The organism is Streptomyces sp. E2N166 (assembly GCF_003671715.1).
Classification (GTDB): Bacteria; Actinomycetota; Actinomycetes; order Streptomycetales; family Streptomycetaceae; genus Streptomyces; species Streptomyces thinghirensis.
This window is the reverse complement of sequence record NZ_RAIF01000025.1, coordinates 1-43,779: the sequence shown is the minus strand read 5'-3', so window position 1 is coordinate 43,779 and position 43,779 is coordinate 1. Positions and strand designations below refer to the sequence as shown.

At 70.2% G+C, this 43,779-nt stretch carries 35 protein-coding genes, 2 tRNA genes and 2 pseudogenes; 16 read left to right on the top strand and 23 right to left on the bottom strand.

Features of this window, described 5'->3' with window-relative positions:
- The 7 genes and pseudogenes from fhaA to EBH09_RS38995 all read left to right on the top strand — a co-directional run.
- Positions 1–389 (top strand): annotated as a pseudogene (gene fhaA, locus EBH09_RS18170) (antibiotic biosynthesis regulator FhaA); the annotation flags it as partial.
- Between the two features lie 10 nt (positions 390–399).
- Entirely contained in the window at positions 400–918 is a 519-nt protein-coding gene (gene fhaB, locus EBH09_RS18165; protein WP_121748050.1) for an antibiotic biosynthesis regulator FhaB, read from the top strand.
- A gap of 144 nt (positions 919–1,062) precedes the next feature.
- The gene (locus EBH09_RS18160) at positions 1,063–2,613 is read left to right on the top strand and encodes a Stp1/IreP family PP2C-type Ser/Thr phosphatase (RefSeq protein WP_121748409.1); all 1,551 of its coding nucleotides are present in this window, start codon (positions 1,063–1,065) and stop codon (positions 2,611–2,613) included.
- Between the two features lie 27 nt (positions 2,614–2,640).
- Positions 2,641–4,077 carry an FtsW/RodA/SpoVE family cell cycle protein gene (locus EBH09_RS18155; RefSeq protein ID WP_121748049.1) on the top strand — a complete coding sequence of 479 codons (1,437 nt, stop codon included), beginning with the start codon at positions 2,641–2,643 and terminating at the stop codon, positions 4,075–4,077.
- Entirely contained in the window at positions 4,074–5,546 is a 1,473-nt protein-coding gene (locus tag EBH09_RS18150; protein WP_121748048.1) for a penicillin-binding protein 2, read from the top strand. The genes EBH09_RS18155 and EBH09_RS18150 overlap by 4 nt, the downstream gene beginning before the upstream one ends.
- A 189-nt stretch (positions 5,547–5,735) precedes the next feature.
- On the top strand, positions 5,736–7,751 hold the full coding sequence (gene pknB, locus EBH09_RS18140) for a Stk1 family PASTA domain-containing Ser/Thr kinase (protein ID WP_121748047.1): 2,016 nt from the start codon (positions 5,736–5,738) through the stop codon (positions 7,749–7,751).
- Between the two features lie 91 nt (positions 7,752–7,842).
- Positions 7,843–8,050 (top strand): annotated as a pseudogene (locus EBH09_RS38995) (restriction endonuclease); the annotation flags it as partial.
- Positions 8,051–8,200: 150 nt separating this feature from the next.
- On the opposite strand, the gene EBH09_RS18130 reads toward EBH09_RS38995, so the two are convergent.
- The 5 genes from EBH09_RS18130 to EBH09_RS18110 form a co-directional block, all read right to left on the bottom strand.
- On the bottom strand, positions 8,201–8,974 hold the full coding sequence (locus EBH09_RS18130; protein WP_121748045.1) for a class E sortase: 774 nt from the start codon (positions 8,972–8,974) through the stop codon (positions 8,201–8,203).
- A 13-nt stretch (positions 8,975–8,987) separates the two neighbouring features.
- Entirely contained in the window at positions 8,988–10,043 is a 1,056-nt protein-coding gene (locus tag EBH09_RS18125; protein ID WP_121748044.1) for a class E sortase, read from the bottom strand.
- On the bottom strand, positions 10,040–10,678 hold the full coding sequence (locus EBH09_RS18120; protein WP_121748043.1) for an aminodeoxychorismate/anthranilate synthase component II: 639 nt from the start codon (positions 10,676–10,678) through the stop codon (positions 10,040–10,042). The genes EBH09_RS18125 and EBH09_RS18120 overlap by 4 nt, the downstream gene beginning before the upstream one ends.
- Positions 10,675–10,836 carry a hypothetical protein gene (locus tag EBH09_RS18115; RefSeq protein ID WP_193776388.1) on the bottom strand — a complete coding sequence of 54 codons (162 nt, stop codon included), beginning with the start codon at positions 10,834–10,836 and terminating at the stop codon, positions 10,675–10,677. The genes EBH09_RS18120 and EBH09_RS18115 overlap by 4 nt, the downstream gene beginning before the upstream one ends.
- 81 nt (positions 10,837–10,917) lie before the next feature.
- Positions 10,918–11,697 carry a DUF881 domain-containing protein gene (locus EBH09_RS18110; RefSeq protein WP_193776387.1) on the bottom strand — a complete coding sequence of 260 codons (780 nt, stop codon included), beginning with the start codon at positions 11,695–11,697 and terminating at the stop codon, positions 10,918–10,920.
- A gap of 121 nt (positions 11,698–11,818) precedes the next feature.
- Between EBH09_RS18110 and crgA the strand changes: the two genes are divergently transcribed.
- Positions 11,819–12,073 carry a cell division protein CrgA gene (gene crgA / locus EBH09_RS18105; protein WP_121748040.1) on the top strand — a complete coding sequence of 85 codons (255 nt, stop codon included), beginning with the start codon at positions 11,819–11,821 and terminating at the stop codon, positions 12,071–12,073.
- A 231-nt stretch (positions 12,074–12,304) separates the two neighbouring features.
- Here crgA and EBH09_RS18100 read toward each other — a convergent pair whose 3' ends face one another.
- Together EBH09_RS18100 and EBH09_RS18095 are read right to left on the bottom strand one after the other, a co-directional pair.
- Positions 12,305–13,192, bottom strand: coding sequence for a rhomboid family intramembrane serine protease (locus EBH09_RS18100; RefSeq protein WP_121748039.1), 888 nt, complete (start codon positions 13,190–13,192; stop codon positions 12,305–12,307).
- Positions 13,193–13,320: 128 nt separating this feature from the next.
- Entirely contained in the window at positions 13,321–13,854 is a 534-nt protein-coding gene (locus tag EBH09_RS18095) for a peptidylprolyl isomerase (RefSeq protein ID WP_121748038.1), read from the bottom strand.
- 311 nt (positions 13,855–14,165) lie between these two features.
- Between EBH09_RS18095 and EBH09_RS18090 the strand changes: the two genes are divergently transcribed.
- Positions 14,166–14,867 (top strand): DUF5324 family protein, encoded by a 702-nt coding sequence (locus tag EBH09_RS18090; RefSeq protein ID WP_121748037.1) that lies wholly within the window; start codon positions 14,166–14,168, stop codon positions 14,865–14,867.
- A 103-nt stretch (positions 14,868–14,970) separates the two neighbouring features.
- Here EBH09_RS18090 and EBH09_RS18085 read toward each other — a convergent pair whose 3' ends face one another.
- Positions 14,971–15,747: an isoprenyl transferase gene (locus EBH09_RS18085; protein WP_121748036.1), complete on the bottom strand. Its 777-nt coding sequence runs from the start codon at positions 15,745–15,747 to the stop codon at positions 14,971–14,973.
- A gap of 397 nt (positions 15,748–16,144) precedes the next feature.
- The gene (locus EBH09_RS18080) at positions 16,145–17,257 is read right to left on the bottom strand and encodes an endonuclease/exonuclease/phosphatase family protein (RefSeq protein ID WP_121748035.1); all 1,113 of its coding nucleotides are present in this window, start codon (positions 17,255–17,257) and stop codon (positions 16,145–16,147) included.
- A gap of 141 nt (positions 17,258–17,398) precedes the next feature.
- Here EBH09_RS18080 and EBH09_RS18075 point away from each other — a divergent pair, with 141 nt between their 5' ends.
- Both EBH09_RS18075 and EBH09_RS18070 read left to right on the top strand, forming a co-directional pair.
- Positions 17,399–18,097, top strand: a complete 699-nt coding sequence (locus tag EBH09_RS18075) for a response regulator transcription factor (protein WP_121748034.1) — start codon at positions 17,399–17,401, stop codon at positions 18,095–18,097.
- Positions 18,090–19,184 (top strand): HAMP domain-containing sensor histidine kinase, encoded by a 1,095-nt coding sequence (locus EBH09_RS18070; RefSeq protein WP_121748033.1) that lies wholly within the window; start codon positions 18,090–18,092, stop codon positions 19,182–19,184. Before EBH09_RS18075 ends, EBH09_RS18070 begins: the two co-directional genes overlap by 8 nt.
- Positions 19,185–19,259: 75 nt before the next feature.
- Here EBH09_RS18070 and EBH09_RS18065 read toward each other — a convergent pair.
- Positions 19,260–19,332: transfer RNA gene (locus EBH09_RS18065), tRNA-Ala, on the bottom strand.
- A 179-nt stretch (positions 19,333–19,511) separates the two neighbouring features.
- On the opposite strand from EBH09_RS18065, the gene EBH09_RS18060 reads away from it, so the two are divergent.
- Both EBH09_RS18060 and EBH09_RS18055 read left to right on the top strand, forming a co-directional pair.
- On the top strand, positions 19,512–20,060 hold the full coding sequence (locus tag EBH09_RS18060) for a DNA-binding protein (RefSeq protein WP_121748032.1): 549 nt from the start codon (positions 19,512–19,514) through the stop codon (positions 20,058–20,060).
- A gap of 87 nt (positions 20,061–20,147) precedes the next feature.
- Complete coding sequence (locus tag EBH09_RS18055) at positions 20,148–21,671, top strand: serine/threonine-protein kinase (protein ID WP_121748031.1); 1,524 nt, start codon at positions 20,148–20,150, stop codon at positions 21,669–21,671.
- Between the two features lie 16 nt (positions 21,672–21,687).
- Here EBH09_RS18055 and EBH09_RS18050 read toward each other — a convergent pair whose 3' ends face one another.
- Positions 21,688–22,971 (bottom strand): hypothetical protein, encoded by a 1,284-nt coding sequence (locus EBH09_RS18050; protein WP_121748030.1) that lies wholly within the window; start codon positions 22,969–22,971, stop codon positions 21,688–21,690.
- Between the two features lie 310 nt (positions 22,972–23,281).
- The gene (locus tag EBH09_RS38990) at positions 23,282–23,410 is read right to left on the bottom strand and encodes a DLW-39 family protein (RefSeq protein WP_003999697.1); all 129 of its coding nucleotides are present in this window, start codon (positions 23,408–23,410) and stop codon (positions 23,282–23,284) included.
- Between the two features lie 338 nt (positions 23,411–23,748).
- On the opposite strand from EBH09_RS38990, the gene EBH09_RS18040 reads away from it, so the two are divergent.
- Complete coding sequence (locus EBH09_RS18040) at positions 23,749–24,123, top strand: DUF6344 domain-containing protein (protein ID WP_121748028.1); 375 nt, start codon at positions 23,749–23,751, stop codon at positions 24,121–24,123.
- 267 nt (positions 24,124–24,390) lie between these two features.
- Entirely contained in the window at positions 24,391–25,158 is a 768-nt protein-coding gene (locus tag EBH09_RS18035) for a glycosyltransferase family 2 protein (RefSeq protein WP_121748408.1), read from the top strand.
- Between the two features lie 83 nt (positions 25,159–25,241).
- Here EBH09_RS18035 and EBH09_RS18030 read toward each other — a convergent pair whose 3' ends face one another.
- Both EBH09_RS18030 and EBH09_RS18025 read right to left on the bottom strand, forming a co-directional pair.
- On the bottom strand, positions 25,242–26,159 hold the full coding sequence (locus tag EBH09_RS18030) for an FkbM family methyltransferase (protein ID WP_193776386.1): 918 nt from the start codon (positions 26,157–26,159) through the stop codon (positions 25,242–25,244).
- A gap of 20 nt (positions 26,160–26,179) precedes the next feature.
- Positions 26,180–26,374, bottom strand: coding sequence for a ferredoxin (locus EBH09_RS18025; RefSeq protein WP_121748027.1), 195 nt, complete (start codon positions 26,372–26,374; stop codon positions 26,180–26,182).
- Positions 26,375–26,855: 481 nt separating this feature from the next.
- Here EBH09_RS18025 and EBH09_RS18020 point away from each other — a divergent pair, with 481 nt between their 5' ends.
- Positions 26,856–30,956 carry an AAA family ATPase gene (locus tag EBH09_RS18020; RefSeq protein ID WP_121748026.1) on the top strand — a complete coding sequence of 1,367 codons (4,101 nt, stop codon included), beginning with the start codon at positions 26,856–26,858 and terminating at the stop codon, positions 30,954–30,956.
- A gap of 162 nt (positions 30,957–31,118) precedes the next feature.
- Here the strand turns inward: EBH09_RS18020 and EBH09_RS18015 are convergent.
- The 9 genes from EBH09_RS18015 to dnaA form a co-directional block, all read right to left on the bottom strand.
- Positions 31,119–31,195, bottom strand: a tRNA-Ile gene (locus tag EBH09_RS18015).
- Positions 31,196–31,295: 100 nt separating this feature from the next.
- Entirely contained in the window at positions 31,296–32,024 is a 729-nt protein-coding gene (locus tag EBH09_RS18010; protein ID WP_193776385.1) for a DUF3566 domain-containing protein, read from the bottom strand.
- An 18-nt stretch (positions 32,025–32,042) separates the two neighbouring features.
- A complete protein-coding gene (gyrA, locus tag EBH09_RS18005) occupies positions 32,043–34,637 on the bottom strand; it encodes a DNA gyrase subunit A (protein WP_121748025.1) in 2,595 nt (864 codons plus the stop codon).
- 42 nt (positions 34,638–34,679) lie between these two features.
- Entirely contained in the window at positions 34,680–36,740 is a 2,061-nt protein-coding gene (gene gyrB / locus EBH09_RS18000; protein WP_193776384.1) for a DNA topoisomerase (ATP-hydrolyzing) subunit B, read from the bottom strand.
- A 510-nt stretch (positions 36,741–37,250) separates the two neighbouring features.
- Positions 37,251–37,823: a DUF721 domain-containing protein gene (locus EBH09_RS17995; protein ID WP_121748023.1), complete on the bottom strand. Its 573-nt coding sequence runs from the start codon at positions 37,821–37,823 to the stop codon at positions 37,251–37,253.
- Positions 37,820–38,941: a DNA replication/repair protein RecF gene (gene recF / locus EBH09_RS17990; protein ID WP_121748022.1), complete on the bottom strand. Its 1,122-nt coding sequence runs from the start codon at positions 38,939–38,941 to the stop codon at positions 37,820–37,822. Before recF ends, EBH09_RS17995 begins: the two co-directional genes overlap by 4 nt.
- A 65-nt stretch (positions 38,942–39,006) precedes the next feature.
- A complete protein-coding gene (gene gnd / locus EBH09_RS17985) occupies positions 39,007–39,882 on the bottom strand; it encodes a phosphogluconate dehydrogenase (NAD(+)-dependent, decarboxylating) (RefSeq protein WP_121748021.1) in 876 nt (291 codons plus the stop codon).
- A 212-nt stretch (positions 39,883–40,094) separates the two neighbouring features.
- Positions 40,095–41,225 carry a DNA polymerase III subunit beta gene (gene dnaN / locus EBH09_RS17980; RefSeq protein ID WP_121748020.1) on the bottom strand — a complete coding sequence of 377 codons (1,131 nt, stop codon included), beginning with the start codon at positions 41,223–41,225 and terminating at the stop codon, positions 40,095–40,097.
- 869 nt (positions 41,226–42,094) lie between these two features.
- On the bottom strand, positions 42,095–43,779 hold a 1,685-nt coding region (dnaA, locus tag EBH09_RS17970), incomplete at its 5' end, for a chromosomal replication initiator protein DnaA (protein WP_121748018.1).

The window sequence follows — 43,779 nt, the reverse complement described above, 5'->3', positions numbered from 1 at the left end:
CCCCACCCATGCCGGCCGCGCCGCCACCCGGCGGACGCCCCGGCGGATACGGCTACCCGCAGCCCGCGGGCGGCCAGCAGCCCCCGCCCGCACCCGCGGCCGGCGGACGCACCCGCCACTGGATCGAGATCAACGGCACCCGCCATCAGATCTCCCGCGCGACGCTCGTGCTCGGACGCAGCACCGAGGCCGACGTGCGGATCGACGACCCCGGCGTCTCCCGCCGGCACTGCGAGATCCGGACCGGAACGCCCTCGACGATCCAGGATCTCGGGTCCACCAACGGCATCGTGGTGGACGGGCAGCACACCACCCGCGCTACGCTCCGCGACGGCTCGCGGATCGTCGTGGGCAGCACCACCGTTATCTACAGGCAAGCCGAAGGGTGATCCGGGGGCAATGTCAGAGCTGACCCTCACGGTCATGCGGCTGGGTTTTCTCGCCGTATTGTGGCTGTTCGTGATCGTGGCCGTGCAGGTCATCCGCAGCGACCTGTTCGGCACGCGGGTCACCCAGCGCGGAGCGCGGCGCGACGCCGCCCGACCGCAGCAGGCCGCCGCGCGCCAGGGCCAGGCGCCTCCACCGCAGCGCCAACAACAGAGCGGCGGCCGGGGACGCCGCGGCGCTCCCACCAAGCTGGTCGTGACGGAGGGCACCCTCACCGGCACCACCGTTGCCCTCCAGGGCCAGACCATCACGCTCGGCCGGGCACACGACTCGACGATCGTGCTGGACGACGACTACGCCTCCAGCCGCCATGCCAGGATCTACCCCGACCAGAACGGCCAGTGGATCGTCGAGGACCTGGGCTCCACCAACGGCACCTACCTGGACCGGTCCCGGCTGACGACCCCCACACCGATCGGGCCGGGGTCGCCGATCCGCATCGGCAAGACCGTCATCGAGCTGCGGAAGTAGTGCTACACCAATGAATGAGCGCGAGCGGAGCGAGCACGCAGCGGCGGCCGGCACCCCGGGCCCCGGCGCGCTCCCGACCGGAGGGTGGGCAGTGTGGCTCGACACGACCGGCTGTACCCGGAGCAGCCGACGGGCGAGGTGCGCATGAGTCTGTCACTGCGCTTCGCCGCCGGATCGCACAAGGGCATGATCCGGGAGGGCAACGAGGACTCCGGCTACGCCGGACCCCGCCTGCTCGCCATCGCCGACGGCATGGGCGGCCAGGCCGCCGGCGAGGTCGCCTCCTCCGAGGTGATCTCCACCATCGTCGCCCTCGACGACGACGTCCCCGGCTCCGACATCCTCACCTCCCTCGGCACCGCCGTGCAGCGCGCCAACGACCAGCTCCGGCAGATGGTCGAGGAGGACCCCGCCCTCGAAGGCATGGGCACCACCCTCACCGCCCTGCTCTGGACCGGCCAGCGCCTCGGCCTCGTCCACGTCGGCGACTCGCGCGCCTACCTCCTGCGCGACGGCGTCCTCACGCAGATCACGCAGGACCACACCTGGGTGCAGCGCCTGGTCGACGAGGGCCGCATCACCGAGGAGGAGGCCGGCACCCACCCGCAGCGCTCCCTGCTGATGCGCGCGCTCGGCAGCGGCGACCACGTCGAGCCCGACCTGTCCATCCGCGAGGTCAGGGCCGGCGACCGCTACCTGATCTGCTCCGACGGACTCTCCGGCGTCGTCTCCCACCAGACGATGGAGGACACCCTCGCCAGCTACCAGGGCCCCCAGGAGACCGTCCAGGAGCTGATCCAGCTCGCCCTGCGCGGCGGCGGCCCCGACAACATCACCGTCATCATCGCCGACGTCCTCGACCTCGACACCGGTGACACCCTCGCCGGCCAGCTCTCCGACACGCCGATCGTGGTCGGCGCCGTCGCCGAGAACCAGGCCCAGTTCGGCGACAACGGCATCATGCAGACCCCCGCCGGCCGCGCCGCCGGACTCGGCCGCCAGGGCGGCGGACAGCGCGGCGGAGGCGGCGAGTTCGGCCCGCCCGGCAGCGGCGACACCACCGGCTACATCCCGGCCGGCGGCTTCGACGACTACGGCCCCGACGACTTCGCCAAGCCCCGCAAGAGCCGCAAGTGGCTGAAGAGATCCCTCTACACCGCCCTCGCCCTCGCCGTCATCGGCGGCGGCACGTACGGCGGCTGGCGCTGGACGCAGACCCAGTACTACGTCGGCACCAACGACGACCACCTCGCGCTGTACCGGGGCATCAGCCAGGACCTCGCCTGGGTCTCCCTCTCGAAGATCCAGAAGGATCACCCCGAGATCGAACTCAAGTACCTGCCGCCCTACCAGCAGAAACTGGTCGAGGCCACCATCCCCGAGAGCGACCTGGCCGACGCCCGGGCGAAGATCGAGGAACTGGCGGTGCAGGCCTCCGCCTGCAAGAAGCAGGCCGACCGGCGCACCGCGGAGACCGAGAAGAACGCGAAGACGGGCGAGGGCGAGGCCGGAGGCACCACGGGAACCACACCCGCCTCCTTCACGTCCAAGGCCTCACCGACCCCGAACCCCTCGGGATCACCGAAGGCACCCGAAACGTCCGAGTCCCCGTCCACGACCGCACCCACTCCAGGCTCAGGACCGACCCTCTCGGAGGAAGAGCAGAAGGTCGTCTCGCTGTGCGGTAAGCAGTAGGCAAGCCGTGAGAGGCCCTGTCACACGATGAGCAGTTCTACCAACTCGCCGACGCACCACACGTCCACGATCGGCGCCATCGGCGCCCCGAGCCGGCGCAACACCGAGCTGGCCCTGCTCGTGTTCGCCGTCCTCATCCCGGTCTTCGCCTACGCCAACGTGGGCCTGGCCATCAACGACGAGGTGCCCGCCGGCCTGCTGAGCTACGGCCTCGGCCTCGGCCTCCTGGCCGGCGTCGGCCACCTCGTCGTGCGCAAGTTCGCGCCGTACGCGGACCCGCTGATGCTGCCGCTGGCCACCCTGCTCAACGGACTGGGACTCGTCGCCATCTGGCGCCTCGACCAGTCCGAACTCCTCCAGGGCATCCAGCAGGCCGGCACCGCCGCGCCCCGCCAGCTGATGTACACCGCGATGGGCATCGCCCTGTTCGTCGCCGTGCTCATCTTCCTCAAGGACCACCGCGTCCTGCAGCGCTACACCTACATCTCCATGGTCACCGCGCTGCTCCTCCTGCTGCTCCCGCTGGTGCCGGGCCTCGGCAAGAACATCTACGGCGCCAAGATCTGGATCCAGGTCGGCTCCTTCTCCATCCAGCCCGGAGAGTTCGCCAAGATCGTCCTGGCGATCTTCTTCGCCGGCTACCTGATGGTGAAGCGCGACGCGCTCGCACTCGCCAGCCGCCGCTTCATGGGCCTCTACCTGCCCCGCGGCCGCGACCTCGGCCCCATCCTGGTCGTCTGGATGGTCTCGATCCTCATCCTGGTCTTCGAGACCGACCTCGGCACCTCGCTGCTGTTCTTCGGCATGTTCGTGATCATGCTGTACGTCGCCACCGAGCGGACCAGCTGGATCGTCTTCGGCCTGCTGATGTCCGCCGTCGGCGCCGTCGGCGTCGCCAGCTTCGAACCGCACATCCAGCAGCGCGTCGACGCCTGGCTCGACCCGATGCGCGAGTACACGCTCTCCCGCGCCGGCCAGGTCGGCCACTCCGAGCAGGCCATGCAGGCCCTGTGGGCCTTCGGCTCCGGCGGCACCCTCGGCACCGGCTGGGGCCAGGGCCACTCCGAGCTCATCCGGTTCGCCGCCAACTCCGACTTCATCCTCGCCACCTTCGGCGAGGAACTCGGCCTGGCCGGCCTCATGGCCCTGCTCCTGCTCTACGCGTTGATCGTGGAACGCGGCGTGCGCACCGCCCTCGCCGCCCGCGACCCGTTCGGCAAGCTCCTCGCCATCGGCCTCTCCGGCGCCTTCGCCCTCCAGGTCTTCGTCGTCGCCGGCGGCGTGATGGGCCTCATCCCGCTCACCGGCATGACGATGCCCTTCCTCGCCTACGGAGGCTCCTCCGTCATCGCCAACTGGGCCCTGATCGGCATCCTGCTGCGCATCAGCGACACCGCCCGCAGGCCGGCGCCCGCCGCTCCCGCCAATCCGGACGCCGAGATGACCCAGGTGGTCCGACCGTGAACAAGCCACTGCGCCGAATCGCGATCTTCTGCGGCCTCCTCGTCCTCACCCTGCTCATCCGCGACAACTGGCTCCAGTACGTCCAGGCGGACGAGCTCAAGGAGGACGAGCACAACCGGCGCGTCGCCATCGAGCGGTACGCCAGCCCGCGCGGCGACATCATCGTCGACGGCCAGGCCATCACCGGCCACGCCACCACCAAAGGCGACTTCAAGTACAAGCGCACCTACGAGGACGGCGCCATGTGGGCGCCCGTCACCGGCTACGTCTCCCAGGCCTACGGCGCCACCCAGCTCGAGGCCATCGACGACGGCATCCTCACCGGCAACGACGACCGGCTCTTCTTCCGCAACGCCCTCGACATGATCACCGGCAAGAAGCGCGAGGGCGGCAACGTCGTCACCACCCTGAACAGCGCCGCCCAGAAGGCCGCCTACGACGGCCTGAAGAAGCAGGGCGCCAAGGGCGCCGTCGTGGCGCTCGAACCGTCCACCGGCAAGATCCTCTCGATGGCCTCGTACCCGTCGTACGACCCCACCTCGATCGCCGGCAGCAACGAGGCGGCCGGCGAGGCCTGGAACAGGCTCCAGAAGAAGAACAACCCCGACGACCCGATGCTCAACCGCGCCCTGCGCGCGGTGTACCCGCCCGGCTCCACCTTCAAGGTGCTCACCGCGGCCGCCGCCCTGGAGCACGGCCTGTACGACTCGGCGGACGAGAAGACCGACTCCCCCCTGCCCTGGACGATGCCCGGCACCGACACCGAGCTGCCCAACGAGGGCGACCTCCCCTGCGAGGACGCCACCCTCCGCGAGGCACTCCGCGTGTCCTGCAACACCGTCTTCGGCAAGGTCGGCTCCGACCTCGGCAACGACAAGATGCTCGAGACGGCCGAGAAGTTCGGCTTCACCGAGGAGCAGTTCGTCCCCGTGCGCTCCAGCGCCTCCGTCTTCTCGGACGACATGGCGCCCTCGGAGGTCGCACTGTCCTCCATCGGCCAGTTCAACACCGCCGCGACCCCGCTGCAGATGGCCATGGTCACCTCGGCCATCGCCAACAACGGCACCCTGATGAAGCCGTACATGGTCGACGAACTCCAGGCCCCCAACCTCGACACCATCGAGAAGACGGACCCCGAGGAGATGAGCGAGCCGCTCTCCGCGGACCACGCCCAGATCGTCCAGGACATGATGGAGACCGTCGTCGAGGACGGCACGGGAACCAACGCACAGATCGACGGCGTCACCGTGGGCGGCAAGACCGGTACGGCGCAGCACGGTGTGGACAACAAGGAGAACCCCTACGCCTGGTTCATCTCGTACGCCAAGGGCGAGGACGGCGGCTCGCCCGTCGCCGTGGCCGTGGTGATCGAGGACGAGAACGCCGTCCGTGACGACATCTCCGGCGGCGGGCTCGCGGCGCCGATCGCGAAGGACGTGATGGAGGCCGTTCTGGAGAGCAAGAAGTGACCACGGACTGAACAGGACGTGACTCCGGTCACGTCCCCTTCACATAGGCGCACGTTGCGATACCGGTCCTGTATCGGGTATCGGGCTTGGCCAGGTCACCCGGAGCGAGCCGGGTACGGTAGGCCGGACGGCAGCCTCCGACCGTACAAGCATGCCGGTCGGGACCGACGGAGAGGGCTGGTAGTAACCATGGAAGAGCCGCGTCGCCTCGGCGGCCGGTACGAGCTGGGCCCGGTGCTCGGCCGTGGTGGCATGGCGGAGGTTTACCACGCGCATGACACCCGGCTCGGACGCCAGGTGGCGGTGAAGACGCTGCGCGCGGATCTCGCGCGCGACCCGTCCTTCCAGGCCCGCTTCCGCCGGGAGGCCCAGTCGGCCGCCTCGCTCAACCACCCCGCGATCGTGGCGGTCTACGACACGGGCGAGGACTACATCGACAACGTGTCGATCCCGTACATCGTCATGGAGTACGTCGACGGCTCCACGCTCCGCGAGCTGCTCCACTCCGGCCGCAAGCTGCTGCCGGAGCGGACGCTGGAGATGACCATCGGCATCCTCCAGGCGCTGGAGTACTCGCACCGGGCCGGCATCGTCCACCGCGACATCAAGCCGGCCAACGTCATGCTGACGCGGGGCGGCCAGGTCAAGGTCATGGACTTCGGCATCGCCCGCGCCATGGGCGACTCCGGCATGACGATGACCCAGACCGCCGCGGTGATCGGCACCGCCCAGTACCTCTCCCCGGAGCAGGCCAAGGGCGAGCAGGTCGACGCACGCTCCGACCTGTACTCCACGGGCTGCCTCCTCTACGAGCTGCTCACGGTGCGGCCGCCCTTCGTCGGCGACTCCCCGGTCGCCGTCGCCTACCAGCACGTTCGCGAGGAACCGCAGGCGCCCAGCGTCTTCGACCCCGAGATCACGCCCGAGATGGACGCGATCGTGCTGAAAGCCCTGGTCAAGGACCCCGACTACCGCTACCAGTCGGCCGACGAGATGCGCGCCGACATCGAGGCCTGCCTCGACGGCCAGCCGGTCGGCGCCACCGCCGCGCTCGGCGCCATGGCCGCGGGCGGCTACGGCGCCTACCCCGACGACCAGCCGACCACCGCCCTGCGCTCGGACGCGGGCGGCGGCGCCACGACCATGCTGCCGCCCATGAACCCGGACGACGGCGGCTACGGCTACGACGACCGCCCCGACCGGCGCCGCCAGCAGCCGCGCAAGTCGAACACCTCCACGATCTTCCTGGTCCTGGCCGGCATCCTCGTCCTCGTGGGCGCGATCCTGATCGGCAAGTACGCGTTCAGCGGGGACGGCGGCCCGGGCAACAACAAGGTCGACGTGCCGGCCTTTGTCGGCCAGACCAGAGCCGACGCCGAGCAGCTGGCCACCAACGCCGACCTGGAACTGGCCTTCACGCAGAAGCCCTGCGAGGACCAGAAGAAGGGCAGCATCTGCTCCCAGGACCCCGCGCAGGGCACCAGCGTGGAAAAGAAGTCCACCGTCAACCTCGTCGTCTCGACCGGCGCCCCCAAGGTCGCCGTGCCGAACGTCATCGACAAGAACGTCGACGAGGCCACCCAGCAGCTCGAGGACAAGGGCTTCAAGGTCGAGACCAAGCAGACCGAGTCCTCCCAGGACGAGGGCACCGTCCTCAGCCAGGACCCCGACCCGGGCAACGAGCTGGAGAAGGGCTCCACGGTCACCCTGGAGGTCGCCAAGGCCGAGGCGAAGGCCACGGTGCCGGACGTCGTCGGCCGCAGCTGCGACGAGGCCAAGGCCCAGATGGAGAGCAGCGACCTCGAAGCCACCTGCACGGACCAGCCCACCAACGACCCGAACCAGGTCGACAAGGTCCTCTCCACCACCCCGCAGGGGGGCCAGCAGGTCGACAAGGGCTCGAAGGTGACCATCGTCGTCGGCAAGGCCGTCGAGAAGACCAAGGTCCCCGAGGTCCGCGCCAAGTCCCTCGCGGAGGCGCGGCAGATCCTGCAGCAGAGCGGCTTCACCAACGTCCAGGTCACGCCCGGCGCCCCGGGTGACGACAACGCCACGGTGATCGCCATGAACCCGCAACCCGGCACCGAGGTCGACGACCCGGCCGCCACGCCCATCACCCTCACGACCGTGGGCGGCAACGGCGGCGGCGACAACGGCGGTAACAACAACGGCGGCATCATCGGCGGCCTCCGCGGCGACGACTGACGCAACCCGGCAACTCCCGGCACGACAAGAGCCCCGGCCCCTCAGCGGAGGGACCGGGGCTCTGTCGTACGCGCCGCCGCGAAACAGGGCCAGTGGGATTCAGTCCCGCTCGCGCTCTCTCGCGCTGTACCCCCGCCGCGCCGTCCTCAACGTCGCCATGCTCCTCCGCGACAGCGAAGTCGCACGTCAGGTGCGCCCGCACACAGCCTGTGGACAACCCGCTCCCGACAGACCCCACTGCCCTCGACGCCCGCATCGACCAGCGCATCACCCACATCCTCGGCAGGACCGTAGTACCGGCTCCGACAGCATCACGCTCGACTGCAGCGTCTGCACCACTGACCGTCCTGCAGTGACGTGAACGACGAGGCCCGAAGCCGCAAGGAGAAGTCGCGGCTTCGGGCCTCCGCCATGTCAGGGGACTGAGTTGCCTCGAAGACTGAGTCACCTCACCGCAGCTCCGCCGGCGGAGTCCGCTCCCCGTCCACCTTCTCCGTGCGTACCAACTCGCCCCACACCACGTACCGGTACCGGCTCGTGTACACCGGCGTGCAGGTCGTCAGCGTGATGTAGTGGCCGGCCTTCTTCCTGCCGGACTCCTCGGGGACCGCGTCGAGGACCTTGACGTTGAACTTCGACGTCTCGGGAAGGACCGCGTAGGTCTTGTAGACGTACCACTTGTCCTTGGTCTCGAAGACGATCGGGTCGCCCTTCTCGATCTTGTCGATGTTGTGGAACTTCGCCCCGTGCCCGTCCCGGTGCGCCGCAAGCGAGAAGTTGCCCTTCTTGCCCGAGGTCGGCAGCGCCGACTTGACCGGGTCGGTGTAGTAGCCGGCCACGCCGTCGTTGAGGATCTTCATCGACGTGCCCTTCTCCACCAGGATGTCGCCGTTCCCCATCGCCGGCACGTGCAGGAAGCCGATGCCCGCCCTGGTGTCCAGCTCCCCCGGACCGTCCGGACCGACCCGGTCCTCGGCCCAGTTGTCGCGGACCTTGTCGGCCTGCTCGTCCGCCGCGCGGTCGGCGACCACGTTCGTCCACCACAGGGAGTAGACGACGAACAGGCCCAGCACCAGGCCCGCGGTGATCAGGAGCTCGCCGAAGACGCTGACGGCCGTCGCGACGATCCGCCCCGCACCGCGCCCGCGGCGGCGTGCCGCGGGCTCCGGTGGGCCGTCCGCGCCGGTCTGCTCTTCGTGCTCCGTGTCGGTGGTCGCTGCCACTGGTCATCCGCCCTTAACTGACGAGCGCATCCGGCTTGCCCTTGCTGCGCGGCCGTTCCTCGACCATCTTGCCCCAGACGATCATCCGGTACTTGCTCGTGAACTCCGGCGTGCACGTGGTGAGGGTGATGTAGCGGCCGGGTTGCTCGAAACCGGACTGCTTCGGCACCGGGTCGAGGACGCTGACGTTGCTCGGCGACGTCACCGGCAGGATCGACGCCATCTTGTAGACGAAGTACTCGTCCTGCGTCTCGACGACGATCGGATCGCCCGGGCTCAGCTTGTTGATGTACCGGAACGGTTCGCCATGCGTGTTGCGATGCCCCGCCAGCCCGAAGTTGCCCGTCTTCGCCTCCGGCATCGCCGTCTTCAGCGCACCCTCGGCGTAGTGCCCGACCATGCCCCGGTCCAGGACCTTCTTGTCGTCGATGCCCTCCGCGATCGGCACCACGACGTCCAGCTTGGGAATGTGCAGCAGCGCGAACCCCTGCCCCGGCTCGAACGTCCCCGGGTTCCGCTTGCCGCTCGCCCAGTCGTCCTGGAGGCTGCTCGCCGCCTTGTCCGCCTGCGCCTGCGCCCGCACGTTCGTCCACCACAGCTGGTACGTGACGAACAGCAGCATCAGCACGCCGGTCGTGATGAAGACCTCACCGATCGCACGGCTGGCGATCACCGCGGGGCCCGGCTTGCGCGCCCGGGCCTGCCGACGCGCCTCAACGCGCGACAGAGGCGCTTTCGGCTCCTCGACCGGCTCCTGTACCTCCGACGGACCCCGGGAGGCCCCACGGCGCCCGTGGCGCCGTTTCGCGGCCTTCCTGCGGGCCGCGCGCCCACCGGTCACGGGAGGAACGGTGGTCTGCCGCTCCGGCGGCGGATCCGGAACCCGCAGCGCCACCGTCTCGTCGTCGGCGACGACCGGCCGGTACGGCTCCCCGGAGGAGAAGTCCTCGGCAGCGGAGTCCTGGTGCCAACCGCCCCCGAACGCACCGGAATCCCCGTACGGCCGCCCGTACGAGGATCCCTGGTCACCGGCTGTGCCGGATTCGCGCTCGGGGCGCAGCGCGGTCACGCCGTGGCCCTGCCCACCACCGGGGCGAGCCCCGCCGACCTCGCCACCGCGTCCTGGTCGCCGCACTCCGCCAGCCAGTTGGCCAGCATCCGGTGCCCGTGCTCGGTCAGCACCGACTCCGGATGGAACTGCACACCCTCGACGGGCAGTTCACGGTGGCGCAGCCCCATCACGATCCCGTCGTGCGTGCGTGCCGTCACCTCGAGCTCCGCCGGGACCGTGGCCGGCTCCGCCGCCAGCGAGTGGTACCGCGTCGCCGTGAAGGGAGAGGGCAGGCCCGCGAAGACGCCCCTGCCCGCGTGCTCGACCGGCGAGGTCTTGCCGTGCAGCAGCTCCGGCGCCCGGTCCACCACACCGCCGTACGCCACCTGCATCGACTGCATGCCGAGGCAGACGCCGAAGACGGGGACACCGGTCGCCGCGCAGTGCCGGACCATGTCGACGCAGACCCCCGCCTGCTCGGGCGTACCCGGACCGGGAGAGAGCAGCACGCCGTCGAAGCCGTCCTGGGCGTGCGCCGTCGACACCTCGTCGTTGCGCAGTACCTCGCACTCGGCGCCCAGTTGGTACAGGTACTGGACCAGGTTGAAGACGAAGCTGTCGTAGTTGTCGACGACGAGGATGCGCGCACTCACTGGTTGTCCACCGTCACATCGTTGAAGGGAAGCAGCGGCTCGGCCCACGGGAAGACGTACTGGAAGAGGACGTAGACCACGGTCACCGCCAGCATGAGTGAGAGCAGCGCCTTCACCCACGCGTTCCCCGGCAGATGCCGCCAGATCCAGCCGTACATGCCGTCCCTTCCGTCGCACCACGGCGCCAGACTCACGCCGCACCGCACCAGACTAACGGCGCGGGGCCCTCCGGAAAGGCGTCAATCCACAGGCTGGGCATAGTGCAGGTCCGCCGTGCCGGAGTAGCCCGGCAGCGTCACCCGCCCCTCGTCCTCGACCTTCCAGCCCAGCCCGTAGACGTTCACGTACACCATGTAGTTCTGGATCGCCGGGGACGCGGCCAGCGCTTCCTTCAGCCGCTCCGGATCCCCCACCGCCTGGATCTTGTACGGCGGTGAGTAGACCCGGCCCTGGAGGATCAGGGTGTTGCCCACACAGCGCACCGCGCTGGTGGAGATCAGCCGCTGGTCCATGACCTTGATGCCCTCGGCGCCGCCCTGCCACAGCGCGTTCACCACGGCCTGCAGATCCTGCTGGTGGATCACCAGGTAGTCGGGCTCGGGCTCCGGGTAGCCGGGGAGTTTGGCGGTGGCGTCCGGCGGGGCGTCGTCGAGCGTGACCGAGATCGACTCGCCCTTCAGCTTCCGTGTACCCGCCTTCTTCTCCAGCGCCGCGAGCTTGTCCGCCTCAGCCTTAGTACTCCCGTTGTCGCGCTCGGCGAGCGCGTCGATCTCGCCGCGCAGAGCCGCGTTGGACTCCTCCAGTTCACCGTTCTCCCGGCTGCGCTCATGGATGAGATCGGACAACTTGAGCAAAGAGGCGTCCGTGCGGATATTGGTGCCCTTGGCGGTATTGAAGCTGGTGAAGAATATGAGCCCCGCGAGAGCGAAGACGGCCGCCGTGAGTACGCGCACGGGCCGGAATCGGCGCCTGCGGCCAGGGCTGGATCCCGTCCCGGGGGAGTCGGCAGAATTGCTCAACGTACCCTTATCTCCTTCGGCGCCACGGAAGCACTACGCTAACGGACGCCCGGGGGAGCGCTCAGAGTCCCCGACCCCGTTCCCTGCGCGGCCACGCAGCGCATCGACAGGAGAGACCCTCGTGCCGAAGTCACGTATCCGCAAGAAGGCCGATTACACGCCGCCGCCGTCGAAGCAGGCGACCAGCATCAAGCTGACCAGCCGCAGCTGGGTGGCACCCGTCATGCTGGCCATGTTCGTCATCGGCCTCGCCTGGATCGTCGTCTTCTACGTCACCGACGGTTCACTGCCCATCGACGCGCTGGGCAACTGGAACATCGTGGTGGGCTTCGGTTTCATCGCCGCGGGATTCGGTGTCTCGACGCAGTGGAAGTAGCTCTCCCCAGGGCTATCCACGGAGTTATCCACAGGCGTTATCCACATGGGGAAAAGAAAGACGATCTGTGGATAACCCCTTGGGCATTGACGCCGGTGTGACGGAAGTACCGGCAACCGAAAGCGCGTTCGCCCCCTGTCTGACCTGCGGAAACTCAAGTCAGCTACAGGGGGCACACCTGTTCCCGCACACTGTGCACAAGATCCGCCACCCGCTGTGGACAACACATGCTCAGGTGAGCTGGGCGGTTCTCAACAGGGTCAGGCCGACGACGGCCACGAGGACCAGCGCGCAGGTGCCGTACTGCACGAGCGTCCGCCGTTCGCGCGGGGCGTGGAGCATCGCGTAGCCGATCGCGGCGCCGGCGACGAGGCCCCCGACGTGGGCCTGCCAGGCGATGTTGGCCCAGGTGAAGGTGAAGACCAGGTTGATCACCAAAAGGATGACGATCGGCCGCATGTCGGCGTTGAGGCGGCGGACGAGCGCGGCGGTGGCGCCGAAAAGGCCGAAGACCGCGCCGGAGGCACCGAGGGTGGCCGTGGTGGGCGAGGCCAGCAGGTAGGTGAGGGCGCTGCCGGCCAGGCCGGAGACGAGGTAGAGGGTGAGGTAGCGAACTCTGCCGAGGGCCGCTTCCAGAGGGCCTCCGAGGAACCAGAGGCTGAGCATGTTGAAGCCGATGTGCCAGATTTCCTCGTGGGTGAACATCGTGGTCACCAGGCGGTACCACTCGCCCTCGGCGACGCCTTCGGTGGGGACGAAGGGGGCGGGGGGCCATCGCCCGATGAGCACCATGTCGCTGAGGAAGGACGACGGCAGCGCCTGGACGGCGATGAAGACCGCCGCGTTGAGCCCGATGAGGATCTTGGTGAGGAGGTGGGGGTCGGCGGCGACGGTGCCTCCGGCCAGGGTGCGCGGCCGGGACGCGGCCGGGGCCGGTCCGCCGCCGGTGCGGCCGCTCGCGCAGTCGGGGCAGTGGAAGCCGACGGAGGCGTTGACCATGCAGTCCGTGCAGATGGGGCGTTCGCAGCGGGTGCAGCGGATGCCTGTCTCCCGGTCGGGGTGGCGGTAGCAGCCGGGTGTGCTCTGTGCGTCCGGTGGGCCGGCTGCCGCGTGGTCCATGGCTTCCCCTCGGTCGTCCTGTGAGCGGTGTGGGCACATGCACCGCCCCGCCCTTTTTTACGGATGAGCGGGGCGTTTGGTTCCTGCCCTGCGGGCGGGGAGGTAGTCCTCGTGGCCAGTCCCGGTGATCAGTCCTGGCGGGTCTCGACGACGACGGACTCGATGACGACGTCGTTGAGCGGGCGTTCGGTGCGGGGGTTGGTCTGGGTGACGGCGATGGCGTCGACGACCTTCTGACTGGCCGCGTCGGTCACCTCGCCGAAGATCGTGCGCTTGCGGTTCAGCCAGGTCGTCGGGGAGACGGTGATGAAGAACTGCGAGCCGTTGGTGTCGGGACCGGCGTTGGCCATGGCCATCAGGTAGGGCTTGTCGAAGGCGAGGTCGGGGTGGATCTCGTCCTCGAACTGGTAGCCGGGGCCGCCGGTGCCGTTGCCGAGCGGGTCGCCGCCCTGGATCATGAAGCCGCTGATCACTCGGTGGAAGGCCGTGCCGTCGTAGAGCTTGTCGGTGGACTTCTCGCCGGTGGCGGGGTGGGTCCATTCCCGGGCGCCCTGGGCGAGCTCGACGAAGTTCCTGACCGTCCGGGGGGCGTAGTCCGGAAGGAGCCGGATCTCGATGTCGCCCTGGTTGGTCTTCAGGGTGGCGTAGAGCTGCTCGGCCACGTCGTGCCTTCCGTCGTCCTGTCGTGCTCGTCGATCCTTGCACGATCGGGGGTGCGTGTAGTCCTGGGTTACGAGCGCGGGACGCCGATCCGTGGCATTGTCGTCGGCAAGCTCCCGTTGCCTGGTATTCATCCGTTATTGATGTTGATCGACTCTTGTTCGCAACTTCATCACCTCTTGCCCCAGAAGGCCCGAAGGCATCGTCCGTGACCCGGATGCGCGCCCTCACATGCCTGGCAGTGCGTCCGCAGGCATGATCCGTAAAAGGGTGGAAAGTCGAATTACCGTACGCCACCGAGGAGGAGGAACCCGTGACCCGCATCGACAGCGTGCGCGCCGCGACCGGTTCGGCGAAGGACAGCGTGCTGCACGCCGCGGAAGTGGTGGCGCCCTACGCCGACACGGCCAAGGACAGGGCCGCTCACTACACACAGGAGGCGCGCGGACGACTGGCGCCCAAGGTGTCGCAGGCCGCGTGCCAGGCCCGTCACCAGTACGGCGCGCATGTCGCGCCGCGACTGGAGCAGGCCCGTACGCATGTGCCGCCGAAGATGGACGCTGCCGCCCAGGAGGCCGCTGTCCGTACCCGTCTGGCCGCCCGGCAGGCGGCCGAGTACTCCAGGCCGAGGATCGAGCAGGCGGTGGCCGCGGCCGGCCCCGTCAGGGACGAGGCCGCCGCGCGGGGTGCCGCCGCACTGGCCGCGCTGCGGGGGCAGGTCACGGCCAAGGAGATCCAGAAGCTGACGCGTAAGCATCAGCGTCGTGCCAGGGCCGGGCGTATCGCCAAGGTGCTGGCGCTGGCGGGTGTCGTCGCGGGCGGTGCTTTCGCTGCCTGGAAGTGGTGGGACAAGCAGGCCAACCCGGACTGGCTGGTGGAGCCGCCCGAGGCGACGGAGGTTTCCGAGTCGGGGCGGCTGACGTCGGTGGACGGCACCGGTGAGGCGATCCTCGATCCCGAGGTCCAGGCCAAGCAGGCCCAGGACGAGGCGGCGGAGGGCGACGAGCCCCGCTGACTTTCGCTGAGGAATTTCACATCGCCGCGGGGCGGGAGGCTTCAGGGTCTCCCGCCCCGCGGCGATGTTTCACGTGAAACCGTCGAAGCCTTCACACCGCCGCTCAGCGGCCGTAGCGGCGTTCGCGCAGAGAGTAGGAGCGCAGGGCGCGCAGGAAGTCGATCTCGCGGAAGTCCGGCCAGTAGGTCTCGCAGAAGTGGACTTCGGCGTAGGCGGACTGCCAGAGCAGGAATCCGGAGAGGCGCTGTTCGCCGGAGGTGCGGATGATGAGGTCGGACTCGGACCGTGTCTTGGAGTACAGGTGCTTGGAGATGTGCTCCATGGTGAAGGTCTCGATGAACTCGTCGATGTCCCCGCCCTGGGAGCTGTGCTCGGTGAGGGCGGAGCGTACGGCGTCGACGATCTCTCGTCGGCCTCCGTAGCCGACGGCGACGTCGACCTTGGTGCCGCCCTTGCGGTCCTGGGTGGCGGCGGTGGCGGTTTTGAGGCGGGTGGCGGACTCGGCGGGCAGCAGGTCCAGGGCGCCGACCGCTTCCACGCGCCAGGGGTTGCCCGGTGCGGCGAGCCGTTCCACGACCTCGGCGATGATGTCGATGAGCGGGTTCAGCTGGTCTTCGGGCCGGTGGAGGTTGTCGTCGGAGAGCATGAACAGGGTGACGTGCTCGATCTGTGCGGAGTCGCACCAGCGCAGGAAGTCCAGCACCTTCGCCCCGCCGGCCCGGTAGCCCTCGCGCGGGTCGTCGATGCCCGACATCTTGGCCCACCGGCGGTTGCCGTCGAGCATGATGCCGATGTGCTGGGGGCGTGGGCGTCCCTCCAACTCCCTGACCAGCCGCTTCATATAGAGCGCATCGAGAGCGGCCCGTACCTTCGCCCGCATGGTTACCCCTTCCACCTCGTCGGTAGCGACCGGACGCCTTCCGACGGCGATGAGCCACGTGGCACCGCCCCGCAGGGGTGTGGCGCTGGTGCCCTGTGGGGTGACGATATCAAGAGCAGACAGCACCTCCGTGGTGCTCGCCGGGGCCCGGGGAGTCCGCGCACGCCCAGGGGCCTCGGTCGCTCCGGTGCGACGGTGCGGCGAGACGGACCGGCGGGGTGCTCGGCCAACTGTCATGCCTGGTGGGGCGGTTGCGGAAGCCCTCGGCGTCGGAGGTTCGCAGGGGACCGTCTGGTGTTTCCTGTCACTCTCGGGCCGACCCGGGCCCGGGCCATCGCCCATGGGGGCGAGCTCACCGGTGCCCGGTCATGCGGTGGGAGGTCACGATGCTGTCGGTTCACCAGCTGATCCCGGCCGCCACCGGCCGGTGGTCGCTGCCGGTGGCCGGCAGCAGCCAAGAGCTCTCCGGCTCCACGCCGCGGACCAGGACGTGGTCGATCCGCACCACCGGGAACTTGGCCGGCCAGGTGAACCCGAAGCCGTCCCCGGCCACGTCCTGAACGGAGTGCAGCCGCGAGGTGATGCCGTCGAACGCACGGTCGTCCATGGTGCCGTTCAGGTCGCCGAGCAGCACCACGCGCTCGTTTCGCTCGGCGGCGAGGGCCGTGCCGAGCGCCCGCGCGTTCCGGTCCCGCGAGTCCGTCCAGAAGCCCGTCCTGGGGTGCACCCGTACAGAACCCAGGTGGGCCACGTACACCGCCAGCGGCCCCTGGTCCGTGGCCACCGTGGTGCGCAGCGCCCGATGGTCGGCCATCCTGGCCTCGACCGGCTTGGCGTCCCCCAGCGGCCCGACGTCCTGCTCGATGTCGACCGGCCGGGTGCCGGACAGCGGCAGCCTGCTCCACAGCCCGACCGTGCCCCGCACCGCGTGGTACGGGTACGCCTTCGCCAGTTCCCTCTCGTACGTGCCCCGAGCCTGCGGGGTGATCTCCTCCAGTGCCAGCACGTCCGCGCCGGCGGCGGCCAGGTCTCGGGCGGTGCCCGCCGGGTCGGGGTTGTCGGCGCCGACGTTGTGGCTCACCACGGTGAGGTCGCCGCCCGGATGGGACTTGTCGCCGAGCAGCCCGCCGTAGAGGTTCAGCCAGACCGTGACCGGCAGCAGCAGCGCGACCACCGCGCAGGCGGAGCGGCGCCACAGCGCCCCGGCCAGCAGCACCGGGACGAAAACGCCGAACCAGGGCAGGAAGGTCTCCGCCAGGCTGCCGAGGCCACCGGTCCGGTTCGGGATCTTCGGGTGCAGCAGCATGAAGAGGCCGAGGAACAGCGCCAGCGCCGCGATGACCGGACCACGCTTCCAGGGTCCGGGCCGGAAGCCGTTGCGGACGGTCCGGCGAGCGCCCGCGTGCCAGGTCCCGTCGGCGCCGGCCGCCGGTGCACCGGCTCCGTCGTCCGGCGCGCGGGTGTCCGCCGGGCTGTCCTGTCCGGTCTCCGCCGTGTCCACTCGCGTCATCGTCCGCCCTCGCTCACCGCTGTGTTCGTTCGTTCTCTCCGGGCCCAGGGCCCGGGGACGAGTGAAAGCGACACGGTGTTGCCGGCACGTATGCGGAATTCGATACGACGACGATATGTACCGACTCGTAGCCTGGAGGCCATGCGTGTCTTGGTGGTCGAGGACGAGCCCTACATGGCGGAAGCCATCCGCGCCGGTCTGCGTCTGGAAGCGATCGCCGCCGACATCGCGGGTGACGGCGGCACCGCTCTGGAACTGCTCGGCGTCAACACCTACGACATCGCCGTCCTCGACCGCGACATCCCCGGTCCCTCCGGCGACGAGGTCGCCAAACGCATCGTGGCCTCCGGCAGCGGCATGCCGATCCTGATGCTCACCGCCGCCGACCGTCTCGACGACAAGGCTTCGGGGTTCGGACTCGGCGCCGACGACTACCTCACGAAGCCGTTCGAACTGCGGGAGCTCGTACTCAGGCTCAGAGCGCTCGACCGCAGGCGGGCGCTCCCCAGGCCTCCCGTACGAGAGATCGCGGGCCTGCGTCTGGATCCGTTCCGCCGCGAGGTCTACCGCGACGACCGCTACGTCGCGCTCACCCGCAAACAGTTCGCGGTGCTCGAAGTCCTCGTCACCGCCGAAGGCGGTGTGGTCAGCGCCGAGGATCTCCTGGAGCGAGCGTGGGACGAGAACGCCGACCCCTTCACCAACGCCGTGCGCATCACGGTCTCCGCCCTGCGCAAACGCCTCGGCGAGCCCTGGATCATCGCCACCGTGCCGGGCGTCGGCTACCGCATCGACACGGGACCCGGTACCGGACGTGAGGACGGCGCGGGCCGTGGATAGGCGGCCCGGGCTGAGTGTTCGCCTCAAGCTCACCCTCAGCTACGCCGGATTCCTCATGCTCGCGGGGGCCTTGCTGCTCGTCGCCGTAGGAGTGTTCCTGCTGCGACAGGGGTGGTGGCAGACCAATGAATCGGGGGCGGTGCGAGTGACTCCGGGCACCATCTTCGTGCGCGACTTCGCCCCGACGGCAGCAGCGGTAATGGTGTTCCTCCTGGTGTTCGGCCTCCTGGGAGGGTGGTTCCTCGCCGGCCGCATGCTCGCCCCCCTGACCCACATCACACACGCCACACGCATGGCCACCGACGGATCGCTCTCCCACCGGATCCGGCTGCCGGGCCGCGCGGACGAGTTCCGCGAACTCGCCGACGCCTTCGACACGATGTTCGCGCGGCTCGAAGCACACGTCGCCGAGCAGCGCCGGTTCACGGCCAACGCCTCTCATGAGTTGCGCACCCCGCTGGCGATCTCCAAGGCACTGCTCGACGTGGCCCGCACCGATCCGGACCAGGACACCGGCGAACTCGTCGACCGCCTCCACGCCGTCAACGCCCGAGCAATCGACCTCACCGAGGCACTGCTCCTGCTCAGCCGCGTCGAGCAGCGGTCCTTCGCCCGGGAACGCGTCGACCTGTCCCTCGTGGCGGAAGAAGCCACCGAGACGCTGCTGCCCCTCGCGGAAAAGCACGGTGTCGCCCTCGAGACCCGCGGGGACATCGCCCCGACGAGCGGATCGCCGACGCTGCTGCTGCAGCTGACCATGAACCTCGTGCAGAACGCGATCGTCCACAACCTGCCGGAGCACGGCAACGTATGGGTGCACACCGGCGTCCGCCCCAGGAGCGTGGTGCTCACAGTCGAGAACACCGGCGAGCACATCGATCCACGGGTGCTCTCGTTCCTCACCGAACCCTTCCAGCGGGGCACCGAACGCGTCCACACCGACCAGGCAGGCGTCGGGCTCGGCCTGGCGATCGTCAGTACCATCGCCCGGACCCACGACGGGACCCTCACCCTCGCCCCACGCTCCGCCGGCGGCATGCGCGTCACCGTGGAACTACCCGTGCTGTCCCCGTACGCCGGCAGGTGAGGGATCACGGGAACGCACCAGAACGCGAAAAGCCCCTCCGAACCGCGTTCCCGCAGTTCAGAGGGGATATACGAGTGGAGCCTAGGGGAGTCGAACCCCTGACATCTGCCATGCAAAGACAGCGCTCTACCAACTGAGCTAAGGCCCCGAAGGAGGCGTCCGGCCGGGAAACATCGTGCCGACGGGGCGCCGCAGACAAGAGTACCGGGTCGCCCCCCGTATCTCACAAATGATTGGGGGTCCCGGTGAAACACCACGCTCCGTAAGATGCTCGGCGTGGTTCGCTGGAGCGAACTGCGGTTTTTGGGGAAGCGATGGGGAGACGCAATGGACGCCGCACAGCAGGAAGCCACCGCAAGAGCGCGGGAACTGCAGCGGAACTGGTATGGGGAGCCGCTGGGGGCGCTCTTCCGCAGGCTGATCGACGATCTTGGTCTCAACCAGGCTCGTCTCGCGGGGGTGCTGGGGCTGTCCGCACCGATGCTGTCGCAGCTGATGAGTGGCCAGCGGGCGAAGATCGGCAACCCCGCGGTGGTTCAGCGGGTGCAGCTGCTGCAGGACCTGGCGGGGCAGGTGGCGGACGGCAGCGTGAGCGCGGCCGAGGCGACTGAGCGCATGGACGAGATCAAGAAGTCGCAGGGGGGCTCGGTGCTCAACAACACCACCACGACCACGAGCAGTTCGGGAGCGCCCACGGTCAAGCGGGTGGTCCGCGAGATCCAGTCGCTGCTGCGCTCGGTGGCGGCCGCCGGGGACATCATCGACGCGGCGGACTCCCTGTCCGGCTCCCACCCGGAGCTGGCGGAGTTCCTGCGGGTGTACGGCGCCGGCCGCACCTCGGACGCCGTGGCGCACTACCAGTCCCACCAGAACTGACACCGGGGCCCGGTCGCCGGAAGGGGGTCCGGCGGCCGGGCCGCGGGAGTGGCGTGGCAGGTCCCAGGGGAGGAGCGGCGCACAGCCATGGGTGAGGTCTTCGCGGGCCGGTACGAGCTGGTCGATCCGATCGGCCGGGGCGGGGTCGGTGCCGTCTGGCGTGCCTGGGACCACCGCCGCCGGCGGTACGTGGCCGCCAAGGTGCTCCAACAGCGGGACGCGCACTCGCTACTGCGGTTCGTGCGCGAACAGGCGATGCGGATCGATCATCCCCATGTGCTCGCGCCCGCGAGCTGGGCCGCCGACGACGACAAGGTCCTGTTCACCATGGATCTGGTCACGGGCGGTTCGCTCGTCCACCTGGTCGGGGACTACGGGCCCCTGCCGCCCGCCTTCGTCTGCACCCTCCTCGACCAGCTCCTCGCGGGCCTGGCGGCGGTGCACGCGGAGGACGTCGTACACCGTGACATCAAGCCCGCCAACCTGCTGCTCGAAGCGACGGGAACGGGACGGCCCCGGTTGCGGCTGTCCGACTTCGGCATCGCGATGCGGCTGGGCGAGCCCCGGCTGACGGAGACCAACCTCGTGGTGGGGACGCCGGGTTACCTCGCGCCGGAGCAGATGATGGGCGCGGAGCCGGACTTCCCGGCCGACCTGTTCGCCGTGGGCCTGGTCGCCCTGTACCTGCTGGAGGGGGCGAAGCCGGACGCCAAGGCGCTGGTGCAGTACTTCGCCGAACACGGGACGCCGCCCGCGCCGCAGGGGATTCCCGAGCCGCTGTGGCAGGTCGTGGCGACTCTGGTGCAGCCGGACCCCCCGGCGAGGTTCCGCACCGCCACGGGGGCGCGCAAGGCGCTGGCCGCGGCGGCGGAGCTGCTGCCGGAGCCGGGACCCGACGACGAGCTGATCGAGATATTCGACCAAGTCGGCCCGCTGCCCACGGGGTTCGGGCCCGACGGGCCACTCAGGCGGGCCTCGGGCGTGGACGCCGCCCCGGGCCTGGACGCCGCCCCGACGGACCCACGGCGGCCGCTCGGCTCGGGATCGGCGCCGGAGCCGGACGTTACGCCGTCGGCTCCGGGCCGTACGCCGTCGGTCCCGGACGGCATGAGGGCCCCGGACGGCGGCATGGGGATCCCGGACGGCATGAGGGCCCCGGACGGCCTGGGGGCCCCGGACCGTACGTCGTCCACCCCTGACCGCACGCCGTCGGCGGCGCCTCCCGGGACCGCCGGGCCGTCCGCCATGTCGGAGACCGGCAGTTTCCATCTCCCGCCCCCGCAGCCGACCGTCGCCTCCTCGGCCGCGCCCGGCCCCCCGCAGGGGCACGCACGGACCCCGGACTTCCCGGGCAGCCCGCGGTACCGGCCCCCGTACGCTCCTCCGCTCCCCGCCCAGGCGCTGACACCGTCACCGGAGCAGCGAGCCGACGTCCCCACCGCCTCGTACACCGCTCGGAGCCCGCGGTCGCGCCCTCCGGCCCAGGCGTATCCGCAGCACCGCGCGGCACGGCGGCGGCGCCCCGGGCCTCCGGCCAGGGTGGCCGTCCCGCTGCTGCTCCTCGCGCTGGCCTGCTACGCCGTGGGCTTCTGGGCCCTGACCCGTATCTGAGCCCCGGCGGACTCGCCTAGGTCCTGCCCGGCCCGCGCCGCGCCGCCGCCGTCCACACTCCCAGGGCCACGAGCAGCAGGCTGCCGGTGCCGATACCGCCCACGGCGACCGCCTTCATGGCGAGGTCGTCACCCCCGCCGCCGCCCTCCGGCGCGGCCTCACGGTCCTGTGCCGAGACATCGAAGACGCCCTTCGGTTCGGACTCCCCCGCGTACTCCGGGCCGGTCCGGGCCGCTCCCCCGAGCCGTACGCGCAGCGTCAGCCCGAAGGGCCCGTCGCCGAAGTCGTCGGCCACCTGTGCCGCGAGGTGCACCACGAGGTAGTAGGAGCCGGCGAACCGCAGCGCGCCGGCCTGTGCGTCGGTGGCGTACCGGTTGGCGTAGGCCACCGGCGGCAGGGGAGCGAGAGCAACCGACGTCGGGCGGCCGGTGTACCCCCTCGCGGCGTCGTCGACCTCGCCGCGCACGGGGTTGTGGAGGGCCAGGTGAAGGGCGCTGGTGGCGTAGCCGGAGCCGTCACCGGAGCTGCCGAGTTCGGCGGTCGCGTGCAACTGGCGGCCCCAGTCGAGCGGCACCTTGTAGAAGAGGGTCTGTCCGGGCCGGATGTCGTCACGCCAGACTCCCTGCCCGACGGCGGTGGCGTGGGCGAAGCCGCTGCCGCCCGGGCGCCGTTCGGGCTCGCCGGCGAGAGGGGCGGGGGAGGCGGAGTCCCAGGCGTCGGGCGCGGTGGTCGCGCCGGTCCGCTCCGGGCGCGGTTCGGTGACGGCGGTGAGCTCCAGGTCCCAGGCGCCCGGCGGTGAGTCCTGGGGCCGGGACCGCTCGACCGCGACGTAGTAGGTGCCGGGGTCCTGGCACCGGGTCTCGCCGGGGGCGATCTCGCGCATGCCCCGGGCCGTGACGGGGCGGGGGCTGCGGGCGGCGCCGAAGGTCGCGCTGTCGGACGAGCAGGAACCGCCCTCGGCGTCCTGCACGGAGACCCGGATGCCGTCGACGGCGGTGACCTCGCCGTCGGGGCCGGGTGCGGCGGTGACGGCGACGTAGGCGTCCGACGCCGCGTCGAGTTCGAGGCGGTAGTGGAGAGTGCCGCTTCTCGGCAGGGAACTGCGGTACGTGGCGCCGGGTTCCAGGCGTACGGCGTCCGAGGTGCCGCTGGCGCCCTCGATCCGCCGGGCGTCCTCGGCGAAGGCGTAGCCGGGGGGCGCGCCCGCCGCGAGCGGGGCACCGGCGGGCAGGGCGGCGGTCGTGGCCAGTACGACGGTCACGACCGCCAGCCGCACGGGCGTACGCGGTCGGTCAGGCACTGACCCGCCACGCCCCGCGAGTCCCGCAAACCCCGCAAGTCCTGATCCGTCACGCCCTGCCCCGGCGCCGCCCCGCCGAGCCGTACACCACCGCCCCATCACCCGCCACCCCTCGCGCTCACCGGCGCTGTCGCCGCCACCCGGACCGGACCGTGGCCCATCCTGCCGCGCGACCCCGCGCTTCCGCGCCCCCGCACGGAATCCCGGCGGCGGGATCCGGGCAACGACATCCGGGCAACGGCGTCCGGGCAACACAAAACCCCGACCGTATGACGGCCGGGGTCTGCTCAGGACCGGATGTCGGTCGTACTCACGAACCCGTGGGCACGGAGTCAGTCGCCTCCGTCCACAGATCCTGCTCGGCGCGATCCGCCTGGATCTGGCGGTACACGAGGAGCCCGCCGATGGCGGCCAGTGCGACCAGGAGAAGCTTCTTCACCGCGCTACCTCGTCTTTCCTTGACGTAGGGGACCTCTGGCGCCCGACTATACACACCGGCCGATACCGATCGGTGACCTGTGCCGACGGCCAAATGCCCGCCGTCCGAGCCCGATAGGCGCGGACGGAGCCGTCCCGATCGGAGGGTGATCACACCCTCACAGAACGCGACTTTTGCCCGTCTCCCTCCCGTATGGGCACCTTTTCCCAGCCTTTGCGGCCATCCGGGTGGTGTTCATCTGAACATCGACGCGCCGCGGGCGTCGGTCCACCACTTCGCGGCCCACATACACATCATGAGGAAAGTACGCAAATCGCCCAACCCGAAAGTGAGGGGTTATGGCCCGGAACAAGGTCATGACGCTGTGGACCACCATCGTCACCGCCTTCCTCGCGCTGTGCACGGCGCTCGGACTCATCACGACGACCGCCTCCGCGGCCGTACCGCAGACCGGAACGCACAGCAACACCGAGAGCGCCTCCCCCGAGGCGGCACCCGCGGCGGCGGCACCCTGGTCCTGGTCACGTACCGGCTCCCTGCCCCCCACGATGAAACAGCGCATCCGCGCCGAGGCCCACGGCAAGGCCCCCACCTGCCGCCACCGTCCGACCGCCGACGCCACCGCGACGTCCACCGACCTCCTGTGCGACGACACCGCGGAGGCCCCGGCCCGGCACGACACCGCCCAGCACACCGAGCCGCTGCAACGCTGAGGGGTCCGGCGCGCGCACGGCACCCGCCGCGGCGCCCGCACCGCCCGAACCCGACGTCACGGCGATCTGCGTACGGCACCACACGCGAGAAACGGCCCGGCCGCTCGACAGAGCAGCCGGGCCGCCGCCGTGTACGGGGTCACCCGACCCGACTCGTCAAGGCCTGTTCAGGAGTGGCTAGGCTGAAGCCGCATCACAACGGACAGGAACCGGTGAGTACCAGTGCCGAGGGCGTACGAAGTGATCGCGGACGACCTGAACGCGGCCGTGAACCGGCGCGTCGTCATCGTCACGGCCGTTCACGGCCCCTCGGCACCCTTCCTGTCGGAGACCTACGCGTCCCTGTGCGCGCAGGAGTTGCCCGCCGGCTGGGAGTGGCGCTGGGTGATCCAGGAGGACGGGCGGACGGACGACGTCCGCCCGCACGTGCCCGACGACCCGCGCGTCGTCTTCCGGCAGGGGCGGCCGGGACAGCGGGGCGGCCCGGGTGTGGCCCGCACGATGGCCCTGTCCCACGCGGACGGCGAGTACGTGAAGACCCTGGACGCCGACGACCTGCTCCCGCCGGGAGCCCTGGCCCGCGACCTGGCCGCCCTGGAGGCCGATCCGGCGCTCGGGTGGGCGACGTCGCGCGCCCTGGACCTGCTGCCCGACGGCTCGACGGCCGGATTCCCGGGTGACCCGGACCACGGGCCGATCGAGCGCGGAGCGGTGCTCGACCACTGGAAGGCGAACGACTACCGCGCCCAGGTCCACCCGGCGACGCTCCTGGTACGGCGCGAACTGCTGCTCGCGCTCGGCGGCTGGATGGCCCTGCCCGCGTCCGAGGACACCGGCCTGCTGCTGGCGCTCAACTGCGTGAGCCGGGGGTGGTTCTCCGAAGAGGTGGGCCTTCTCTACCGCAAGTGGGAGGGCCAGGTGACCGGACAGGCAGCCCATGCGGACCCCGCCGAGCGCGAAGCCCGGATGGCGGTCGTGGAGGCCAGGGCGCGGGCGCTGGCGTCCTCCGGGTGGCGTTTTCCGGCCGGTGTCTGAGACTCGCGGCCCCCGCACGTGAACCGGACGGGACGGTGCCGCCACGGCGCGGGGGCTGTCGGGGCGGCGCCGGAACCGTCAGGTCAGGGGAGCGTCTCCGCATCGACCCGGGAGAAGATCAGGTCGCTCTCCTCCACGACGGGCCCCCGCCACCGGACCGGCACGCCGGGCTCACCGCCCAGCGCCGGGGGATAGCTCTCGGGCGCGTAGTCGTTGGCCAGCCGGTAGACGTGGAAGCCCGCGGTGCGCATCACCGTCAGCAGTTCGCCGATGGAGTCCCCGAGCCGGGCCATGCGCTCGGGCGTCACCTCGACACTGATCTCCGCGTCGGGCCGCAGGCTGCCCAGCATCGGCGCCAGCCCTCGGACGACGCCACCCTCCGCGCCCTCGACATCGATCTTGATCACCCGGGCGTTCGCGATCTCCGCCGGATCGAGGAGTTCCGGCAGCGGCCGTGCCTCGATCTCGAAGGTGGCCTCCGCCGGGCCGTCGTACGGGACGATGCTGTTCGCGCCCATGTTGCGCGAGCTGGCGAGGACGAAGGTCAGGGTCTTGTGGCCGTCCGAGACGGCGGCGTTGAGGGCGCGGATGTTGCCGCGGGCGTTGAGCCGGCCGTGCCGCACGAGGTGGTGGTGGAAGACGGGGGATGCCTCGATCGCGACGACACCGCCCTCGTCGCCGACGAGCCGCGACGCGAGAACGCTGAAAACGCCGATGTTGGCCCCGACGTCGACGAAGCCGTCCCCCGGTCGCAGCCGGCGCCGCAGCCAGGCCGTCATGTGCGGCTCCCAGGTACCGAACAGGTAGAGGTACCGCTGGATGAGGTCCTGTGTGTCCACGGCGAACAGGTCGCCGGAGGGCACTCTGACGACTCGCCGGCGGGGGTGCTCGCGCAGATGCGGGTTGAGCCAGCGCGCGGCGAGCGCCGCCTTCCCGAACGTACCGGGGGCGGTCCGCACGTACCGGCTGCCGAGCGTGACCAGGACCTCCGGCACCGGCATGCTCAGTCCGGCTCGGATGCTCAGCGCTCCCCCGTGATGGTGATCGCGGCGGAGGGGCACCCCTCGGCCGCTTCGCGCACCCGTGGCGCGTCGACCTCGGTCTCGCGTCCGGGTATCACGGCACCCAGGCCGTCGACCTTGGTGAATACGGATGGGGCCCGGTGGACGCAGTCGCCGGAGCCGTAGCACTGCTCGGGGTCGACGGAGATCCTCATACACACTCCAGCGGCACTCGAATCGGAACCATCACGACGTGCCTGCCCGCGGATCGCCGCTCCGAATCCGCCCTGACCGCTCGCCCGTCGGCCCGGCGCTCGCGAGCTCGCCCGGCGTCCCCGGAGTGCTGACGATGAGGGTCGCCGCGCCCGTCGGCATGGTCCGGCACCGGTCCCTCCCCTCGTGGGGACCGGAGCCGAGCCATGCCGACGGCGTGTGGTACGCGGTACCGGACCGGGTCGGGAGGGCTGGGCCACCGAAAAAGCTGACCGAGAACGTTCGGCCGCGTGGGGGAGCTCTCCGGGCGCTGGGCCGCTGACCTGTCCGGGTGTCGGGCGGGCGACTCGCCACTGCGACGTGATCCTGCCAGCTGAGGCCCCCGCCGGGGAGGTTCCCGTGCAGCGGTCATGACGTAGCCGCAGGTCAGGCGTATAGAGTGAGTTTTCCGGTCCGGACGTCCAGGTGCGGGGGAAGTAAGGAGTGGAGACCTTGAGTTTCGACTCAGGGGCACGCACGGCCTTCGCGGAACGTCTCGCTCTGCTGTACCGGGAGGCAGGCAACCCTCCCCTCAAACGCGTGTCCGAGGCGGTCGTCCGGCTCCAGCGGGTCGACGAACGAGGGCGGCCCGTACGGGTCTCCGCCCAGCGGATCAGCGACTGGCGGCGGGCCAGGAACGTCCCCGCCCAGTTCCCCGCCCTCGCGGCGGTACTGCATGTACTCATCCCACTGGCGCGGCGCGCGCGAGCCGCACCGGTGTCCGCGGGCCTGTACGACCTGACCCAGTGGCAGCGCCTGTGGGAACGGGCGGTGGCCGACCCGACCGGCGAACGCCCCGCGCCGTCCGCCGCGGACGAGGAACACCCCCCGGCCGAGGCCGCCCCGGCCGTCCCCGGCGGTGTCTGTCCCTACCGCGGTCTGGCCGCGTACCGCCAGCAGGACGCCGACTGGTTCTTCGGGCGGGAGCGGAGCACGGACGCTCTCGTCGCCCAGCTCCGCGCGGCGGAGGGCACGGGCGGCCTGGTCATGCTCGTGGGCGCCTCCGGGGCGGGCAAGTCCTCCCTGCTGAACGCCGGCCTGGTGCCCGCCCTGCGCAAGGGCGGGCTGGGCGACGGGGACGACGCGGGTGGCGGGGACGAACCCGGCCGGCCGAGGGAAGTACTCCAGCTCGTACCGGGAGGCGATCCGCTCGGGGAGCTGACCCGACGGATACCCGAACTCGCGCCCGTCGTGGCGCAACCGGACGCTCCGGGCGCCCCGGGAACCGCGCGGGCGGCCAGGGACGCCTTCACGGCGTGGGCCCGCGGCAGAGCGGAAGCGGCGACGGAAGCGACAGCGAAACCGGCAGCCGAGTCGGCATCGGAACCGGCGGCGGAAGCGGCTTCGCCAGTGGCAGCCCGTCCGGTCGTCATCGTGGACCAGTTCGAGGAGGTCTTCACCCTCTGCGCCGACGATGCGGACCGGCGCCTGTTCGTCCAGCTCCTCCAGGCCGCCTGCGCGCCCGGCGGTCCGGGAGACCCGGCGCCCGTGCTCGTGGCCCTCGGCGTACGCGCGGACTTCTACGAGCAGTGCCTGCACCATCCCGAGCTGGCCGACGCGCTGCAGCACCGGCACATGGTGCTGGGGCCGCTGACCACCGCGGAACTGCGCGAGGCGGTGAACGGCCCGGCCCGGGCCGTGGGCATGGAACTCGAACCGGGACTCGCGGAACTGATCATCCGGGAGGTGAGCACCGGCGGCCCGCGCGGCGCTCACGACGCGGGCGTGCTGCCGCTCCTCTCCCACGCCCTGCTCGCCACCTGGCAGCGCCGCAAGGCGGGCCGGCTGACGCTGGCCGGGTACCGCGCGGCCGGCGGGATCCAGGGAGCGGTGGCGGCGACCGCCGAACGGGCCTGGTCGGGCCTCGACCCGGCGGCACGCACGGCCGCACGGCTGCTCCTGCTCAGGCTGGTGCGGGTGAGCGAGGACACCCAGGCCACCCGCAGGCGGGGCACCCGACGCCGGCTGGCGCAGGAGTCGAGGGACCCCGGCAAGACGGAGGAGTCGCTCGAAGCGCTGGTGCGCGCCCGGCTGGTGACGCTCGACGCGGAGACCGTGGAGATCACCCACGAGGCGCTGCTCCACGCCTGGCCGCGCCTGCGCGACTGGATCGACGAGGACCGCACCGGCAATCTGCTGCGCCAGCGGCTGGAGGAGGACGGCCGGGCCTGGGAGGAGTCGGACCGCGACGCCTCCCTGCTCTACCGGGGCTCCCGGCTGGAGCGCGCCCGCGGCTGGGCGGAGTCGGCCGACGGCACCTTCCTGACCCGGAGCGCCGTGGACTTCCTGGCCGCCGCGGTCAGGCTGCGCAAGCGCTCCGTCCTGATCAGTCGTGCCGCGGTGTCGGCACTGGTCGTCCTGGCGATCCTGGCGGTCGGTTCGGCGGTGGTCGCCTGGCAGCAGCGCAACGACGCGGTGTTCGAGCAGGTGGTGGCCGAGGCGGACCGGGTCCAGTACACGGACCCGTCGCTGTCGGCCCAGCTCGACCTGGCGGCGCACCGCCTGCGGCCGGACGACGAGGACGTGCGGAACCGGCTGATCTCGATCGTGAACGCGCCCCTGGCCACACCGCTCCTCGGGCACACGGGCGCCGTCTACCTCACCTCCTTCAGCCCGGACGGGCGGACCCTGGCGACGGCGAGCTACGACCGCACGGTGCGGCTGTGGGACGTCTCGGACCCCGCGCGTCCCGAACCGCTGGGCGAGCCGCTCACCGGCCACACGAGCTGGGTCAGCTCCGCGGTGTTCAGCCCGGACGGCCGTACCCTGGCCGGCGCCTCGGACGACGGCACGATCCGGCTCTGGGACATCGGCGACCTCAGCCGCCCGCGCCCGCTCGGGGCCCCCCTGACCGGTCACGGCGGCACCGTCTACCTGCTCGCGTTCAGCCCGGACGGCCGCACGCTTGCCTCCGCCCACGACGACCACGCCGTGCGGCTGTGGGACGTGGCCGACCCGCGCCGGCCGAAGGCGCTGGACACCCTGACGGGTCCCGGCGCGGCGGTGCGCTCGGTCGCCTTCAGCCCCGACGGACGCACGCTGGCGGCAGGCGGCGACGACGAGACGGTCCGGCTGTGGAACGTCACCGACCCGGACGCCGCGTCACCGGTCGGCGAACCGCTGGCCGGTCACACCGCACTGGTGCACTCCGTGGCCTTCAGCCCCGACGGACGCACGCTGGCCAGTGGCAGCGCGGACGACACCGTACGGCTCTGGGACGTGGCCGATCCACGCGACGCGGCACGGATCGGCTCGCCGCTGACCGGCCACACCGGCCCCATATGGTCCGTGGCCTTCAGCCCCGACGGGGACATGCTCGCCGCGAGCAGCGCGGACAGCACGGCGAGCCTCTGGAACGTCAGCGACCCGGCCTACCCGTCCCAGATCGGCATGCCCCTCGCGGGAAGCAGCGGAGAGATGTACGCCCTCGGCTTCAGCCCCGACGGCCGCACGCTCGCCACCGGCAGCGGGGACAGCAAGGTCCGCCTGTGGTCGCTGCCGACGTCGGACATGATCGGCCGCGACGGAGCGTTCCGCCCCGACGGTCACGTACTGGCCACCGCCGCGCGCGACGGCCGGGTCCGGCTGTGGAACGTGACGAACCCCGGCCGGCCCGTGTCACTGGGCGAGCCCTTCCGCCCGGCGGAGGGCGACGTACGCTCCCTCGTGTTCTCCCCGGACGGCGACACCCTCGCGGTGCTGACGGGAAGCAGCGCGGTGCAGCTGTGGGACGTCACGGACCCGGCCCGGCCCACCGCCCACGGGCCACCCGTTGTGCTGCGCACCCGTTACGCGGGCCCCGACGCCCTGGCGTTCAGCCCGGACGGCCGCACGCTGGCCACGGCCTACGACGACCGCACCGTCCAGCTGTGGAAAGCCGACGACCCGTCCCGCCCCCGCCCGCTCGGCAAGCCGCTCACCGGCCACACGGGCTACGTCAACACCCTCGCCTTCAGCCCGGACGGCCGCACGCTGGCCAGTGGCAGCGCGGACGACACCGTACGCCTCTGGGACGTGCGCGACCCCCGTCACGCCGCCCGGCTCGGCGCACCCCGTACGGGACACCTCGGCCCCGTCAACGCGCTGGTCTACAGCCCGGACGGCCGTACGCTCGCCAGCGGCAGCGACGACGGCACGGTCCGGCTCTGGAACGTCACCGGCCCCCGCGAAGCGGCCCCGCCGGACTCCACGCTCGCCGGACACACCGACTCGGTGGTGTCACTGACGTTCAGCCGGGACGGCGACACCCTGTCCAGTGGCGCCAACGACAACACGGTCCGGCTCTGGGACGTCCACACCCCCGCCCGGGCCGCCCCCATCGGGGAGTCGATGAGCCCCAACGCCAAGGCGGGCGGCTTCCTGTCCTTCAGCCCCGTCAGCCACATGCTCGGGGTGTCCAGCGGCACGGACACCGTACGGCTGTGGAACCTCGATGTGGACGACGCCATCGACCGCATCTGCTCGGCCACCCGGGGCGTGCTGACCGAGGAGAAGTGGCACGAGTACCTGCCGCGCCTCTCGTACGAGCGCCCGTGCGATGAGTGAATGTCTCCCGCCAGGCACCTGGCCTTGTTAGCCTTGGCCACAGCCCGACCGCTGGCGCATCCCCCGTCGCCAGCGGTCGGGCGTCGCTGTTACCGGAGACACCGAAGACACCCCCGCAGACGCAGAAGACCCCCAGCCGCTACCGACTGGGGGTCTTTTCGCTGGTGGGGCTAACAGGATTTGAACCTGTGGCCTCATCCTTATCAGGGATGCGCTCTAACCAACTGAGCTATAGCCCCGCCGCGCTCTGCGGTGTATGTCCCGCGCGCTGACTCCTGAAGATTAGCGCACGAGGCGGGCAGTCCCAAAATCGGTTGTCGCGAGACCGGCGAGCGACGATCACTCGTCCTCGGCGAGCGTCAGCTCCACGCCGCCGACGAAGCCGGCGGACAGGTTGTAGATGAACGCGCCGAGCGTGGCGAGCGCCGTCGCGAGGACGACGTCGACGACCGCGATGACCGTCGCGAACAGCAGGACGTTGGGCAGCGACAGGAACGACTGCAGGTCAAAGCCGTTGGACTCGTTCGAGCCGGTCGCCTCGGAGATCGTGCCGCCGACGGTCGAGAAGACGCCCATGGCGTCCATGACCATCCACAGCACGGCGGACGCGACGATCGTGCAGATGCCGAGCGCGATGGAGAGCAGGAAGCTGACCTTCATCACCGACCACGGGTCGGCCTTCGACACGCGCAGGCGTGCCTTGCGGACGCGGGGCGTGGTGCGGGCGCCGGTGCGCGGGCGGCGCACGGCGGCGGCCGCGTTGCCGCCCTGGGTCTGGTAGGCCTGCGGCGGGTGGTACGGCCCGCCGGGCTGCTGGGGCTGCCGTTCTCCCGGCAGCGGCGAGGCCGCCTGCTGTGTCTGCTGGCCTCGGGTGTCCGTCACAGTTCCCCCCTGGGATCCATGCGTCTTGGACGAGCTCGCCGAGCGGGAGTCGGCCGCGTCGTCGTCGATCTTGCGCAGTTGAGTCGTGTGCGAATCCGTCGCACGCGCGGCGGAGCCACGGCCGCCGCCGTCCGTTTCCGTACCCCTGGAGGTACCGGCCGACCCGGCGCCCGTGGCTCCGCTCACGATGACTCTCTCCTCGTGCTACTCGGCCGAGGGCGCCTCGCCCTCGTCCGTGCCGGTGGTCGCGGCACCTTCGGCGGTCTCGTCGACGACCACATCGCCGTCGACCTCCTCCGCCTCGCGTCCCGCCTCGGCGTTGCGTGCGATGCCGACGACGGCATCGCGCTTGCCCAGATTGATCAGTTGAACGCCCATGGTGTCACGGCCCGTCTCCCTGACCCCGCTGACTCGCGTACGAATCACACCGCCCGAGAGTGTGATGGCGAGGATCTCGTCGTGCTCCTCGACCACCAGCGCGCCCACGAGCGATCCACGGTCCTCGACGATCTTGGCAGCCTTGATGCCGAGGCCGCCGCGGCCCTGGACGCGGTACTCGTCGACAGAGGTCCGCTTCGCGTACCCGCCGTCGGTGGCAGTGAACACGAACGTACCGGCTCGAACAACATTCATCGAGAGCAGCTGGTCCCCTTCGCGGAAACTCATGCCCTTCACGCCCGAGGTGGCACGCCCCATGGGCCGCAGCGTGTCGTCCGAGGCGGTGAACCTGATCGACTGCGCCTTCTTGCTGATCAGCAGCAGATCGTCGTCGGCCGAGACGAGTTCGGCTCCGATCAGCTCGTCGTCGGAACCGTCCGCCTGCTCGCGCAGGTTGATGGCGATCACGCCGCCCGAGCGCGGCGAGTCGTAGTCCTTCAGCGGCGTCTTCTTCACCAGGCCCGCCTTGGTCGCCAGGACCAGGTAGGGCACCGCCTCGTAGTCGCGGATCGCGCGGATCTGGGCGATCGACTCGTCCGGCTGGAAGGCCAGCAGGTTCGCCACGTGCTGGCCGCGCGCGTCCCGTCCGGCGTCGGGCAGCTCGTACGCCTTCGCCCGGTAGACCCGGCCCTTGTTGGTGAAGAACAGCAGCCAGTGGTGCGTGGTGGACACGAAGAAGTGGTTGACGATGTCGTCTTCCTTGAGCTTCGTGCCGCGTACGCCCTTGCCGCCGCGCTTCTGCGCCCGGTAGTCGTCGGTCTTGGTGCGCTTGATGTAGCCGCCCCGCGTGACCGTGACGACGATGTCCTCTTCGGCGATCAGGTCCTCGATGGACATGTCGCCCTCGTACGGGATCAGCTTGGTCTTGCGGTCGTCGCCGTACTTCTCGACCAGCGCGGTCAGCTCCTCGCCGACGATTCCGCGCTGGCGGACCGGGGAGGAGAGGATCTCGTTGTACTCGGTGATCTTCGCCTGGAGCTCGTCGTGCTCCCGGACGATCTTCTGGCGCTCCAGCGCCGCCAGGCGGCGCAGCTGCATCTCCAGGATCGCGTTGGCCTGGATCTCGTCGATGGCGAGAAGGTCCATCAGACCGCCGCGCGCGATCTCGACGGTGTCGCTGCGCCGGATCAGCGCGATGACCTCGTCGATGGCATCCAGGGCCTTGAGCAGGCCGCGCAGGATGTGCGCCCGCTCCTCGGCCTTGCGCAGCCGGAACTTCGTACGCCGGACGATGACCTCGATCTGGTGGTTCACCCAGTGGCGGATGAACGCGTCCAGGGAGAGGGTGCGCGGGACGCCGTCGACCAGGGCCAGCATGTTGGCGCTGAAGTTCGACTGCAGGTCGGTGTGCTTGTACAGGTTGTTCAGCACGACCTTGGCGACCGCGTCCCGCTTGAGCACGATGACCAGGCGCTGGCCGGTGCGGGACGACGTCTCGTCACGGACGTCCGCGATGCCGCCGATCTTGCCGTCCTTCACCAGGTCGGCGATCTTCTGCGCGAGGTTGTCGGGGTTGGTCTGGTACGGCAGCTCCGTGACCACCAGGCACTGGCGGTTCTGGATCTCCTCGACCTCGACGACCGCGCGCATGGTGATCGAGCCGCGCCCGGTGCGGTAGGCCTCCTCGATGCCGTTGCGGCCCACCACCAGCGCGCCGGTCGGGAAGTCGGGGCCCTTGATGCGCTCGATGAGCGCGTCCAGCAGCTCCTCGTGCGAGGCCTCGTAGTTCTCCAGGTACCACTGGGCACCGGCCGCGACCTCGCGCAGGTTGTGCGGCGGGATGTTGGTCGCCATACCGACCGCGATCCCGGCCGAGCCGTTGATCAGCAGGTTCGGGAAGCGGGCGGGCAGGACGGTCGGCTCCTGGGAGCGGCCGTCGTAGTTGTCCGTGAAGTCGACGGTCTCCTCGTCGATGTCACGGACCATCTCCATGGCCAGCGGTGCCATCTTGCACTCGGTGTACCGCATCGCCGCCGCCGGGTCGTTGCCCGGCGAACCGAAGTTGCCGTTGGAGTCGACGAGCGGCATGCGCATCGACCACGGCTGGGCGAGGCGGACCAGCGCGTCGTAGATGGAGCTGTCGCCGTGCGGGTGGTAGTTGCCCATGACGTCGCCGACGACACGGGCGCACTTGTAGAAGCCGCGCTCGGGGCGGTACCCGCCGTCGTACATGGCGTACAGCACGCGGCGGTGCACGGGCTTGAGGCCGTCGCGGACGTCGGGCAGCGCGCGCGAGACGATGACGGACATCGCGTAGTCGAGATACGAGCGCTGCATCTCCGTCTCGAGCCCGACGGGCTCGACACGCATCGCCAGGGCGTCACCCTCGGGCGTCGTCACAGGAGTGTTCTCGTCGGTCATTGCTGGTGAAGGTCCTTCCTGGTGCGGTCAGCTGAGACCGACTCAGATGTCGAGGAAGCGGACGTCCTTGGCGTTGCGCTGGATGAACGCGCGCCGGGCCTCGACGTCCTCGCCCATCAGCACCGAGAACAGGTCGTCGGCCTGCGCGGCGTCGTCGAGCGTGACCTGGCCGAGCACGCGGTGCTCCTGGTCCATGGTCGTGATGCGCAGCTCCTCGGCGTTCATCTCGCCGAGGCCCTTGAAGCGCTGCACGGAGTCCTCGCGGATGCGCTTGCCGGCGTTGCGGCCCATCTCGATCAGCGCGTCGCGCTCGCGGTCCGAGTACGCGTACTCGAAGTCGTCCCGGCCCCACTTGATCTTGTAGAGCGGCGGGCGGGACAGGTACACGTGTCCGGCCTCGACCAGCGGCCGCATGAAGCGGAACAGGAAGGTCAGCAGCAGGGTGTTGATGTGCTGGCCGTCGACGTCGGCGTCCGCCATCAGGATGATCTTGTGATAGCGGAGCTTCTCGATGTCGAAGTCCTCGTGCACACCCGTGCCGAACGCGGAGATCATCGCCTGGATCTCCTGGTTCTGCAGGATCCGGTCGATGCGCGCCTTCTCGACGTTGAGGATCTTGCCGCGGATCGGGAGGATCGCCTGGTACTGCGGGTTCCGGCCGGACTTGGCGGAACCGCCGGCGGAGTCGCCCTCGACGATGAAGATCTCGCACTTGATCGGGTCGTTCGACTGGCAGTCGGACAGCTTGCCGGGCAGCGACGCCGTCTCCAGCAGGCCCTTACGACGCGTCAGGTCACGGGCCTTGCGGGCCGCCACACGCGCGGTGGCCGCCTGGATGCCCTTGCGGATGATGTCCGCCGCCTCGTTGGGATTGCGGTCGAGCCAGTCGGCCAGGTGCTCGTAGACCACCCGCTGGACGAAGGTCTTGACCTCCGTGTTGCCCAGCTTGGTCTTGGTCTGGCCCTCGAACTGCGGCTCGCCCAGCTTCACCGAGATGATCGCCGTCAGACCCTCGCGGATGTCGTCACCCGTGAGGTTGTCGTCCTTCTCGCGCAGCAGGCGCTTGTCGCGCGCGTACTTGTTGATGAGCGAGGTGAGCGCCGCACGGAAGCCCTCCTCGTGCGTACCGCCCTCGTGCGTGTGGATGATGTTGGCGAAGGAGTACACGCCCTCCGTGTAGCCGCCGTTCCACTGCATCGCGATCTCGAGGGACAGGCTCTTGTCCTTGTCGTCTGCCTCGAGGTCGATCACGGTGGGGTGCACCAGCTCTCCCTTGCGGGAGTTGAGGTACTTCACGAAGTCGACGATGCCGCCCTCGTAGTGGTACGAGACGGTCTTGACCTCGTGCTTCTCGTCCTCGCCCGCCTCGTCCGCGCCGGCGGTGGCCTTCGCCGACTCACGCTCGTCGGTGAGGTTGATCCTCAGGCCCTTGTTGAGGAAGGCCATCTCCTGGAAGCGCCGGGAGAGCGTCTCGAAGGAGTAGTCGGTGGTCTCGAAGATGTCACCGTCGGCCCAGAAGGTGACCGAGGTGCCGGTCTCCTCGGTGGCCTCGTGCCGAGCCAGCGGCGCCGTGGGGACGCCCAGCTTGTAGTCCTGCGTCCAGCGGTAGCCGTCGGTCCTGACCTCTACGGCGACCCTCGTGGAGAGGGCGTTGACGACGGAGACACCCACGCCGTGCAGACCGCCGGAGACCGCGTAACCGCCGCCGCCGAACTTGCCGCCCGCGTGCAGCACGGTCAGCACGACCTCGACGGCGGGCTTGCCCTCGGAGGGGACGATGCCCACCGGGATGCCGCGGCCGTTGTCGACGACCCGGACACCGCCGTCGGCGAGGATGGTGACGTCGACGGTGTCCGCGTGGCCGGCCAGCGCCTCGTCGACGGAGTTGTCCACGACCTCCTGCACCAGGTGGTGCAGGCCACGTTCACCGGTCGAGCCGATGTACATACCGGGTCGCTTGCGGACCGCGTCCAGACCCTCGAGGACGGTGATGGCACTGGCGTCGTACGAGGCGGGCGCCTCGGTGTTCGAGGTGCTCACCGCGTCGTTCACGCCGGTGTCGGTGGACGGGTTGTTCTCGTTGGGGTTGCCGGAATCGGCCACGAAGCGCCCTTTCTGGCACAGCACGAGCCGGGCTCGTCGGCGGGTTGCCGGAGCGGCTGCGGCATGTTGCGTTGGTAAGCCTTGATCAGCGTTGCTCAGCTAGTCCCGGACGGTCCCCACGTTCGGGGCGGGATTGTCTTCCATTCTACCGGTAGCACTGACACTGATGGGGGTTTGCCGGTACCTGAGTCCGCATGTGCCGCCCTGAACGAGGCTCGTCCGACTCCCGATATGGGGATGGGGGCCCCAAGAGGCTCACAACGGCACTCAGCGCTTCGAGGCGTCAACCCTTGGCTACTTGGGAGTCAGATCGGGATTCGCAACCGCGTGCGGTTGCGCGACGGAGGTCGCGACGACGGGTCACACCCGCCGTCGCGACCCAATTATGTGAGGTACATCACCCAGCTCTGACGAGGCGTCAGGTCACCCGCATACCACCCTCAGAGCGCCCGCGGAGCGACTCCTGATCGCCGCAGACAGCCCGCGGAGCGACTCCTGATCGCCCGCGGCTCACCCGTAGGTGTCGCCCGGGCCCCGGCTGCCGGGCGCACGCAGCGGCCCGTACCGACGGCCGGGGCCACCGGCACCGCCGGGTCCCAGCACCTTGATCAACCGCACCGACCCGTGCCCGAGATCCTCGTTCAACCGGGCCACCAGCGTCGGGGCGAGCAACCGCAGATTCGTCGCCCACGCCGTCGAGTCACAGCGGACGACCAGCACCCGCTCGTCCTCGTCGTACCGCTCCGGCACACAGTGCTTCGCCACGTCCGCACCGACGATCTCCGGCCAGCGGCCCATCACCCCGCCCACCGCGGCCGGCGTCTCCCAGCCGCGCTCGGTGATCAGCCGGTTGATCGCCGAACCCAACGCCATCGGGTCGCGTCCGTCGGCACGCGCCCCGGAGCGCAGGCCCCCGCGCCGCGCCTGCTTCTTCTGCTGCGCGGCGTCCCCACGCGCGCGTGCCGCCTCCCGCGCCGCCCTGAGCGCCACCCGCGCGAGATCGACACCCGACGGTTCCGGGCCACCCTTGCCGTCGGTGCCCTCGTCCGGGGTTTTCCGGGGGAGCGGCCCGTCCGCGCTCATACGCGCTCCACCGCACCCTCGGCCACCGTGAACCGCGCACCCGCCAGCACACCCGGAACATCGTCATCGACCGCGGCCGTCACCAGCACCTGCTCACCGGGCGCCACCAGCTCGGCCAGCCGCTCCCGGCGCCGCGCGTCCAGCTCGGCGAAAACGTCGTCCAGGACCAGGACCGGCTCATTGCCCTCCGCCCTGAGAAGATCGAACGACGCCAGCCGCAGCGCCAGGGCGTAGGACCACGACTCGCCGTGGGACGCGTACCCCTTGGCGGGCAGCGAGCCGAGTTTGAGAAGCAGATCGTCCCGGTGCGGGCCCACCAGGGTCACGCCCCGCTCGATCTCCTGCTTGCGGGCCTCGGCGAGCGCGGCCATCAGCTGCTCGAACAGGTCCTCGCGCGTGTGCGCCTCACTGGGCGCCGACGGCTTGTACTCCAGGGCGACGGGGCCGCCCCCCGGCGCCAGCTGCTCGTACGCCTTGTCCGCCAACGGCTGCACGGCGGCGATCAGGTCGAGGCGCTGAGCCAGCAGTTCGGCACCCGCGCGCGCGAGGTGCTGGTCCCAGACGTCCAGCGTGGACAGGTCCATCGTGCGGCCGCCGTGCCGACGCGCGAGCGCCGCCGACTTCAGCAGGGTGTTGCGCTGCTTGAGGACCCGGTCGTAGTCGGAGCGCACTCCGGCCATCCGCGGGGAGCGTGCGGTGATCAGCTCGTCCAGGAAGCGGCGCCGCTCACCGGGGTCGCCCTTCACCAGCGCGAGGTCCTCGGGCGCGAACAGCACGGTGCGCACGATGCCGAGCACGTCACGCGGCTTGACCTGCGTGGATCTGTTGATACGGGCACGGTTGGCGCGGCCCGGGTTCAGCTCCAGCTCGATCAGCTGCTGCCGCTCGCCCTGCCTGACCTGGGCGCGGATCACGGCGCGCTCGGCGCCCATGCGGACCAGGGGCGCGTCGGAGGAGACCCGGTGGCTGCCGAGCGTGGCGAGATAGCCGACCGCCTCGACGAGGTTCGTCTTGCCCTGCCCGTTGGGACCGACGAAGGCGGTGACGCCCGGGTCCAGCGGGACCTCGACCCGGGCGTACGAACGGAAGTCGGCCAGCGACAGATGCGTGACGTGCATGGTCGTTTCGCCGACCTCCCAAACCTTCGGGTGCTGACCCTCCGGTGTTGACCTTCGGGCGTTGCTTACTTCTTCTCGACCGCGTGGCCGCCGAACTGATTGCGCAGCGCGGCGATCATCTTCATCTGCGGCGAGTCGTCCTGCCGGGACGCGAACCGCGCGAACAGCGACGCCGTGATCGCCGGCAGCGGCACCGCGTTGTCGATCGCGGCCTCCACAGTCCAGCGTCCCTCACCGGAGTCCTGTGCGTAACCTCGCAGGTCGCCCAGGTGCTCGTCCTCGTCGAGCGCGTTGACCGCCAGGTCCAGCAGCCAGGAACGGATCACCGTGCCCTCCTGCCAGGACCGGAAGACCTCGCGGACGTTCTCCACGGAGTCGACCTTCTCCAGCAGCTCCCAGCCCTCGGCGTAGGCCTGCATCATCGCGTACTCGATGCCGTTGTGGACCATCTTCGCGAAGTGACCCGCGCCCACCTTGCCGGCGTGCACGGCGCCGAAGTCGCCCTCCGGCTTGAGGGCGTCGAAGACCGGCTGCACCCGGGCGACGTTGTCCGCGTCGCCGCCGTACATCAGCGCGTAGCCGTTCTCCAGGCCCCACACACCGCCGGAGACGCCGCAGTCGACGAAGCCTATGCCCTTGGCGGCCAGCTCCTCGGCGTGCTTCTCGTCGTCCGTCCAGCGGGAGTTGCCGCCGTCCACGACCACGTCACCGGGCTCCAGCAACTCGCCGAGCCGGTCCACGGTGGCCTGGGTGGCCTCGCCGGCCGGGACCATGACCCAGACCACGCGCGGGGCGCTGAGCTTGCCCACAAGCTCTTCCAGGCTGTGGACATCGGCGAGGTCCGGATTGCGGTCGTATCCGACGACGGTGTGGCCCGCGCGGCGGATCCGCTCGCGCATGTTGCCGCCCATCTTGCCGAGGCCGACGAGACCGAGCTCCATCAGTTGCGTTCCTTAAGTGTGCGAGGTGGCGGGACGGCACGTCCTGAACCGCCGGATGCGTGCCGCGGCACTTTCGTACCCACGTCCGAGCCTAAACCCGCAGGCCCGTGCACAGCTGTGGGCGTACGCGCTCAGACGTACGCCCTCACCTGCGGGTTTTTCCCCACCTTGTGGACCACTGCGGTCGGCCCCGGGGCCGAACGCTCAGCCGCTCAGCCGCTCAGCCGCACCGGCATGATCAGGTACTTGTAGGCCTCGTCGGCCTCGGCGTCCACCGCGGGCTTGCCGCTGAGCAGCGCGGGCTTCGTGGACGTCGTGAAGGACAGCTGCGCCACCGGCGAGTCGATCGCGCTCAGGCCGTCCAGCAGGAACGTCGGGTTGAAGGCGATCGAGATGTCGTCGCCCTCCAGTTGCGCGTCGACCCTTTCCACAGCCTGTGCGTCGTCGCTGGAGCCGGCCTCCAGGATGAGCACACCCTGCTCGAAGCTGAGCCGCACCGGGGTGTTGCGCTCGGCGACCAGGGCCACGCGCTTGACGGCCTCCACGAAGGGGGCGGTCTCGATCACGGCGACACTGTTGAACTCCGTCGGGAACAGCGTCTTGTACTTCGGGAGGTCGCCCTCCAGCAGACGGGTCGTCGTCCGGCGGCCCGCACCCTCGAAACCGATCAGGCCCTCGCCCGCGCCCGAGCCGGACAGCGCCAGGATGACCTGGTCGCCGCTGGTCAGCGCCTTGGCGGTGTCCTGGAGCGTCTTGGCGGGCACCAGGGCGACCGCGGAGACCTCGGGGTTCTCCGGCTTCCACAGGAACTCGCGGACCGCGAAGCGGTAGCGGTCGGTGGAGGCCAGCGTCACGGAGTCGCCCTCGATCTCGATGCGCACACCGGTGAGGACGGGCAGCGTGTCGTCGCGGCCGGCGGCGATGGCGACCTGCTGCACGGCCGAGGCGAAGACCTCGCCGGGGACCGTGCCGGTCGCCTCCGGCATCTGCGGCAGGGCCGGGTACTCCTCCACAGGCAGGGTGTGGAGGGTGAACCGCGAGGAGCCGCAGACCACCGTCGCCCGTACACCGTCTGTGGAAATCTCCACCGGCCGGTTGGGGAGGGCGCGGGAGATGTCGGCGAGGAGGCGGCCCGAGACGAGCACCGTGCCCTCCTCCTCGATCTCCGCCTCCACCGAGACCCTCGCGGAGACCTCGTAGTCGAAGCTGGACAGGCTCAGCTGCCCCTCCTCGGCCTTCAGCAGCAGGCCCGCGAGGACCGGCGCCGGCGGACGGGCCGGGAGGCTGCGAGCCGCCCAGGCCACCGCCTCCGCGAGTACGTCGCGTTCCACCCGGATCTTCACTGTTGCCGCCTCCTGCTGTTGCCGGCGCTGCTCGCCCTGCCTGGCCTTCGTCGTCTGGGTCGGTGTCGTCGGTCCCTGTGAGGGGCAGAACACCGGGGACCAGTCTGACGCACCCCACTGACAGTAGGTGCCGTTCGGGGTCAAGTCGCGACGAGGGGCGGTCGGGCTCGAGAGAGCGAGTTGTGCACAGGGCCCGCTTCGAAACGGATTCCGCACTCTCTCTAGTCGCTAGTAGTAGTAGGGCCTGTGGATACCGTGGATAACCTCGTTTGCCCAGTTCAGAGCAGGAATTTTGTCCACCGGGCCTGTGGGCGGAGCCGGTGGACAACCGGGCGTATCTGTGGAGAACAGAAAGTTCTGCACACTCCGTGCACAGGCAGAGGCGACTTCTCCCCAGAGCCGTCCCCAGGTTTACCCACGTTTCCCACAGCCCAACCAGGCACCTTGATGTGACGCCTTTCACTCGACGCGGTGACAGGGCGCGTCGCGTTGCCGAACAGTGGACAGGCATGTGGAGAAGCTGGGGATCGCTGGGGACAAGGGGCCTCAGCCTGTGGGTTGCCCGTGGACAACTCGATGCACAGCCTGTGGACCATTTCTTTGTCCACAGGCTGTGGAGATCGTTCGTCCACGAATCCACAGGGAGCTGACCTGCCCTGATGATCCCTGAACACCCTGGCCTGTGGACAGGATCGGGACAACTTCCCAGTCCCCAAGGTGTGGACGGAAAAAAGTAGCCGAATCTGTGGAGGACGCCCGTAACCCGCCAGGTATTCGAACAGCGGGCAGGACGGCAGTGCGATCCCCGGGCACGCGAAGGGCGCCCCAGGACATCCCGGGGCGCCCTTCGCGGCCGGTGCAGGCGGCCGTCAGCCGTTCTTGATGCGGTTGGTCAGCTCGGTCACCTGGTTGTAGATGGAGCGCCGCTCGGCCATCAGATTGCGGATCTTGCGGTCGGCGTGCATCACCGTGGTGTGGTCCCGGCCGCCGAACAGCGCGCCGATCTTCGGCAGCGAGAGGTCCGTCAGCTCTCGGCACAGGTACATGGCGATCTGCCGGGCCGTCACGAGCGCGCGCCCGCGCGAGGTGCCGCAGAGGTCCTCGACGGTGAGGCCGAAGTAGTCGGCGGTGGCGCCCATGATGGCCGTGGACGTGATCTCGGGAGCCGAGTCCTCGCCGCCGGGGATCAGGTCCTTGAGGACGATCTCGGTGAGGCCCAGGTCGACCGGCTGCCGGTTGAGCGACGCGAACGCCGTCACCCGGATCAGCGCGCCCTCCAGTTCGCGGATGTTGCGCGAGATCCGGGAGGCGATGAACTCCAGTACCTCGGGCGGGGCGTTGAGCTGCTCCTGCACCGCCTTCTTGCGCAGGATCGCGATGCGGGTCTCCAGCTCGGGCGGCTGGACGTCGGTGATCAGGCCCCACTCGAAACGGTTCCGCAGCCGGTCCTCCAGCGTGACCAGCTGTTTGGGCGGCCGGTCGGAGGAGAGAACGATCTGCTTGTTGGCGTTGTGGAGCGTGTTGAAGGTGTGGAAGAACTCCTCCTGCGTCGACTCCTTGTCCGCCAGGAACTGGATGTCGTCGACGAGCAGGATGTCCATCTCGCGGTAGCGCTTGCGGAAGCTGTCGCCCTTGCCGTCGCGGATGGAGTTGATGAACTCGTTGGTGAACTCCTCGGAGCTCACGTACCGCACGCGCGTGCCGGGGTAGAGGCTGCGGGCGTAGTGCCCGATGGCGTGCAGGAGGTGGGTCTTGCCCAGGCCCGACTCCCCGTAGATGAAGAGGGGGTTGTAGGCCTTCGCGGGTGCCTCGGCGACGGCGACGGCGGCCGCGTGGGCGAACCGGTTGGAGGCACCGATGACGAAGGTGTCGAAGAGGTACTTCGGGTTCAGCCGGGCCGTCGGCTCGCCGGGCCCCGTCGCCGGTGCGGGCTGTGCGGCAAGCGGTCCGGGGGCGCCGGTGGCGGGACCGGGGCCGACGGGGCCGCCGCGGTGGACGTGGCCGGAGCCGGACGGCGGCTCGGGCAGGTCCCGCCGGGGGCTGCGCTGGTCGTAGTCGCCGCGTGGCTGGTCGTAGTCGTTGCGCGGCTGTTCGTAGTCGTTGCGGGACTGCTCGCGGTCGCCGCGCTCGTAGTCGCCGCGCTCGTACTCACCGCGTTCGTATTTGCCGCGCTGGGAGTCGTACGGCGGGCGGTCCGGCGGCTGCTGACGGTAGTCCTGCTGGTACGAGTCCTTGGGATAGGGCTCCTGGCCGTAGGACTCCTGCGGCGGTGTCGCGTAGGGGTCGCGCTCGGGGAAACCGAGGCGCTGCTGCTGCCAGCCGTAGTCGTCCTGCTGCGCCGGGCGAGGCCAGGAGCCGGGCTCGGGGCGCTGGTACTCCTGCGGGTAGGCGGGGCGGGCGGTGGGGAGCTGATCGGCGCGGTGTCGGCCGTATCCCTCGTACTCCTCGCGGCCGCCGCCCTGCCCCTGGTGGCCGGGGGCAGGTAGCTCGGGCTCCTCGTAGCGGGGCTGGGGGCGGGCGGGCTGCGCCTGCGGGGCGGGCGGCGCGGGGTCGC

Coding starts and splice junctions, on each gene's coding strand:
- fhaB (WP_121748050.1), top strand. CDS start 400: ATGTCAGAGCTGACCCTCACGGTCATGCGGCTGGGTTTTCTCGCCGTA.
- EBH09_RS18160 (WP_121748409.1), top strand. CDS start 1,063: ATGAGTCTGTCACTGCGCTTCGCCGCCGGATCGCACAAGGGCATGATC.
- EBH09_RS18155 (WP_121748049.1), top strand. CDS start 2,641: ATGAGCAGTTCTACCAACTCGCCGACGCACCACACGTCCACGATCGGC.
- pknB (WP_121748047.1), top strand. CDS start 5,736: ATGGAAGAGCCGCGTCGCCTCGGCGGCCGGTACGAGCTGGGCCCGGTG.
- EBH09_RS18115 (WP_193776388.1), bottom strand. CDS start 10,836: ATGTACGGCTGGATCTGGCGGCATCTGCCGGGGAACGCGTGGGTGAAG.
- EBH09_RS18100 (WP_121748039.1), bottom strand. CDS start 13,192: ATGGACCACGCGGCAGCCGGCCCACCGGACGCACAGAGCACACCCGGC.
- EBH09_RS18085 (WP_121748036.1), bottom strand. CDS start 15,747: ATGCGGGCGAAGGTACGGGCCGCTCTCGATGCGCTCTATATGAAGCGG.
- EBH09_RS18080 (WP_121748035.1), bottom strand. CDS start 17,257: ATGACGCGAGTGGACACGGCGGAGACCGGACAGGACAGCCCGGCGGAC.
- EBH09_RS18075 (WP_121748034.1), top strand. CDS start 17,399: ATGCGTGTCTTGGTGGTCGAGGACGAGCCCTACATGGCGGAAGCCATC.
- EBH09_RS18060 (WP_121748032.1), top strand. CDS start 19,512: ATGGACGCCGCACAGCAGGAAGCCACCGCAAGAGCGCGGGAACTGCAG.
- EBH09_RS18055 (WP_121748031.1), top strand. CDS start 20,148: ATGGGTGAGGTCTTCGCGGGCCGGTACGAGCTGGTCGATCCGATCGGC.
- EBH09_RS18040 (WP_121748028.1), top strand. CDS start 23,749: ATGGCCCGGAACAAGGTCATGACGCTGTGGACCACCATCGTCACCGCC.
- EBH09_RS18030 (WP_193776386.1), bottom strand. CDS start 26,159: ATGCCGGTGCCGGAGGTCCTGGTCACGCTCGGCAGCCGGTACGTGCGG.
- EBH09_RS18025 (WP_121748027.1), bottom strand. CDS start 26,374: ATGAGGATCTCCGTCGACCCCGAGCAGTGCTACGGCTCCGGCGACTGC.
- gyrA (WP_121748025.1), bottom strand. CDS start 34,637: ATGACCGACGAGAACACTCCTGTGACGACGCCCGAGGGTGACGCCCTG.
- EBH09_RS17995 (WP_121748023.1), bottom strand. CDS start 37,823: ATGAGCGCGGACGGGCCGCTCCCCCGGAAAACCCCGGACGAGGGCACC.
- recF (WP_121748022.1), bottom strand. CDS start 38,941: ATGCACGTCACGCATCTGTCGCTGGCCGACTTCCGTTCGTACGCCCGG.
- gnd (WP_121748021.1), bottom strand. CDS start 39,882: ATGGAGCTCGGTCTCGTCGGCCTCGGCAAGATGGGCGGCAACATGCGC.